Consider the following 57671-nt stretch of genomic DNA (forward strand, 5'->3'; position numbering starts at 1 on the left):
GGATTCGCCGTGCCGCCCCTCCTCGTCCCCCGCCGCCGCATCGGGTCGCGGACCTTCGACTTCTCGCACCAGGTCGCCGTGATGGCGATCGTCAACCGCACGCCCGACTCGTTCTTCGACCGTGGCGCCACCTTCGCCCTCGACCGCGCCGTGGAGGCCGCCGTGGACGCGGCCGAGGCGGGCGCCGACTGGGTCGACATCGGGGGCGTCCCGTTCGCGCCCGGGCCCGAGCTGTCCGCCTCCGACGAACTCGACCGGGTGCTGCCCGTGGTCGAGGCGCTCGCGAGCCGGTCCGACGTCGTGATCTCGGTCGACACCTTCCGCCCCGAGGTCGCCGAACGCGTCATCGCCGCCGGGGCGCACGTCGTCAACGACACCACGGGGCTCCACGATCCGCGCCTGGCCGACGTGGTCGCCGACAGCGAGGCCACGCTCGTCGTCACCCACAGCCTGGCGGCACCACGGCGTCCGCATCCCCGTCCGCACTACGGCGACGTCGTGGCCGAGGTCGTCGAGTTCCTCGCACGACGGGTCGACGTCGCCCGTGCCCACGGCGTGCCCGACGAGAGACTCGTCGTCGATCCGGGGCACGACCTGAACAAGACGACCCGGCACTCGCTCGAACTCACCCGGCGCCTGTCCGAGGTGGCGGCCCTGGGTCACCCGACGCTCGCCGCGGTGTCCAACAAGGACTTCGTCGGCGAGTCGCTCGGTCGCGACAAGCCCGACCGCCTGGCGGGCTCGCTCGCGGCGGCCACGGTGAGCGTGCTGCAGGGCGCACGCATCGTCCGCATGCACGACGTCCGGGCCAGCGTCGACGCCGTCCGGATGATCGAGGCGATCCTCGGCTGGCGGGACCCCCTCGTCGAGCGCCACAACCTCGACGAGGACGCCCTGTGACCGCGACCACCCTCGTGCAGCTGCACCCCGCTCCCCCGGTCGGCCGTGGCGCACTGACGATCGACGACCTCGTCGAGCTCCACCGGCCCCACGACCGGACGACGCCGTCCGTGCGGGCGAACTTCGTCGCCAGCGTCGACGGATCGGCGACGGCGGCCGGCAGGACGCGCGACCTGGGCGGGCCGGCCGACCTGCTCGTCTTCGACCTGCTGCGCCGACTCTGCGACGTGGTCGTGGTCGGGGCGGGCACGGTCCGTGACGAGGGCTACGGCCCGATGCGACTCGACGACGAGGCCGTCGCCTGGCGTCGGGCCGCGGGCCTGTCCGACCATCCCGTCTTCGCCGTGGTCTCGAGCGGACTCGGCCTCGACCCGGCGAGCGGCGTTTTCGCCGACGCGCCCGTCCGCCCCCTGGTGCTCACCCACGACGCGGCACCCCGCGCGGCTCGGGCCCGACTCGACGAGGTCGCCGACGTCGTGTCGTGCGGTCGCGACCGGGTGGACCCGCGCCTCCTCGTCCGGGTCCTGGTCGAGCGCGGGCTTCCCCAGATCCACACCGAAGGAGGCCCGGCGTTGCTCGGCGACCTCGTCGCCGCCGACGTCGTCGACGAGCTGTGCCTCACCGTGTCGCCCAACCTCGAGGGCGGAGCCGGCCCGCGCATCGTCGCGGCCCGCGACGAGATGGCCCTGCTCGGCCTCGCCCTCGACCACGTCCTGGTGTCGGGCGACATGCTCCTCACGAAATGGTCGCGACGGCGCTAGGTCGCGGCCGCGCGACGCGAGGTCAGGAGGAGCGGGCTCCGCGGGCGATCAGCTCGCCTTCTCGCCGAAACCGCCTTCGATCAAGGCGATGAGGTCGTCCACGGCGGCCGCGGCGTCGGGACCGGTCGCCATGACGGCCACCGTCGAACCGACGCCCACGTTCAACCCCATGATGCGGAGCAGGCTCTTGGCGTCGACGCCGTTGACCGTGACGTCGGCCTGGAACCGAGACGCGTGCGTGACGAGGTCGGCGGCGGGACGGGCGTGCAGCCCCGACGCGTTGACGAGGACGGCCGAGCGCTCGACGGCGTCGCCACCTCGGAGGTCGCGCTCGTCGGCGTGCGCGTCGGCGACTCCGGTGGCCGTCCGGGCGGCCGCCGCCACGGCCTCGAGGTCTCCCCCGGTCTCGGCGGAGACGGCCGCGGCGACCGTTCCCTCGACCAGTGGCGCATCGGCGATGAGCACCCGCTGCTTGTCGGCGTCGTCGAGGAAGTCGACGGCCGTCTCGCTCGTCAGGATGGCGGAACCGAGGTCGCAGAGCACGACCGCCCCGCCGCCCCGCCCGGCCTCGGCCAGGGCGGCGGAGATCTTGTCGAAGCTGGTGCCGATGGACCCGTCGTCCGTCCCTCCGGCGGCCACGAGGGTGGTCGTGGGGGCCATCTGGCGAGCGAGGTCGACCACGCCCTCGGCGATCTTGACACTGTGCGAGACGACGACGATTCCGATGGTGGGCATGCTCAGGACTCCTTGCTCGAGCCGTCCGCGGCGTCGGCCGCGGCGGCGATGATGAGGGACGACGACTGCGCGCCGGGATCGCGGTGACCCACGGCACGCTCGCCGAGGTAGCTGGCTCGGCCCTTGCGGGCGACGAGGGGTTCGGTCGAGGCGGCACCGGTCGCCGCGGCGTCCGCTGCGGCACGGAGGACGCCTGCGGGCGAGACACCGTCCGCAGCTGCGGCGGCTGCTGCGTCGACGGCCGGGGTCCACGCGTCGATCATGGTCTTGTCGCCGACCTCGGCCTTGCCCCTCAGCACGACACCGTCGCGGGCCGCGGTCAGGAAGGCGACCAGCGCCTCCGCGTCCAGCTCCGTGGCGTCGCCCAGGGCCGCCGACCCTTTCAGGTACGCCGTGCCCAGCAGGGGACCCGACGCGCCGCCGACCGTCGAGATGAGCGTCGTGGCGACGAGTTTGAGGGCTGCTCCGGGCGTCGCGTCGGCGGGGAGGTCGGCGAGCCGGGCGCGCACGGCGGTGAAGCCGCGGGACAGGTTCTCGCCGTGGTCGCCGTCGCCGATCTGGCGGTCGAGTTCACTGAGGGCCGTGTGGTGGGCGGCGACGACGTCGGCCGTCCGGTCGATCCAGGCCCGGGTCCAGGTGGCGTCGAGTGTCATGCGGTGGTCGTTCCTCTCATCGTGCGGTGGTTCGGTGATGCGGCGCGGCGTGCCCTGCTCTTGGCGTCCACGCGGACGCCTACCGGCCCCGGCGCAGGGCCGCGGTCTCGACCGGGGCGTCCCAGAGATCGGCCAGCTCGTCGTCGAGGCGGGTCACCGTGATCGACATGCCCTGCATCTCGAGCGAGGTGACGTACGAACCGACGAGGCTGCGGTACACCTCGACTCCTCGTGCTTCGAGGGCCTCGGCCGCACGACGGTAGGCGATGTAGAGCTCGACGAGCGGCGTGCCGCCCATGCCGTTGACGAAGAGCAGCACCCGCTCGCCGGAGGCGAGTCCCAGATCGTCGGTGACGGCGTCGAGCAGCCGGTCGACGATGGCGTCGACCGGTTCGAGCGGGATGCGCTCTCGGCCCGGTTCGCCGTGGATGCCGATCCCGATCTCGACCTCGTCGTCGGCCAGCGTGAAGCTCGGCTCACCGGCATGGGGGACGGTGCCCGCGGTGAGGGCGACGCCCATCGACCTGGTCGCCGCGTTCGTGCGTCGGGCCACCTCGGCGACGGCGTCGAGCGAATCGCCCCGCTCGGCCGCGGCACCGGCGGTCTTCTCGACCACGACCGTGCCGGCGACGCCTCGGCGACCGGCGGTGTAAAGGGAGTCCTTGACCGCGACGTCGTCGTCGACGACCACCGAGCGCACCTGGATGCCCTCGGCCTCCACGAGGTCGGCAGCCGTCTCGAAGTTGAGGACGTCGCCCGTGTAGTTCTTGACGATGTAGAGGACGCCCGCTCCGGCATCCACCGCCTGCGTGGCGGCGACGATCGGATCGGGCGTGGGCGACGTGAACATCGGACCCGGCACGGCGGCCGAGAGCATGCCGAAGCCGACGAACCCCGCGTGCAACGGTTCGTGACCACTGCCGCCGCCGCTCACGATCGCGACCTTGCCTGCCACGGGAGCCGCCGATCGGCGGACGAACGTCGGATCGTGGGAGACGACCACGAGGTCCGCGTGGGCCGCGCCGAAGCCGGCCACGGCCTCGGCGACGACGTCGGACGGATCGTTGATGAGCTTCTTCATCGAAGTCCCTTTCTCGGCGCCGGGAACGGTGCTCTGGTGCACCAGGCTGCCGCTCAACCTACTCCCGGCACCCCCTGATGCACATATGTGCAATCACCGGATCTTTCCTTCTCATCACGTGTGATCACCGCACTAAGGTGTTGACACACGCTCACCGCGGGTGCACTGTCGCCCCGCCGTACGACAAGGAAGGTCGACGTGAACCTGGGATTGATTTTTCTTTCAGAAACGGTGGGCACCGCATTGCTGCTCACCCTCGGTGGCGGAGTCGTCGCCAACGTCGCCCTGACGAAGACGAAGGGCTTCAACGGCGGCACGCTCATGGTCAACTTCGGCTGGGGCCTCGCGGTCTTCGTCGGCATCCTGGCCTCGTACTCGTCCGGGGCGCACCTCAACCCGGCCGTCAGCATCGCCCAGCTGATCCTCGGCAACATCACGTTCGCCGCGTTCCTCGTCTACGTCGCGGCGCAGATGGTCGGTGCGATCATCGGTGCGGTCGTCGTCTGGCTGGCCTACAAACAGCACTTCGACGAGGAGCCCGACCCGGCCACCAAGCTCGGCGTGTTCTCGACCGGCCCGGCCATCCGCAACTACGGCTGGAACCTCGTCACCGAGATCATCGGCACCTTCGTGCTGGTCTTCACGATCATCGCCATCACCAACGGCGCCTCCCCGAACGCCGCGAACCTCGGCCCGCTCGGCGGCCTGGCAGTCGCACTCCTCGTGGTCGGCATCGGCGCCTCGCTCGGTGGTCCCACGGGCTACGCCATCAACCCGGCCCGCGACCTCGGCCCTCGCATCGCCCACGCCTTCCTGCCCATCAAGGGCAAGGGCGGCAGCGACTGGTCCTACGCCTGGGTGCCGGTCGTCGGCCCCCTCGTCGGCGGTGCCCTCGCGGCACTGCTGTCCTTCCCGCTCCTCCCCCTGGCCGCCTGACCCGGCGACCCGCTGATCGGCTGAGGCCGGCTCCCCCGCGCCGTCCGACGCCCATCGATCCACCCGCTCCCCGCAGAGGCTCGGGCCCGTCCGCTCCACTGGACCGACCCGGGCCTCCGTGCGAGCCGCATCCATCAACGACGAAGGAGTTCCACCCGTGAGCGACACCGACTACATCCTGGCCATCGACCAGGGAACGACCAGCACCCGCGCCATCATCTTCGACCACTCGGGCTCGATCGTGGCCACCGGCCAGAAAGAGCACGAGCAGATCTTCCCCCGTGCCGGCTGGGTCGAGCACGACCCCGCCGAGATCTGGGAGAACACCCGCGAGGTCATCGGCCAGGCCCTCTCCCGGGCCGACATCACGCGCCACAACATCAAGGCCGTCGGCATCACCAACCAGCGCGAGACCGCCGTGGTCTGGGACAAGACCACCGGCAAGGCCGTCTACAACGCCATCGTCTGGCAGGACACCCGCACGCAGTCCATCGTCGACCGCCTGGCCGCCGACGGTGGCGTCGAGCGCTTCAAGCCGATCGTCGGCCTGCCGCTCGCGACCTACTTCTCGGGCACGAAGGTCGTCTGGATCCTCGAGAACGTCGAGGGCGCCCGTGAGAAGGCCGAGGCGGGCGACCTGCTCTTCGGCACGACCGACACCTGGGTCCTCTGGAACCTCACCGGCGGCACCGACGGTGGCGTCCACGTCACCGACGTGACGAACGCCTCGCGCACCCTCTTCATGGACCTCGAGACGCTCGAGTGGCGCGACGACATCCTCGAGGCCTTCGACGTGCCGAGGTCGATGCTCCCCGAGATCAAGAGCTCGTCCGAGGTCTACGGCACGGTCGAGGCCTCGAGCCTGCTGCGCGAGGTGCCCATCGCCGGCATCCTCGGCGACCAGCAGGCCGCCACCTTCGGCCAGGCCGCCTTCGACCAGGGCGAGTCGAAGAACACGTACGGCACCGGCAACTTCCTGATCTTCAACACGGGCGAAGAGATCGTCCACTCGAAGAACGGGTTGCTCACGACGCTCGGCTACAAGCTCGGCGACGCCGCACCCCACTACGCCCTCGAAGGGTCCATCGCGGTCACGGGTTCGCTGATCCAGTGGCTGCGCGACAACCTGGGCATGATCGGCTCCGCCCCCGAGGTCGAGGAGCTCGCCAAGACCGTCGAGGACAACGGCGGAGTGTACTTCGTGCCCGCCTTCTCGGGCCTGTTCGCGCCCTACTGGCGGTCCGACGCGCGTGGTGCCCTCGTCGGCCTCACCCGCTACGTCAACAAGGGCCACATCGCCCGCGCCGCCCTCGAGGCGACCGCGTTCCAGACCCGCGAGGTGCTCGACGCGGTCAACGCCGACTCCGGCGTCGACCTGACCGAGCTCAAGGTCGACGGTGGCATGACCGCCAACGACGCGCTCATGCAGTTCCAGGCCGACATCCTCGACGTCCCGGTCGTCCGTCCCGTGGTCGCCGAGACCACCGCGCTCGGAGCGGCCTACGCGGCCGGTCTCGCGGTCGGCTTCTGGGAGACGCTCGACGACCTCCGTGCCAACTGGCAGGAGGACAAGCGCTGGACGCCGAACATCGACGCCGACGAGCGTGACCGCACGCTGCGTCTCTGGAAGAAGGCCGTCACGAAGACCTTCGACTGGGTCGACGACGACGTCAACTGATCCTCCGCGCGAAGGGCCCGTCCGATCGGACGGGCCCTTCGTCGTCCGCCCGCCCGAGGACGAGGAGGCACGGTTCGTCTCAGGAGGCGCGGGTCGCCGCCACCCACTGGTCCAGTTTCGCGATCGCCGCCCCCGAGTCGACGGCGCGGGCCGCGACGTCCAGCTGCTCCCGGAAGCGGGCGAGGAGCGGCCGTTCGCGCTGGCCCGGGTCCGCGGCCAGCCCGTACGAGACCAGTCCGGCCGCCGCGTTGAGCAGCACGATGTCGCGGACGGGGCCGCGCTCCCCCGCCAGCACCTCGCGGGCGACGGCCGCGTTGTACGCCGCGTCGCCGCCGACGAGGTCGGAGATGCGCGCCCGCGGGATGCCCAACTCGAGCGGGTCGAGGTCGTGCTCGGTCACCGAGCCTCCGGTGACCTCCCAGATGTGGCTGTGACCGGTGGTGGTCAACTCGTCGAGGCCGTCGTCGCCGCGGAACACGAGCGCCGTCGCGCCCCGGGTCTGGAACACGCCCACGATCAGCGGCACCTTGTCGAGCGACGCGACGCCGACCGCACTCGCCTCGGGTCGTGCCGGGTTCACGAGGGGCCCCAGGAAGTTGAAGACCGTCGGGACGCCGATCTCACGCCGCACGGCGGCGGCGTTGCCGAAGCCCGGGTGGAAGGCGGCCGCGAAGGCGAAGGTCAGCCCGGCTTCGCGCAGGACCTCGGCCACACGGTCGGCGCCGATGGTCAGGTCGATGCCGAGGGCCGACAGGACGTCCGAGGAACCGGACGACGAACTCGCCGCCCGGTTGCCGTGCTTGATGACGGGCACGCCGGTGGCCGCCACGACGACGGAGGCCATGGTCGAGACGTTGACCGTCCCGAAACGGTCTCCGCCCGTGCCGACGATGTCGACGGCCATGCTGTCGACCGGCAGGGCCACGGCGTGGGCGAGGACGGCGTCGCGGAACCCCACGATCTCGTCCACCGTCTCCCCCTTGGCCCGCAGGGCCACGAGGAAGGCCCCGAGCTGGGCCGGGGTGACGTCGCCGGTCATGACCTGCTCCATCGACCACGTCGCCTCGCTGATCGAGAGGTCGCGACCGACGAGGAGCGCGTCGATGATCAGGGGCCAGGTGAGCTCGGAGGTCATGCGCCCAGGCTACCGGCGGAGCACGGGCGGCTCCGATGTCTCGGCGTCAAGGGAAATTCCCGACCCGGGGTTTCGAGCGCAAACCCAAAGCGACTTACCAGGCATAATGGACCTCGTGACAAGTACCTCTCTCTCGAGACCTTCTGGCGGCCCCGTCGTCAATCGACCCAGCACGGTTGCCGTGGGCACCATCGTGTGGCTCGGCAGCGAGGTCATGTTCTTCGCCGGCCTCTTCGCGATCTACTTCACGCTCCGCTCGACGTCTCCGGGCCTGTGGGCCGACCAGACGGCGCTGCACAACGTGCCGTTCGCGCTGACCAACACCATCACCCTGGTGCTGTCCTCGGTCGCCTGCCAGTTCGGCGTGTTCGCGGCCGAGCGCATGCAGCCGCACCGTACCGGCCGCCTGTTCCAGGTCGGCCGCTGGGGCATGGTCGAGTGGTTCTTCCTCACCTACGCCATGGGCGCGGTCTTCGTCTGCGGCCAGGTGTTCGAGTACGCGACGCTGATCTCCGAGCACGTCACCCTCAGCTCCAGCGCCTACGGCTCGGCCTTCTACATGACGACCGGCTTCCACGGCGCCCACGTCATCGGTGGCCTCATCGCCTTCCTGCTCACCATCGGTCGTGCCTACGCAGTCAAGAACTTCGGGCACAAAGAGGCCACGACGGCCATCGTCGTGTCGTACTACTGGCACTTCGTCGACGTCGTCTGGATCGGCCTCTTCATCGTCATCTACCTCCTCAAATAGGCATTGGATCGTCTGCACAGCATGTTCTCCAGAACCTCGTCCTCCCGACGCACCAAGAAGGCCGGCCGTCGCGGCCCCGTCGCCACCGCCTCCCTCCTGCTCGTCGGTCTGCTCACCACGGGCGGTGCCTACGCGCTCTTCTCCTCGACCGCCTCGGCAGACGAGAGCAGCGCCACCGCCACGTCGCAGCAGAGCATCGACGAGGGTCAGAAACTCTTCGCCTCAAACTGTGCGACCTGCCACGGTCTGAGCGCCGCCGGCACCGACAGCGGTCCCAGCTTGATCGGCGTCGGGGCGGCCTCGGTCGACTTCCAGGTCGGCACCGGTCGCATGCCCATGGCCGTGAACGGTCCTCAGGCCGAACAGAAGCCCACGCAGTTCTCCGACGAGCAGGTCGCCGCCATGGCCGCCTACGTCGCCTCCCTCGCCCCGGGTCCGGCCATCCCCGACGAGTCGCTGCTCCAGGCCGACGGCGACACGACCAACGGCGCCGAGCTGTTCCGCATCAACTGCGCCATGTGCCACAACGTGGCCGGTGCGGGTGGCGCGCTCACCCAGGGCAAGTTCGCCCCCGCACTCGACGGCGTCACCGCCCACCACATCTACGAGGCCATGCAGACGGGCCCGCAGAACATGCCGGTCTTCAACGACCTCAACCTGTCGCCCCAAGACAAGGCCGACATCATCACGTACCTCAAGTACGTCGAGAACAACCCGTCGCCGGGTGGATTCGAGCTCGGGAGCCTCGGCCCCGTCGCCGAAGGTCTCTTCATCTGGATCTTCGGGCTCGGTGCGATCGTCGCGATCACCATCTGGCTGACCGCCCGGTCGAACTGACCAGCGTTCTCTCCGTACTTCACGAAAGGCAGAATCAATGGCAGAGCACGACGACGAGGCCCCCACGGCGGGCTCGGCTGTCGAGAAGCGTGAGCCTCGACAGGTCTCGGCCGGCACGGCGGTCGTGACGTCCGACGTGTTCCAGAACCCGGGTGAACCGCCCCACCGCGACCGCGTCACCGACATCGACCCCAAGGTCGAGAAGCGTGCGGAGCGTCAGGTCAGCCTGTTCTTCTTCCTGTCGATCGTCGGCAGCATCGCGGCCATCGGCGCGTACGTGGCCTTCCCGATCACGTCGGGTGACTCCGGCTCGGTCCGCCTGAACAACCTGTTCCTGGGTCTCGGGATCGCCCTCGGTCTGTTGTCCGTCGGAATCGGTGCGGTGCACTGGTCCAAGACGCTCATGCCGGCGCGAGAGATCACCGAGATGCGCCACGACACGCGTGGCTCCGAGCCGACGCGTGAGAAGGCCGTCGAGGTCTTCGCACTGGGCAACCACGAGAGCGGCTTTGGTCGTCGTTCGCTCATCCGCAACAGCCTGATCGGCGCCCTCGTCGCGACGCCCCTCCCCGCCGTGGTGCTGTTCCGCGACCTCGCACCTGCGGAAGACCCCAACGCGGTCCTCCGCCACACGCTGTGGGAAGAAGGCATGCACCTCGCCGCCGACCCCTCCGGAACCCGCATCAAGGCGTCGGACGTCACCCTCGGCTCCGTGTTCCACGTCATCCCCGAGAACCTCAACGAATCAGAACACCTGCTCGAAGAGAAAGCCAAAGCGGCCGTCCTTCTCATGCGCCTCAAGCCGGAAGACCTCAACCCGGCCGAGGGACGCGAAGACTGGCAGTACGACGGAATCGTCGCCTACTCCAAGATCTGCACGCACGTCGGGTGCCCCGTGGCCCTCTACGAACAGCAGACACACCACCTGCTCTGCCCCTGCCACCAGTCCACGTTCGACGTGACGAACAACTGCGAAGTCATCTTCGGGCCCGCCAAGCGCCCCCTGCCGCAGCTGCCCATCACGGTCGACGCCGACGGGTACCTCGTCGCGCAGAGCGACTTCCACGAACCTGTGGGCCCGAGCTTCTGGGAGCGCGAAAAGTGATCACCACCACCCCGGCACACGGTGCCGAACCGGCCACGTCCGAGAACATCGGCAAGGCTCCTGCCTTCGCACCGACGAAGACGAACAAATTCCTCGGCGCGACGGCCAACTACATCGACGAGCGCACGAGCATGTCCGGCCTGGTCAAAGAGGTGGGTCGCAAGATCTTCCCCGACCACTGGTCGTTCATGTTGGGCGAGGTCGCTCTCTATTCGTTCGTCGTGATCCTGCTCTCGGGCACGTTCCTGACGTTCTTCTTCCAGCCCTCGATGGCTGAGGTCAACTACAACGGTTCGTACGTTCCGCTCAAGGGCCTCAACATGTCGGCGGCGATGGCCTCGACGCTCGACATCTCGTTCGACATCCGTGGCGGCCTCCTGTTCCGCCAGATCCACCACTGGGCCGCTCTGCTGTTCGTGGCCGCGATCATGCTGCACATGCTGCGCGTCTACTTCACCGGCGCGTTCCGCAAGCCCCGCGAGATCAACTGGGTCGTCGGCTTCACGCTCTGGATCCTCGCGATGGCCGAGGGCTTCACCGGGTACTCGCTTCCCGACGACCTCCTCTCCGGCAACGGTGCCCGCATCATCGACGGCATGATCAAGGGCATCCCGGTGATCGGCGTCTGGATCTCGTACCTCGTGTTCGGTGGAGAATTCCCGGGTACCGACATGGTCGGCCGGTTCTACTCGCTGCACATCATGCTGCTGCCCGCACTGTTGATCGCCCTCCTGGGCGTGCACCTGCTGTTGCTCATCATCAACAAGCACACGCAGTTCGCCGGCCCCGGCAAGACGAACCAGAACGTCGTGGGCGTGCCCGTCATGCCCGTGTTCGCGGCGAAGGCCGGTGGATTCTTCTTCATCGTCTTCGGCGTCATCGTGTTGATCGCCTCGCTGTTCACTATCAACCCCATCTGGAACTACGGCCCGTACGACCCCTCCCCCGTGTCGGCAGGTACGCAACCCGACTGGTACATCGGTTTCGCCGACGGCGCCCTTCGACTCGTTCCCCCGGGCTGGGAGTTCGTCGCCTTCGGTTACACGGTCTCGATGAACATCCTTGTGCCGATTACGGTCCTGGGTCTCTTCATCGTCGTCGTCCTGCTGTATCCGTTCTTCGAGGCCTGGGTGACCGGCGACAAGCGCGAGCACCACATCCTCGACCGGCCTCGCAACGCTCCGACGCGCACCGCGATCGGCGCCGCCGGCATCGTGTTCTACGCCAGCCTCTGGGCAGCGGCGAGCTCCGACATCATGGCGACGCACTTCCACCTGTCGCTGAACTACGTCATCCACGCGTGCCAGGCAGCCCTGATCATCGGGCCCTTCATCGCCTTCTGGGTCACGAAGCGGGTCTGCCTCGCCCTTCAGAAGAAGGACCGTGAGATCGCTCTCCACGGTTACGAGTCGGGACGCATCGTTCGACTGCCGGGTGGTGAGTACATCGAGGTGCACGAGCAGCTCGACGAGTACGAGCGCTGGCGCCTGCTCGACTTCAACGAGTACGAGCCCCTCATGGTCCGACCGAACGCCAACGGCAAGATCACGGCTCTGCAGCGGGCCCGAGCATCAGCGTCGTCGTTCTTCTTCGAGGACCGCATCGCCCCGGTGAAGCGTTCCGAGATCGAGGCATCGCACCACGACGAAGGACACTGACCTTCGGTAGCCCCTGGGCCCGGTCGCACATCGTGTGCGGCCGGGCCTTCGGCATTCCCGGGGTGGCTCACGGCAGTCCAGTCGGCCCACGCTCGCGCAGCCGATGAGTCCAACCGTTGGGTGAGATGGGATCTCCGGCGACAACCCCTCTGGACGTCATCGGATCGAGTGTCGAGACGCCGCGACAGCATCTCCCTCGAACCGTCGAGGCTGAGACATCCCGGCCGACCGCACGAGCGGGCCTCCTCCGAACGATGCTGCGTGGTACCTGGCTATGATGACTCCTCCAGTCCTGCACGGAGTTGACACAGTGATCCCGGCCAGGGTGATCGGTACATCACCGCGGCCTGCGGCCAGGTTCTCAGCCACGACGTCACACCCTCGGTTGAGCGCCTGTCACGGTCGGCGGTGGCGATCACCGCCCGGATTCTCGACCTCGTGTGCTCCCTGTGCCCGCTCCATGCGAGGCCCCAGGATGACTCTGCCTCGCTCGCTCACCACTCGCTGGGGAGACGGAGGATCGATGTCAGCTCCCTCCAGGGGCGTGCTCACCATTCCCCAGCTTGACGACCGCGTGAGTCCGTCACGTTCGTTCACGCTGACGCTGTCGTCCCCGAGGACACGGCCCACGTTCCCTTCAGCACGGCACTCCTGAGGAATCCCACGCATGTCCCTGCGCCGCCTCTTCCTGGCAGGGACAGTCGACGATGCCTCCGGGGCTCGACCAGACCCAGAGCCAGGCCCGGCTGGGCGAGAACGGCGACCGTAGACCGGGCCAGCACTCCCTCGGCCTCACTCACGTCGTCCAGAGCCGCGGGGCCATGGCGCCTACTTCTCGCCCCTGGCCGCTTCCCCGCGTCTCAGGGCCGCGCGTCGACCAGAACCAGGAGCGACCGCGACCGCGGAGGACACCCTGATGACCGAAACCCGGCCCTGCGGTCGAACCCAAGCCAGCCGCGTGGACCAGGGGAATCCTGTACGGTCGTCGCCGGTACGGACGCATGCGGAGCCAGAGGGACAGCACAGGCGCAGGACCAGGCCCAGGCACTGCCACAGAAAGGCTCCGGCTACCGGCGCTTGTCTACCAGCGCTTGGCACCGACCAGCGGTCAGCGGCCCATAGGCAGCGGCCAGGGGCACGTAGGCATCGGCCTGGGGCCCGTAGGCAGCGGCCAGCGGTGCCCGTAGGCAGCGGCCAGCGGCCCGTAGGCAGCGACCAGCAGCCCGTAGGCAGCGGCCAGCGGTGCCCGTAGGCAGCGGCCAGCGGCCCGTAGGCAGCAGCCAGCAGCCAGCAGCCAGCAGCCAGCGGCCAGCGACCAGCGACCAGCGACCAGCGACCAGCGACCAGCGGCCAGCGGCTAGCGGCTAGCGGCTAGCGGCTAAGCATCCTTCACAAGATGTTTAGACTGATCGTCTTGGCCGGCCCAGAGCGGCCTGACCCGGACGCGACGACGAGACGCCCGGCGGCCCACTCACCGGTTCAGACTTGTACCCCTCACCTCTGGCCACGACCCCTGTTGCGAACACGACGAAGGGCGTCAGCCCGAAGACCGACGCCCTTCATACTCAAGGGAGCAGTGATGTCAGTGTGCGAAGTTTCCGCGGTAGTACTCGTAGACCCAGCCGACCAAGGCCACGGCCGTCAGGGCCGCACCGATGTAGATGATCCACATGCCGACGGCCAGCGCCAGGAAGATCAGGCTGCAACCGGCGGCCAAGATGATGGGCCACCACGACCAGGGGCTGAAGAAGCCCATCTCGGGGTCACCGTCGTCGATGTTGGCGTCCAGACGGTCCTCGGGAAGCTCGCCTCCCTGGGTCGCGTGCGAGCGACCCATGTAGAACGCCAGGAATGCTCCGAGCATGCCGGCCAGACCGATGCCGAGCGTACCGGCCCATTCGACCTGACCGGTGTCGAGGAGGCTCCAGAGCACGTAGACCGCACACATGAGGAAGAAGAAGATCGCGAGGATCCAGAACAGCGTCGCGTTGGTCTTCATCAGGTCTACTTCACTTTCTCGCTGGACGCGTCGTACGTGGGGGCGTCAGGGGCATCCTTCACCGGCCCGATGCCCACGGGCAGTCCGGCCTCGGGGTGGTTGAGGTCGAATGCCGGCGACTCCGAACGGATGCGCGGGATCGACGTGAAGTTGTGTCGCGGCGGCGGGCACGAGGTGGCCCACTCGAGCGAGCGAGAGTAACCCCAGGGATCGTTGACCTCGACCTTGGGCGCACGCCGAGCCGTGATGTAGACGTTGTAGAGGAACGGCAAGATCGAAACACCGAGCAACATGGCGCCGATGGTCGAGAGCTGGTTCATCCACGTGAAGTGGTCTTCCGGCTGGTAGGTGGCGTAGCGACGGGGCATGCCCATCACGCCGAGCCAGTGCTGCACGAGGAACGTGGTGTGGAAACCGACGAACAGCATCCAGAAGTGGATCTTGCCCAGACGCTCGTTGAGCATCTTGCCGGTCCACTTCGGCCACCAGAAGTAAAACCCGGAGAACATCGCGAAGACGACGGTACCGAAGACCACGTAGTGGAAGTGAGCCACGACGAAGTACGTGTCGGACACGTGGAAGTCGAGCGGGGGCGAGGCCAGGATGACGCCGGTGAGGCCACCGAAGGTGAACGTGATGAGGAATCCGATGGCCCAGAGCATGGGAGTCTCGAACGTCACCGAACCGCGCCACATGGTGCCGATCCAGTTGAAGATCTTCACGCCGGTGGGCACCGCGATGAGCATGGTCATCAGCGAGAAGAAGGGCAGCAGGACCGAGCCGGTGACGTACATGTGGTGGGCCCACACGGTGACGGACAGGGCGGCGATCGAGATGGTGGCGTAGACGAGCGTCTTGTACCCGAAGATCGGCTTGCGGCTGAAGACCGGGAACACCTCGGACACGATGCCGAAGAACGGCAAGGCGATGATGTAGACCTCGGGGTGACCGAAGAACCAGAACAGGTGCTGCCAGAGGATGGCGCCACCGTTCGCGGGGTTGAAGACCTGGGCGTCGAAGACGCGGTCGAACCCGAGGCCGAACAGTGCGGCCGCCAGCACTGGGAACGCCATGATCACCAGGATGGAGGTGATGAGGGTGTTCCAGGTGAAGATCGGCATGCGCCACATGGTCATGCCCGGAGCACGCATCGAGACGATGGTCGTGATGAAGTTCACCGAACCGAGGATCGTGCTGAAGCCGGTGAGGCCGAGACCGAACACCCACAGGTTGCCGCCGAGCCCTGGAGAGAACGTCGTGTCACTCAGCGGCGCGTAGGCGAACCAGCCGAACGATGCGGCACCCTGCGGGGTGAGGAAGCCGGCGACGGCGATGATCGAGCCGAACGAGTAGAGCCAGAACGCGAAGCCGTTCAGGCGGGGGAAGGCGACGTCCGGTGCACCGATCTGCAGCGGCATGAGCACGTTGGCGAATCCCGAGAAGAGCGGGGTCGCGAACATGAGCAACATGATCGTGCCGTGCATCGTGAAGAGCTGGTTGTACTGCTCTTTCGTGGCCACGATCTCGAGGCCCGGTGCGAAGAGCTGGGCGCGGATGATGAGCGCCATCACCCCACCGAGGCAGAAGAAGAGGAACGACGTGATCAGGTACATGTACCCGATCGTCTTGTGGTCGGTCGACGTGATCCAGTTGACGACGACGTTGCCCTTGCGGCCGACCTTCGTGGCGCCGAAGTTCTGACCGGACGAGGTCCCGCCGGTGGTGGGACGGGTGGCGGTGGCTGAGCTCATCGAACCGTGCCTTACTTCTCGGAGTCTTCGGTGCCGGCGGCGTTGGCGGGAGCCTCGGTGCCGGGCTGGTTGGTGTTGGTGTTGTACTGGTCGCCCAGCAGGCCGGTGTTTCCCTCGGCATCGAGCGTCTGGATGTACTGGTCGTACTCGGACTGCGACACGACCTTGACGTTGAACAGCATCAACGAGTGGTACTCGCCGCACAGCTCGGCGCACTTGCCGCTGAACGTGCCCTCTTTCTCGGGCGTGAAGTACATCGAGTTGGTCTTGCCGGGGATCGTGTCCTTCTTGTAGAGGAAGTCGATGATCCAGAAGGAGTGAGCCACGTCGCGGGACTTGAGGTCGATCTGCACCGTCTTGCCGACAGGCAGGTAGAGCTCGGGGAGCTGGCTCTCGTCGATCGTGCCGTCACCCAGTTCTTGCGCCTGGATGCCCTGGTAGTAGACGCTCTCGTCTTCGTTCTGCTGGTCGATGTAGTTGAAGTCCCACGCCCAGCGCTTGGCGTAGACGTCGATCTTGACGTCGGGGCTCGCGGTGGGCGCCTCGATGGCGGCCTGGTCGCGGGCCGTGAAGGCGAAGAAGCCGAGCACGAGGATCAGGGGGACGACGGTGTAGAAGATCTCGATCGGCATGTTGTACCGCAGCTGGACCGGGAGGCCGGTCTGGCCCTTGCGACGTCGGTAGGCGACGCAGACCCAGATGATCAGGCCCCACACGATCACGCCGACGATCAGCAGGACGATCCACGAGGTGACCCAGAGTCCGATCACACGGTCCACGTGGTTGGTCGTGCCCGCGGTTGTGGGCAGCCACCCCTGGAGCTGGTCGGTGGTGCACCCCGCTAGCACGAGAGCCAGGACGACTGCCATGGGGGCGGCAGCCCAACGAAGACGGCGGTTAGAACGCACTGTTACCTCTCGGATGACACGACAGTGGGGGTGTTCCCAGTGTTGACGGGGACCTGCCTAGCTTACTCGCAGGTTCGCCCCCCCAACGCACGGCACGCGCCGGAAGCCTCTCGACGTCGAGCGAGAACCGTCGTGGTACGACCGAGGGGACCACCCTGTCGGATGGTCCCCTCGGTGACGCCGGCTCCCCCGCGACGGACGGTCCGGAGTCGTCCTTCGACGACCGGAGCCGCCCCTCGACGTTCAGTGGAAGCTGTCGCCGCAGGCGCAGCTGCCCTGAGCGTTGGGGTTGTCGATGGTGAATCCCTGCTTCTGGATGGTGTCCTCGAAGTCGATGGCTGCGCCATCGAGGTAGGGGACGCTCATCTTGTCGACGATGACCTCGACGCCGTCGAAGTCGACGGTGGCGTCCCCGTCGAGCATGCGCTCGTCGAAGTAGAGCTGGTAGATGAGCCCCGAGCAGCCACCGGGCTGGACGGCAACGCGAAGGCGGAGGTCGTCGCGCCCCTCTTGCGTGAGCAGGCTCTTCACCTTGTCCGCGGCGGTGGACGTGATGGTCACGCCGTGCGCCTTCGCGTCGACGGGAGCGGTTGCGATGTCGGTCATGGTGCCTCCTTCGGGCCGGGTCGAGTGCGGGGCACTCGTCGTCGACCAGTGTAAGCAGCCGAGGCCTCGTTTTGTTCCGGACCCGCGCCTCCCGGGGCGTCGCCGGTGGTGGGGAGGCGCGGGCGGACCGGTCAGCCCCTCGCGTCGAGGCGCGCCAACAGGATCGCCTCGCTGAGGACGGCCCGGTGGAGGACTCCGAGGTGCTGGGACTCGTTCGGGCTGTGCGCTCGGGTGTCGGGGTCCTCGACGCCGGTCACGAGGATCTGGGCTTCGGGGAACGTGCGCACGAGGTCGGCGATGAACGGGATCGACCCGCCGATGCCCGTCTGGACCGGGGCCTCGCCCCACCCCTCGGTCATCGCGACGGTCGCGTCGGCGATCGCCGTGCCCGTGGTGTCCACCAGGAAGGGGTCACCCCGGTCGACGTCGTCGATCTGGACGTGGGCGCCGAACGGTGCGTGCGCACGCAGGTGCGCGTCCAGGGCGGCGTAGGCGTCCTCGGCGGTCTGCCCGGGAGCGATGCGGGCGCTGATGCGGACGGACACCTCGGGACTCAGGGTGTTCGACGCGTTGGCGACCGACGGGGCGTCGATGCCCGTCACGGTGATCGACGGTTGCGACCACACCCGGCTCAGGATCGGACCCCGACCGATGGGGGTCACCCCCTCGAGCAGGCCGCTCTCGTCGCGCAGCTGCTGCTCGCTCTGCTCCGGGTGGTCGGCCTCGCGGCTCGTCAGCCCGGCGACGGCGACGCTGCCGTCGTCGTCGTGCAGGGTCGCGAGGAGCTTGACCATGGCCAGCATGGCGTCGGGGACGGCGCCGCCGAGCATGCCGGAGTGGGAGGCGTGGGCCAAGGTGCGGACGGTCAGGCGGAAGGTCACGTTGCCGCGCAGGCCCACGGTGATGGCGGGGACGGTCGTGCTCCAGTTGTCGGAGTCGGCCACGACGATGACGTCGGCACGGAGCTCGTCTTCGTGCTGCACGAGGAAGTCGGCGAAGGAGCGGGAACCGAACTCCTCCTCGCCCTCGATGAACAACGAGACGCCGACACCGAGGTCGTCTCCGAGCACCTCGTGCACCGCGCGCAGCGCCGCGACGTGCGTCATCACGCCGGCCTTGTCGTCGGACGCCCCACGCCCGTACAGCCGGTCGCCCTTCACGGTCGGTTCGAACGGAGGGGTGTCCCAGTCGGCGTCGTCACCCTGCGGCTGCACGTCGTGGTGGGCGTACAGGAGGACGGTCGGCTTGCCCTCGCGGGCCGGGCGTCGAGCGAGTACGGCGGGCTGGCCGAGGGGGCCGCCCTCGCCGATCGGCGCCCTGCTCACGGTCACCTCGTCGAAGAGGCCCGTCCCCTCGACCAGGGCGGCCACGGCCTCGGCACTACGTCTCACGTGCTCGGGGTCGAAGGCGTCCCACGAGACGGAAGGGATGCGCACGAGGGCACCCAGGTCGGCGATCGTCGCGGGTAGACCCGCGTGCACGGCCTCCGCGAGTTCGCTGACAGTACGGGGATCGGTCGGTCGGACGGGATGCTGCGAGTCGCTCATGCAGGTAATCTTAGGAACTCGGACAACCCTGAGGATCTCCCGTGGCCAAGCCAGACAGCAAGACGACCGAGACGACCACCGTCGCCGAGCCCGAGTCGACCGCGGTCGGCAAGGGTCGCCCGACGCCCACGCGACGCGAGCGCGAAGCCGCCAACCAGAGGCCCCTGGTGGCCTCGGGCAAAGAAGCCCAGAAGGCCCAGCGTGCCCGTCTCGCCGAACAGCGTGACCGCGCCCGCGTCGGCTTGGCGAACGGCGAGGAGCGCTTCCTGCCCGACCGCGACAAGGGGCCGCAGCGCCGCTTCATCCGCGACCACGTCGACGCCCGCTACAGCGTCGGCGAGGCCATGATCCCCATCATGGTCGTCGTCATCGCGATGACGCTCGTGCAGTCTGCGGCCATCCAGTCCATCACCCTGCTCGTGCTGTGGGGATTCTTCGCCCTCGCCGTCGTCGACTGCCTGATCGTCGGCCGGAGCGTCAACCGCAAGCTCGCTGCCAAGTACGGCGCGGAGAACGTCCGGAAGGGCAACCGCTGGTACGCGGCGATGCGAGCGATGCAGCTCAAGCCCATGCGCCTGCCGAAGCCGCAGGTCAAGCGTGGCGAGTACCCGACCGCGTAGCCGACGCGGCTCCCCGTACGACGAACGGCGTCACCCCCGGTGGGTGGCGCCGTTTCGCGTTCTCGACCTCGCCGACCGCGTGGTTCGTCAGGTGGTGCGTCGACGCCGATCCAGGGCGACGAGCCCCCGGTTGACCTGTCGGGCCCAGAGGGGCCCTCGGTAGAGGAACGCCGTGTAGCCCTGCACGAGCGTGGCTCCGGCCCGGAGCCTCGCGTCGACGTCGGCGGCGCTCGAGACCCCACCGACCGAGATGACGCACATGCCACTCGGGACGGACGCACGGACCAGCTTGAGGACCTCCAACGACCGGACGGCGAGCGGGGCACCCGACAGACCGCCGGCTCCGGCGGCATCGACGACCGCCCCATCGGTGGCGAGGCCTTCCCTGGACACCGTCGTGTTGGTCGCGATGACGCCCGCGAGGCCGAGCTCGGTGACGAGGGCACCGATCCGACGAACGCCGTCGTCGTCGAGGTCGGGAGCGATCTTGACCAACACCGGAGTGTGCCCGGCGGCGTCGCGCACGGCCTCGAGGAGTGGAGCGAGCCTCTCGAGCTCTTGCAACCCGCGGAGCCCCGGGGTGTTCGGCGAGCTGACGTTCACGGCGAGGTAGTCCGCCAGAGGAGCCAGGAGGCGCGTGCTGGCCAGGTAGTCGTCGATCGCGTCGTCGACGTCGACGACGCGGCTCTTCCCGATGTTGACGCCGATCACCGGCCGCGACGGAGCCGATCGAGCCCGGCTGAGTTCGAGGGCCGCCGCGTGGGCCCCGGAGTTGTTGAACCCCATGCGGTTCACGACCGCGAGGTCGGGAACGAGTCGGAAGAGACGAGGTCGTTCGTTGCCGGGCTGCGGTCGAGCGGTCACCGTCCCCACCTCGACGTGCCCGAACCCGAGAGCGCCGAGGCCGGCGATGCCCTTGGCGTCCTTGTCGAAACCGGCTGCGACACCGAACGGCGAGGGGAAGTGGAGTCCGAGCGCGTCGACCGCCAGGGACGGGGCCGGGGCCGTGAAGCGCCCGACGAGGCCGGCGAGGCCCAGCTTGGGGATCGCCTTGATGACCCGGAAGGCGAGGTGGTGGGCGTCCTCGGGGTCCATCTTCGCGAAGACGACGTCGAAGAGGACGCGGTACGGGGTCCTCACTCGTCGACCGATCGGGTGGAGAGCGGCCGGGACGCGTGCTCTTCGCGCAGTTGTCCGATCGAGGCCTCGAAGTCCTCGAGCGAGTCGAAGGCCTGGTAGACGCTCGCGAACCGGAGGTAGGCCACCTCGTCGAGGTCGCGGAGCGGAGGGAGGATGGCCAGACCGATGTCGTTCGCCTCGATCTGCGACGCACCGCTCGCCCGGACGGCCTCTTCGACCTTCTGTGCCAGCACGGCGAGATCGCCATCCGTCACCGGACGCCCTTGGCAGGCCTTGCGGACACCCGAGATGATCTTGTCGCGACTGAACGGTTCGAGGACGCCGTTGCGCTTCACGACGTTGAGGCTCGCGGTCTCGGTCGTGCTGAACCGACGACCGCAGTTGGGGCATTGCCTCCGCCGTCGGATCGACGTGCCGTCGTCGCTGGTCCGGGAGTCGACGACTCGTGAGTCGGGGTGGCGGCAGAAGGGGCAGAACATGGTGGGGCCAGATTATCGGACGGCGGGCTCGACGTCGGACGCCAGGGCCACCCGAGCACCGGATCACGGAGGCCCCGCCCAGCTCAGGGGCGCGACAACCGAGCCGCGACGGCCTCGCCGTGGGCGGGCAACAGCTCGGCGTTCGACAACGCCACGAGCCGCTCGGCCACGGCACCCAGGGCCTCGGCGTCGTACCGGACGATCTGCTGGGGTCGGAGGAACGTGAACGCCCCGAGCCCCGACGAGAAGCGCGACTGACCACTGGTGGGCAGGACGTGGTTCGACCCGGCGAGGTAGTCACCCAGGCTGACGGGCGTGTCGGGCCCCACGAAGATCGCTCCGGCGTCGGTGATGTCGGCCAGGACCGCGTCGTCGTCACGGGTCTGGACCTCGAGGTGCTCGGGGCCGTAGGCGTTGCTGAAGGCAGCAGCCTGCCGGAGGTCGTCGACGAGGACCACCGCCGACTGCCGACCGGAGAGGGCCGTCCGGACCCGGGCGGCGCTGAGGGTGCGGGGCACGAGCCTGGTCAGTTCGGAGACGACGGCCTCGGCGAAGCGCGCGGAGTCCGTCACGAGGACGGCCGAGGCCTCCTCGTCGTGCTCGGCCTGACTGATGAGGTCGACGGCGACCAACGTGGCGTCCGCCGAGTCGTCCGCGATGACGAGGATCTCGGTCGCACCGGCCACCGAATCGATGCCGACACGACCGCGCACGAGTTGCTTCGCCGCGGCGACGAAGTTGTTGCCGGGACCGGTGATGACCTGGACCGGCTCGAGCTCGAGCTCGGGAACGCCGTAGGCGAGCGCGCCGATCGCTCCGGCACCCCCGATCGCGTAGACCTCGTCGATGCCGAGCAGGCCGGCGGCACCGAGGATGACGGGGTGGACTCCCCCGCCGTGTTCGCGCTGCGCCGGAGAGACGAGGGCGATCGACGACACCCCCGCGACCTGCGCCGGGACGACGTTCATCACCACGCTGGAGGGGTACACGGCCTTGCCGCCGGGGACGTACACGCCGGCCCGCGTGACGGGCTGCCACCGCTGCTCGATGGTCGCCCCCGCCGCCGGGCGGGTCGTGGTCGGTGCCGGGACCTGGGCGCGGCTGGCCTGGGTGACGCGCGCGATCGACTCGACCAGCGCCTCCTTGACCAGCGGGTCGAGGGCCGCGACGGCCTCGTCGATGGTCTGCGTCGTGACGCGCAGGGCATCGGGACGGACACCGTCGAAGCGCGCGGCCTGGTCCCGCAGTGCGGCCGCGCCCCGCTCGCGGACGTCGTCGACGAGTCGCCGGGCGGCGTCCGTCGCGGCGCCCACGTCGGCGTGGGACCGGGGGACGAGGTCGAGCAGCTGGGCGTGGGTCGGCGCGAGACCGCGCAGATCTGTGGTCTGGATCATGGCTCGTCCAGCCTAGTCAGTAGGGTCGGGAGCATGACGGACGACAACGCGGCTGCTCCGCGGCCCGACGACTCTCTCGAGGTGTTCAAGGAGGCCTTCCGACGACACGCCGCGGGCGTGGCCATCGTCACGGCGCGTGACGGCGAGGGCACACCGGTCGGGTTCACGGCGACGTCGCTGGCGTCGCTGGCCGCCGTGCCGCCCCTCGCGACGTTCAACATGGCCAGGACGGCGAGCTCGTGGCCCGCCGTCTCGGAGACGGACCAGGTCATCGTGCACCTGCTCGGCCTGCGCAACCGCGACCTCGCCCGCCGCATGGCGGGACCCGCCGCCGCACGCTTCGCGGGCGACCACTGGACCGACGGTCCGAACGGGATACCTCTGCTCGCGGGCGTGACCGCGTGGATGACCGGGACGATCGTCGAGCGGGTGCCCGTCCACGGCAACGCCGTCGTGGTCGTGCGCATCGGAACCGGCGGGGTGGGCGAGGACGACGACGCCCTGCTGTACCACGACCGTCGGTACCTGAGACCGGTCCACCTCGAGGACTGACGCCGAACGGGTGCCGGGCGCCGGAACCGGTCGGGGCACCAGGAGCCGCCGGAGCACCGGCCACCTCAGACGAGGCAGCCGGGGCCCAGCAGGCTCTTCAGTTCGCCGAACAGGTCGGCCGTGACGTCGACCGGCATGGGGATCTCGAAGACCCGTGCGGCTTCGCCCTTGACGAGTCGGAGACGGACTTCGGTGCCGCCGGCGTGACGCCCGAGCACCGCTGCCAGCTCGGTGACCGTGTCGTGCGTCGCCCGGTGCTCGGGCATCTGCAGGAGCAGCGGCCCGTGGTTCACGCCGACACCGAGATCGGGCATGAACATGCTCGCGGCGTGCATGTTCATGCCGTCGTCGCGGACGCTGACCCGACCCTTCAGGACGATGATCGAGTCCCCGACGAGCGACGGCCCGAATTCTTGGTAGGTCTTGCCGAGGAACATGGCGGAGATCTCGCCCCCGAAGTCCTCGACGGTGATGATCCCGTAGGGGTTGCCCGAGTTGCGTGCGACCCGGTGCTGCACGCTGGTGATGAGCCCCGCTATCGTGACCGTCTCGCCGTCGATGGTCGCGGGGTCGCTCGCCAGGATGTCGGTGACCGTCGTCTGGGCATGCTTGGCCAAGGGGAGCTCGAGGCCCGCGAGCGGGTGGTCCGAGACGTAGAGGCCCAGCATGTCGCGCTCGAAGGCCAGCTTGTCGCGCTTGGACCACTCGGGACGTTCGGGCACGTGCTGGACGTCCTGCGGCTCGTCCCACAGGGAGTCGAAGTCGAAGCCGACCTGACCGTTCGCCTCGGCCCTCTTCTCGCTGACCGCCGCCTCGACGGCGGACTCGTGGATCTCGACGAGGGCACGCCGTGTCGATCCCAGGGAGTCGAATGCGCCGGCCTTGACGAGCGACTCGACGGTGCGCTTGTTCGCCACGGGGAGCGGCACCTTGCGCAGGAAGTCGTGGAACGAGGTGAACGCCCCTTCTTTCTTGCGCGCGGCGATGACATGGTCGACGACGTTGAAGCCGACGTTGCGCACGGCACCCATGCCGAAGCGGATGTCGTCGCCGACGGCCGCGAAGAAGCCGATTGATTCGTTGACGTCGGGCGGCAGCACCTTGATGCCCATGCGGCGACACTCGTTGAGGTAGAGACCCAGCTTGTCGCGGGAGTCCCCCGTGCTGGTGAGCAGGGCGGCCATGTACTCGGCCGGGTAGTGGGCCTTGAGGTAGGCCGTCCAGTACGAGACGACGCCGTACGCCGCGGAGTGCGCCTTGTTGAAGGCGTAGTCCGAGAAGGGCAGCAGGATGTCCCAGAGCATCTTGACGGCATCGGGCGAGAAGCCGTTGTCGAACATGCCCTGCTCGAACCCGGCGTACTGCTTGTCGAGCTCGGACTTCTTCTTCTTGCCCATGGCCCGCCGGAGGATGTCTGCCTGACCGAGCGAGAAGCCGGCGACCTTCTGCGCGATGGCCATGACCTGCTCTTGGTAGATGATCAGCCCGTAGCTGGTCGACAGGATCTCTTTGAGCGGCTCTTCGAGCTCGGGGTGGATCGGGGTGATGTCTTGCGCGCCGTTCTTGCGGAGCGCGTAGTTCGTGTGCGAGTTCGCGCCCATGGGCCCCGGGCGGTACAGCGCGATGACGGCCGAGATGTCTTCGAAGTTGTCGGGCTTCATCAGCCGGAGGAGCCCGCGCATGGGCCCGCCGTCGAGTTGGAACACCCCGAGCGTGTCGCCGCGACCCAGCAACTCGTAGGCCCCCCGGTCGTCGAGCTCGAGGTCTTCGAGCACGAGGTCGAAACCGCGGTTCGTCTTGATGTTGTCGAGGGCGTCGTTGATGATCGTGAGGTTGCGCAGCCCCAGGAAGTCCATCTTGATCAGGCCCAGCGACTCGCAGGCCGGATAGTCGAACTGCGTGACGATCTGCCCGTCCTGCTCGCGCTTCATGATCGGGATGATGTCGATGAGCGGATCGCTCGACATGATGACGCCTGCCGCGTGCACGCCCCACTGACGTTTCAGGCCCTCGAGCCCCAACGCCGTGTCGAAGACGGTCTTGGCCTCGGGGTCGGACTCGACGACTGTCCTGATGTCGCCGGCCTCTTTGTAGCGCTCGTGCTGCTTGTCGAAGATGCCGGTGAGCGGGATGTCCTTGCCCATCACGGCGGGGGGCATGGCCTTGGTGAGCTTCTCACCCATGCCGAAGGGGAACCCGAGCACCCGTGAACTGTCTTTCAAGGCCTGCTTGGCCTTGATGGTGCCGTACGTGACGATCTGGGCGACGCGTTCGTCTCCGTACTTCTCGGTGACGTACTGGATGACCTCGCCGCGACGACGGTCGTCGAAGTCGACGTCGAAGTCGGGCATGGACACGCGATCGGGGTTGAGGAACCGCTCGAAGATCAGACCGTGGCGCAGAGGATCGAGATCGGTGATGCGCATGGCGTAGGCGGCCATCGAGCCGGCCCCCGAACCACGGCCCGGACCGACCCGGATGCCGTTCTCCTTGGACCAGTTGATGAAGTCGGCGACCACGAGGAAGTAGCCGGGGAAGCCCATGCCGGTGATGACGCCGATCTCGTATTCGGCCTGCTTGCGCACGTCGTCCGGGATGCCCGCGGGATAGCGGTACACGAGCCCCTTCTCGACCTCTTTGATGAACCAGGTCTCTTCGGTCTCGCCCTCGGGCACCGGGTAACGCGGCATGTAGTTGGCCGAGGTGTTGAACTGCACGTCGCAGCGCTCGGCGATGAGGAGCGTGTTGTCGCAGGCCTCGGGGTGGTCGCGGAAGAGATGCCGCATCTGCTGGGCGGACTTGAGGTAGAACTCGTCGGCGTCGAACTTGAACCGGTTGGGGTCGTTCAGCGTCGAGCCGGACTGGACGCAGAGGAGAGCAGCGTGGCTGGTCGCGTCGTGCTCGTGCGTGTAGTGGAGGTCGTTCGTCGCGACGAGGGGCAGGTCGAGGTCTTTCGCCAGGCGCAACAGGTCGCCCATGATCTGCCGCTCGATGCCGAGCCCGTGGTCCATGATCTCGGCGAAGTAGTTCTCGCGGCCGAAGATGTCGCGGAAGTCGGAGGCCGCCTTGAGCGCTTCGTCGTACTGGCCGAGCCGCAGGCGGGTCTGGACCTCGCCGCTCGGGCAGCCGGTCGTCGCGATGAGGCCCTCGGAGTACTGGGAGAGCAGCTCGCGGTCCATGCGCGGCTTGAAGTAGTAGCCCTCGAGCGAGGCCCGGGACGAGAGCCGGAACAGGTTGTGCATGCCCGTGGTGTTCTCGGACAACAGCGTCATGTGCGTGTAGGCACCGGAGCCCGACACGTCGTCTCGTCCACCGTCGCCCCACCGCACGCGAGTCTTGTCGCCCCGGTGCGTGCCCGGCGTGATGTAGGCCTCGGTGCCGATGATGGGTTTGACGCCCGCCTCGGTCGCCGTCTTCCAGAAGTCGTACGCACCGAACACGTTGCCGTGGTCGGTGACCGCCACCGCGGGCATGCCCTGGGCGGCGGCCTCGGTGACCAACGGTTTGACCCGGGCGGCGCCGTCGAGCATCGAGTACTCGCTGTGCACGTGCAGATGGACGAATGAGTCTTTGCTCGAGGCCACGGGGCTCCTCGTCTGGTGGTGGATCTGGCGACTAGGGGAACAGCCTAACCGTGACGGAGGACGTCGAGGGCGTGCTGCAGGTCGCTGGGATAGGTCGAGCGGTAGACCACCGGCTCACCCGTGCCGGGGTGTCGGAATCCGAGCTGGACGGCATGCAGCCACTGCCGCGTGAGACCGAGGGTCGCCGACAGCGTCGGGTCGGCTCCGTAGGTCGCGTCACCGACGCAGGGGTGTCGCTGGGCGGCCATGTGGACGCGGATCTGGTGGGTCCGACCCGTCTCGAGGTGGATCTCGAGCAACGACGCCGACGGGAACGCCTCGACGGTCTCGTAGTGGGTGACCGACGGCTTGCCGTCGACGACCACGGCGAACTTCCAGTCGGACGACGGATGCCGCCCGATGGGTGCGTCGATCGTCCCGGTCAGCGGGTCGGCGTGGCCCTGGACGACCGCGTTGTAGATCTTCTCGACGGTGCGTTCGCGGAAGGCCTGTTTGAGCAGGGTGTAGGCCCGCTCGGTCTTGGCGACGACCATGAGGCCGCTCGTTCCGACGTCGAGGCGGTGCACGATGCCGGCACGCTCGGACGCGCCCGAGGTCGACACGGTGAAGCCCGCGGCGGCGAGTCCGCCGAGCACGGTCGGTCCCGTCCAGCCCACCGACGGGTGTGCTGCGACTCCGACCGGCTTGTCGACGACCACGATCTCGTCGTCGTCGTGGACGACCGCCATGCCGGGCACCTCGACGGCGACCACGGCCGGTGCCTCACGCGGTGACCATGTGACGTCGAGCCACGCACCGGCCTCGAGCCGGTCCGATTTGCCGACCGTGCGCCCGTCGACCGTCACCCCGCCCGAGGCGGCGACCTCGGCCGCGAAGGTCCGGCTGAAGCCGAGCAGCTTGGCCAGGGCGGCGTCGACACGTTCGCCGGCGAGCCCGTCGGGGACCGGGAGGGCACGAGTCTCGCTCACGAGGCGCTCCGGTGATCGGCAGGAGGCGCCGTGTCGACGGGACCGCCGGGCTCGTCACCGGACGTGCCCGGGTCGCCGACGGCCCTGGAGCCGGCCACTTGAGGGTCGCCGTCGCGACCGTCGCCCGCCGGTCGAGCCGACTTGCCGGCGCTCGGCGTGCGCGTGCCGTCGAGCCCGATGCCCAGCAGCGTGAGCAGGAGGAGCAATCCCATGCTGGACACGATGAAGACGTCGGCGACGTTGAAGATGGCCGGCAACAGGGAGGGGAAGTAGATGAAGTCGACCACGTGCCCCTGGCCGAACGACGGCTCTCGGAGCAGGCGGTCCGTCAGGTTGCCGAGGGTGCCGCCGAGCAGCATGCCCAGCATGATCGACCAGGCCAGCGATCGGATGCGTCGGGCCACGACCAGGATCGCGACGGCGACGCCGGCGGCGGCGATCGAGAAGATCCACGTCGACCCGCTCGCGAACGAGAAGGCGGCACCAGGGTTCTTGACGAAGTGCAACTGGAAGAACTCGCCGACGACGTCGACGGAACCCCCTTCGACGAGAGTCCGGGTGACCAGCAGTTTGGTGCCCTGGTCGAGGCCGTAGGCCACGACAGCGACGAAGGCCAGCGTCGCGAGAACGCGGACGCTGGCCTTCGTGGCGGGCTTGTCGCTCGACAAGTCCTTAGTTCGAGCCGAAGCCCTGGGCGCTGGCCGGAGTGGGCCGCCCGGCCTCGCCGGTGCCCTCGCCGTCGAGCTCGTGCAGCTGACCCTCGATGTAGCTCTTGAGCTTGGAGCGGTAGTCGCGCTCGAACGAGCGCAGGTCGTCGATGCGACGCTCGACGCTCGAACGCTCGGTGTTGAGGCGGTCGAGGATCTCGCGCTGCTGGGTCTCGGCGGCACCGATGATGTCGCGGGACTTCGTCTCGGCCTCGGCGACGACCTCACGCTGGCGGGCCTCGCCCTCGGACACCAGCCGGGCCGCGGTCGCGTGGCCTTCGGCGATGAGCTGGTCGCGCTTCTCGACGCCCTCGCGGACGTGCTCTTCGTGCAGACGGCGAGCGAGCTGCAGCAGGCTGTTGGTGCTGCTGGTCTCGTCGGCCTCGGACACCGCGGGGGCGGAGTAGGCCGGAGCGGACGCGACGGCAGCGGGGGCCGCGACGACGGGCTCGGACTCGACGACCGGCTCGGGCTCGACGGCCTCGGGCGCCGACGCGGGAGCCGGTGCCGACGCAGGAGCCGGCGCGCTGGACACCGGAGCCGAGACGGGAGCGGCCTGCGCCACGGGGGCGGAGTCGCCGGACGAGAGGCGCTGACGCAGCTCGTCGTTCTCCTGGTTGAGACGTCGCAGCTCGGCGACGACCTCGTCGAGGAAGTCGTCGACCTCGTCTTGGTCGTATCCCTCGCGGAACTTCGTCGGCTGGAACCGCTTGTTGACTACGTCTTCCGGCGTCAAAGCCATTGCCGTCACCTCGTGCATCTGTTGGATCGTGTGATCGTGGTCTGGGTCGTTCTTCTACACCGTAGAGGAGCGGGGCCCGGTCGGGCCGGGATCGTGCCGTTCGGGCGCTGCAGTGAGCCTACCCTGTCGTCCACGGACGACGTGGTCAGCCGAAGGTGCGGAGCCCGGAGGCGACGCTCATCAGGATGATGACGGCCAGCATGATGATGCTCCAGCCGAAGTCGAGCGCGACCGATCCGAGGCGCACGGGGGGCAGGATCTTCCGCACGCGGCGGATGGGCGGGTCGGTCACCGTGTAGGCCACTTCGGCGATGACGAGCACCGGCCCCTTGGGGCGCCACCCGCGGCTGAACGACTGCGCGAGGTCGAGCACGAAGCGGGCCCACATGAGCAGGAAGAAGATCAGCAACGCGTAGTACGCGATCGTGGCGATCAGGTAAGTGATCATCGGGGGGTCATCAGCTCACACGAGTCGGCGCGAGGAGACTCGCGGACGGGCAGGTCGTCACGTCGACGCAGAGGAGCCGCGACGACGGACTCGTCACGACTGGGCGAAGAACGACGCTTCGATGTCGGATTCTACCTCAGCCTGATCACCGCTCACCGCGATGTGCGCCGGCGACAACAGGAAGACCTTGTTGGTCACGCGCTCGATCTTGCCGTACAACCCCTGCGAGAGACCGCTGGCGAAGTCGACCAGACGACGGGCGTCCGCCTCGGTCATCTGCGACAGGTTGATGATCACCGGGATGCCGTCACGGAAGCTCTCGGCGATCGCCTGGGCGTCCTTGTACTCGCGGGGGTGGACCGTCAGGATCTCGTTCATGTCGTGGGGCACCGTGTTCTTCGGGGTCGAGGAGCGACGCAGCGGCGTCACGGGGGCGCGGGGGTGGGCGCGGGGGCGGCGGGAGCCGAGTGGACCGGGGCGACGGGAGCCGGAGCCTGGGCGGCCGCCTGCGGTCGCGGCGACTGCTGGGGCTGCGCTCGTTCGTGAGGCTGCTCGTCGTACTCGAGCTCTTCGTCGGCGAGGCCCAGATAGACCATCGTCTTGCGCAGCGGGTTGGCCATGGTGTTCCTCCGAGTCAGTGGATCGTCAGGACCGACATTAACGAGCATCGGGGCGAGAACCCGTGATTGCCGTGCCGATCCGTAGGTGTGTCGCGCCCTCGGCGACAGCCTCGACGAAGTCGGGAGACATGCCGGCCGAGATGGCGACGGCCGTGGTCTCGAGGGACCGCACCCTCTCGGAGATCGCACGGAGGCGCGCGAAGGCCGGACGCGCCTCCTCACCCAGGGGGGCCACGGCCATGACGCCGCGCAGTCGCAGCCCCGGGGTCGAGAGCACCCGCTCGGCGAGCCGCTCGACCTCGTGCTCGGCCACTCCCCCGCGGCCGGGGTCGTCGGTCAGGTTGACCTGGACGAATCCGTCGACGAGGGACCCGGAGTCGTCCGAGAGCGCATCGACGACCGAGTCACGGTCGAGCGAGTGGACGGCGTTCGCGTAGCGCCGGGCCTGGCGCGCCTTCTTCGACTGCAACTGGCCCACGAAGTGCCACCGGAGTCCGTCGAGGTCGTCCAATTCGACGGCCTTGGTCTGCGCCTCTTGGTGACGGTTCTCGCCGACGTCGCGGACCCCGAGGGCGTACAACGCCCTGATGAGGCCGGGCGGATGGAATTTCGTGACGACGATCGTCGTGAGCTCGCCCGGAGAGCGTCCCACAGCGGTGCAGGCGTCGTCAACGGCCGCGGCGACCCGGGCGAGACGCTCGCCCAGGTCGCCGTCGACACTCGTCGGATCGGTCACTCGTCGTTACTTGAGGAAGTCCGGGACGTCGAGGTCGTCATCACCGTCGTCGAAGGCCGGGTCGACGGCCTGGGTCGCGGGCTCTTCGGGCCGCTTCCACGCCGCGGGCTCGTGCGTCGCACCGCTGTCGGCGATGGCCGAGACGCCGGCGACCGAGGTCGCCGTGGGGCCGTCGGAGTCGACGAAGCTCGACCGGCGATCCTTCACCTTCGTCGAGGGCTCACCACCGTCGAACCCCGCCGCGATGACCGTCACGCGGACCTCGTCACCGAGGGTGTCGTCGATCACGGCACCGAAGATGATGTTGGCCTCGGCGTGGACGGCCTCCTGCACCAGGCGCGCCGCATCGTTGATCTCGAAGATGCCCAGGTTGGAACCGCCCTGGATGGACAGCAACACCCCGTGTGCGCCGTCGATGCTCGCCTCGAGGAGCGGGGACGCCACGGCCAGCTCGGCCGCCTTGATGGCGCGGTCCGCGCCCCGCGACGATCCGATGCCCATGAGGGCCGAACCGGCGCCCTGCATGACCGACTTGACGTCGGCGAAGTCGAGGTTGATGAGACCGGGCGTGGTGATCAGGTCGGTGATGCCCTGGACACCGGCGAGGAGCACCTGGTCGGCCGTGCCGAAGGCCTCCACCATGCTGATGCCGCGTTCGCTGATCTCGAGCAGGCGGTCGTTGGGGACGACGATGAGGGTGTCGACCTCGTCCTTCAGGGCGGCCACGCCGGCCTCGGCCTGGGCCTGACGGCGCTTGCCCTCGAAGCCGAAGGGCTTGGTGACCACACCGATGGTCAGTGCGCCGATCGACTTCGCGATGCGGGCGACGACCGGGGCCCCGCCCGTGCCGGTGCCGCCGCCCTCGCCTGCCGTGACGAAGACCATGTCGGCACCCGCGAGGGCTTCCTCGATCTCTTCGGCGTGGTCCTCCGCCGCGCGGCGTCCGACCTCGGGGTCGGCACCGGCGCCGAGGCCCCGGGTGAGTTCGCGACCGACGTCGAGCTTGACGTCGGCATCGCTCAACAGCAGCGCCTGGGCGTCCGTGTTGATGGCGATGAACTCCACGCCGCGGAGCCCGAGTTCGATCATGCGGTTGACGGCGTTGACGCCACCGCCGCCGACACCGACGACCTTGATCACGGCTAGGTAGTTATGGTTCGTTGTCACGTCCGGGCCTCCGCTTGAACCTTAACTCTGCAGTTGAAGGTTAAAGTTGTACATGGTATGCAAGTTCTGCAGTCACAAGGTATGGGTGTGCCGCAGGCGCTGTCGCCAGGGTGGCCAGCGTGTCGCGAACACACCCTCTCATCTCGTCCTGATGATCCCGTTGTCGGGCGCGGACACGTCGTACTCGACGCTCGCGCCCGGGTCGCGCCGGGCCTGGTCGGCGATGAGTCCGGTGAGCACCTGGGCCTTCTTCGCCGACTCGTCGGCGCTGCCCCACACGACCCGCTCACCCGAGGTGAGTTGCAGGGTCACGTCGTCGGCCGTCGACGCCGTCACGGTGTCGACGGTCGAACGCAACGTGACCGGCAAGGCCAGCAGCACCTCGGCCACCGAACGGTACGCGGGGCCGTCGAGGGCTGCTCCCCCGACGTCGACCAGGGGTACTCCCTCTTGCCGGGCGTCGAGCGTCTGGACCACGACGCCGGCCGGATCGACGAGGTCGAACCCCTCCCCCGCGGCGACCGTGGCGACGGGCTGCCGCTCCTGGATGCGCACGACGAGCGTGTGGGGCGGAGCGGTCTCGGTCACGTAGCTGGCGATCAGGGGGAACGCCCCGAGCTCGCGGGTGACCTCGTCGAAATCGATGAGGGCGAGGGGCGTGCCGAGCTGCCCGTCGAGGGCGGTCTGCACGGCCGCGGCGTCGACGCGGTCCGTCCCCTCGACACGGATGGTCTGCAACGACAGGAGCGGCGTGAACACGGCGACCGCGACGGACGCGACGAGGAGGAGCACGACGGCCCCGAGCGACACCAGGGTCGCCCGACGGTGTCGGCTGCGACGCGTGAAGCGACGGACCTCGACGCGCTCGACGCGCCTCCGTTCGCTCGATGCCCGACGCGCCTGCCGGCGTGCCGCGACGGCTCGTGCCTTGGCCTCGGCGGCCGTGCCGTCGGGTGCCACGATGCGCGGAGGCTCGGAGCCCCGAGGTGCGACCCGCCCGGGGTGATCGCTCGCGTCGGAGGTCGAGGGCTTCGTCAGGCGGTCCCGCCAGGCCGCGGGGGCTCCGGTGATCGACCCGAGGCGGCCCTTGATCGACGACGGGGACGACGGATCGGATGCGTCGGCGTCGGCCGCCCGCGAGTCACCGGCAGCACCTCGGGGAGGCCGCGAGGCACCGACGACGGGGACGGGCCCGGTGGCCTCCGGGTCCCGTCCCCGACGGCGTCGGTTGGGCGCCGCCGGAGGAGTCGGGGTGTGTTCTGGTTCGTCGAATCCGTCGGGCCGCTTCATCGGAGGGCCCCCGACACCACGGACCTGTCGTGACGAGTCACTCCGCGGAGTCCTCCGCGACGGCGACGACGGGTTCGTGGGCCGCGTCGAGTGAGCCGAGCAGTTGCGGCACGATGCGGTAGACGTCGCCACAGCCGAGCGTGATGACGAAGTCGCCCTCTCGAGCGACCTCGGCCGTCCGGTCCGCCGCGGCCTGCCAGTCGGACACGAAGTCGACGCGGTCGGGGTCGGCGAAGCGTTCGGACACCAGCGCGCCGGTGACGCCGGGCTCGGGGTCCTCGCGCGCGCCGTACACGTCGAGCACGATGGTGTGGTCCGCGAGTCGCTCGTAGGTCTCGGCGAACTCGCCGGCCATCATCCGCGTGCGGCTGTAGAGGTGGGGTTGGTGCACGGCGATGAGGCGCCCGTCGCCGACCACGGAACGCGCCGCCTGCAGCGCGGCGGCGACCTCGGTGGGGTGATGGGCGTAGTCGTCGTACACGCTGACGCCCCGCACGACGCCGTGCAGTTCGAACCGCCGCTCGGTGCCGCCGAAGGTCTCGAGACCCGCGATGGCGGCCTCCGCGTCGACGCCCAGGCCGACGAGGACCGCGAAGGCACCGGCGGCGTTGACGGCGTTGTGCCGCCCGGGCACGCGCAACTGCACGGGCCACGAACGACCCTCGGCGTGCAGGGTGAACGAGACAGGACCGGTCGTGGCGACGTCGCTCAGGCGGACGTCGGCGTCGGCGGCCTCGCCGAAGGTCACGACGCGCGGGTGGTCGAGGCGTTCGGTGACACGGACGGCACCGTCGTCGTCGCTCGAGACGACGACGAACTCGCGCGCTGCCGACGCGAACCGGACGAAGGCGTCGTCGAACGCCTCGTGCGAGCCGTAGTGGTCGAGGTGGTCGGCGTCGACGTTCGTGATCAGGGCGACCGAGGTGTCGTAGAGCAGGAACGAGCCGTCGGACTCGTCGGCCTCGACGACGAACAGGTCGTCGTCACCGCCACGGGCGCTGACGCCCAACGACTGGATGACCCCGCCGTTCACGAAGCTCGGGTCGTGCCCTGCGGCGAGCAGGGCGGTGACGATCATGCCGGTGGACGTGGTCTTCCCGTGCGCCCCGGCGACCGAGACGAGCCGCTGCTGCCCGACGAGCCAGGCGAGCGCCTGCGAGCGGTGCAGGACGGGCAGTCCCTTCGACAGCGCGAGCTGGTACTCGGGGTTGTCCTGCCAGAGGGCGCCGGTCACCACGAGCGTGTCGGCGTCGCCGACGTTGGCCGCGTCGTGGCCGATCGCGATCTCGGCGCCTGCCGCCCGGAGCGACTCGACGGCCGCGCTGTCGCGGGCGTCCGACCCGGTGACACGGTGGCCGGCGGCGAGGAAGACCCGGGCGATGCCGCTCATCCCCGAACCGCCGATGCCGACGAAGTGGACGGCACCGAGTTCGGCGGGGATCGGCTGGTCGAGGTCGGGTTTGATCATGATGTCTCGCTGAGGTCGGGGTTCGGGGAGGACGAGGAGGCGCGGCCCACGGCGTCGAGGACGAGGTCGACCGTGCGGTCGGTTCCGTCGCGCACCCCGACCGAGGCGGCGCGGACGGCCATGTCCGCCACGACGGCCCGGTCGAGCAGCAGGGGGACGAGCGTGCGCTCGACCCAGGCGGGCGTGAAGTCGGCGTCGGCGACGAGCAGTGCTCCCCCGGCACCGACGACGTCGGTGGCGTTGTGTCGCTGCTCGCCGTTGCCCACCGGGTACGGGACGAGCACCGAGGGCAACCCGAGCGCGGTGAGCTCGCTCACCGTGGCCGAGCCGGCCCGGGAGACGACGAAGTCCGCCGCCGAGAGCGCGAGGTCCATGCGGTCGCAGTACCGGAGGAGGTGGTGGCCGTCGAGGTCCGTCGAGGTGAGATCGGACTTCTCACCCGTGATGTGCAGGATCTGCCAGCCGGCGCCGAGCACGCTGACGGCCGCCCTCGACATGGTCTCGTTCAACCGCCGCGCACCGGTCGAACCACCCGTGACGAGCAGGGTCGGCCGCGCGGGGTCGAGACCGAAGGCCGCGACGGCCTCGTCGCGGTGGGCCCGTCGGTCGAGGGACTCGATCTCGTCGCGCAACGGCATGCCGACCTGCCGTCCGCCCCGGAGTCGGGTGGAGCGGAAGACGACGCCGACGTGGGACGAGAGGAACGAGCCGAGGACGTTCGCCATGCCGGGTTTCGCGTTGGCCTCGTGGACGACCACGGGCACCTTCGACCGCCAGGCCGCGACGTAGGCCGGGGCGGCTGCGTAGCCGCCGAATCCGACGACGACGTCGACGTCGTGCTGCGCGAGCACGGACCGGATGCCGTCGATCGCGCCGGCGAGTCGGCCGGGGAATCGCAGCGCCGCCGCGGAGGGCTTGCGGGGGAAGGGCAGCCGCGGCACGGTGAGCAGTTCGTACCCGCGTTGCGGGACGAGCCGTGCCTCGAGCCCCTCGGCGGTGCCGAGCACGAGGACGGTCGCGTCGGGTTCGCGCCGGCGGAGCCGATCGGCCACGGCGAGGAGGGGGTTCACGTGCCCGGCGGTGCCACCGCCGGCGAGGAGATACGTCGTCACCGCAGAGACCCTACCCGCTGTCGCGGGAGCCCCTGCGGCGTCGCGGACTCTTCGGGCACCCGGGCGAACGAGAGCACGACGCCGATGGCCACGAGCGTGACGATCAACGCCGATCCACCGGCCGAGATCAGCGGCAAGGGGACGCCCAACACGGGCAGCAGCCCCAGCACGACCGCGATGTTGACGAGCGCCTGACCGATGATCCACGCCGTGATGGCCCCGGTCGTCACACGGACGAAGGGGTCGTTCGTCCGGCGGATGATCTTGACGAAACCGACGGCGAGGACGATGAAGAGGGCCAACACGACCATCGCTCCGATCAATCCGAGCTCTTCGCCGATGATGGCGAAGATGAAGTCGTTGTCGGCCTCGGGCAGCCAGGACCACTTCGACTTCGAGTTGCCGAGACCGACGCCGAAGAGTCCCCCCGAGGCCAGCGCCCACGTTCCGTGCAGGGTCTGCCAGCACTCGGCCTGGTACTGGCTCGAGTCCGAGCAACCCGACAGCCACGCGGCGATGCGTGAGTTGCGCGAACTCGACCCCTGGGCGATCAGGGGCACGACCACCGCGAGGAACGCGAGGGGCGCCAGCAGGTAGCGCAGCCGGACGCCGGCGAACCAGACGGCCGCGAAGACGAGCAGGAGCATGATCATGGTCGTCCCGAGGTCGCCACCGAGCACGACGAGGCCGATCGCGACGCCGGCCACGGGCACGAGCGGGATCGCCAGGTGCTTCCAGTCGTCGAGCAGGTCGCGCTTGACCGAGAGGATCATGCCGAGCCAGATCGCCAACGCGAGCTTGACGGCCTCGGAGGGCTGCGCCGTGAACGAGCCGAGGTCGATCCAGTTGCGGTTGCCGCCGATCTCGTAGCCGAGGGGCGAGAAGACGAGCAGTTGCAGGACGATGGTCGCACCCAGGACGTGCCACGCCCAGCGCTTGAGGAACGACACCGGCAGCCGGGACACGATGAGCATGAGCGGGATGCCCACGGCCGCGTACGTGCCCTGTCGGATGAACGCGCCGAAGAACGACGTGTGTCGTGACGAGATGTACTGCTCGACCGAGGACGACGAGAGCACCATGACCAGCCCGAGCACGACCATGAACAACGTCGTCCCGAGGATGACGAAGTACGAGCCCGTCTCGGCGGCGAAGAGCTTCTTGACGCGGACGACGGCGCCGGCGGTGCGCTTCGAGGACCCCAGGCCGCTCGAGGCGTCGTCGGTCGGTCGGACGGGCCCGCGGCGCGTGCGGCTCGACTCAGTCGGCCGACGGCGCGGGAGGCTGGACGGCGGGTTGGCCATCGACGTCACCCCTCAAGTGTTCGTGTACGGCCTGGGCGAAGGATCGCCCTCGGGCCGTGTAGTCGGTGAACTGGTCCATGGACGCCGCCGCCGGGGCGAGGAGCACGGTGTCCCCGGGACGGGCCACGCTCGCGGCGAGGCGCACGGCCGTCGGCATCACCTGCCCAGTGTCGGTGGCGTCGACCTCGAAGACGGGGATGCCGGGCGCGTGTCGGGAGAAGGCCCGGCGGAGCGGCTCACGGTCGACGCCGACGAACACGGCCGCCCGGACGGCGTCCGTGGACTCGAGGACGAGCGGCTCGACGTCGACGCCCTTGAACAGGCCTCCGACGATCCAGACGACCGACGGGAAGGACGTCAGGGAGGCGCGCGCGGCGTGCGGGTTCGTCGCCTTGGAGTCGTCGACCCAGGTCACGCCGCCGGACTCGGCCACGACCTCGGTGCGGTGGTGGTCCACCGCGAAACCAGCGAGGGCGTCGCGGATCGAGACGGGAGCGACGCCCACCGCACGCACGAGCGCGGCGGCCGCGAGCACGTCCTCGACGAGGTGGTCGGCGCCGAGGCCGACGCCCTCGAGGGCCTCCCGGGTGGTCAGTTCGAGCGCTCGCGTGTGGCGCTCGGCGAGGAAAGCGCGGTCGGCCAGGACGGAGACCCCGTCGCCGGTCACGATGCCGACCTCGCTGGGCCCCGGGGCGTCGAGGCCGAAGCCCACGGCGCGGCAGCCCTCCTCGACGTCGGCTTCCTCGACCATGCGCAGGGTCGCCTCGTCCGCCTTGTTGTAGACGCAGGCCACGACCGTGTTCTCGTACACCTTGGCCTTCGCGGCACGGTAGGCGTCCGCCCCGCCGTGCCACTCGAGGTGGTCCGCCTCGAGGTTGAGACAGACGGAGGCTCGGGGCCGGAGGGCTCCGGCTCCCCCGGTCGGCAGGTAGTGCAGTTGGTGGCTCGAGAGCTCGACGACGAACAGGTCGAAGCCGTCGGGGTCGCGCACCGCGTCGAGGACCGGCACGCCGATGTTGCCGCAGGCCGCCACGCGGCGACCGTCGGCGCCGGCCATCGCCGACGCCAGCTGCGTCGTCGTGGTCTTGCCGTTCGTCCCGGTGACGAGCACCCACTCGGCCACGCGCTCGACCTTGTCGCGTACGCGCCAGGCCAGCTCGACGTCACCCCACACGGCCCTCCCCGAGTCGACGGCCCAGCGGACCAGGGGGTGGTGCGGGGCGAAGCCCGGGCTGGCCACGACGAGGTGCGCGTCGAAGGCCGTGAGCGTGGCCGACGGTGTGTCGGTGGACTCGACCTCGTCGAGACGGGCCCCGATCAGCTGCAGAAGCTCGGCCTTGTCGGCATCGACCGCGGGGGCCACGACGAGGACGTCGGCGCCCAGTTCGGCCAGGGTGTCGGCCACCGAGAAACCGGTCGCGCCGAGCCCGAGGACGACCACGCGCAGGCCCGACCAGTCGGCGTGCCAGCTGTCGAGCCCGGCGAGCCGCTCGGCGAGGGGGGCGGTGCTGCCGTCGCTCATGAGGTGCGGAGGATCCATTCGAGGTAGAAGGTGCCGACGCCGGCGGCGACGAAGAGCCCGGCGATGATCCAGAACCGGACCACGACGGTCACCTCGGCCCAGCCCTTGAGCTCGAAGTGGTGGTGCAAGGGGCTCATCAGGAAGATCCGCTTGCCCTTCGTGATCTTGAAGTACGCCCGTTGCAGGATCACCGAGCCGGTGACCACGATGAAGAGACCACCGATCAGCACGAGCAGGAGTTCGGTGCGGCTGAGGATGGCCAGGGCGGCCAGCGCCCCGCCGAGGCCCAACGAACCGGTGTCGCCCAGGAAGATCTGTGCAGGCGAGGTGTTCCACCAGAGGAACCCGATGAGGCCACCGCAGATGCAGGCGGCGACCACGGCCAGGTCGAGCGGGTCGGCCACCTGGTAGCAGGCCGCCCGCGTGGCCTCGTCGAGGCGCACGCTCGTGCAGAGCTGGTTGTTCTGCCAGAAGCCGATGAAGATGTACGACGCGATCGCGAGGATGGAGGCGCCCGTGGCGAGACCGTCCAGGCCGTCCGCGACGTTCACGCCGTTGGAGGTGCTGACGGTGATCAGGACGACCCAGATCAGGAACAGCCCGCCCCCGACGATGGTGCCGAAGAACATGAAGTCGAGCCAGGGGATGTCGCGCAGGCCCGAGATCATCGTCGACGCGGGGGCGAGCCCGCGATCGTTCGTGAACGAGAGCGCCAGGACGGCGAACACCGCCCCCACGACGACCTGCCCGGCGATCTTCGCCCACCCGCCGAGCCCGAGGCTGCGCTGGTTGCGCACCTTGAGGAAGTCGTCGAGGAACCCGACCACGCCGAGGCCGACCATCATGAACAGCACGAGCATGCCGCTGAGGGTGAGCTCGTCCCCGCCGACCAGGTGACCGATGAAGTAGCCGAGCACGGTGCCGATGATCAGGACGATGCCGCCCATGGTCGCCGTGCCGCGCTTGGTGTGGTGCGACTGCGGGCCGTCGTCGCGGATGAACTGACCCCACCCGAGACGGTGGAAGAGCTTGATGAACGCCGGCGTCATCAGCAGCGTGAAGGCGAGGGAGAACCCACCGCCGATCAGCAGCGCGATCATGCGGTCACCCCGGCCAGGCGGTCACCCAGGAGGCGCAGGCCGGCCGATTTGGACGACTTCACGAGGACGACGTCCCCGGCTCGCAGGGTGCCCTGCAAGAAGTCGTACGCCTCGTCGATCGTGTCGACCAGCACGCTTTCTCCGTCCCACGAGCCTTCGAGGCCCGCCGCCATGTGGATGTGTCGTGCCTCGTGGCCGACGACCACGAGTTGGCCCACGTTGAGCCGGACGACCAGGCGGCCGACGCGGTCGTGCTCGTCACGCGCGTACTCGCCGAGCTCGGCCATCTCGCCGAGCACGGCCACCGATCGGTGGTCGGGGCCGGTGATCTGGGCGAGGGTCTTCAACGCCGCGGCGACCGAGTCGGGACTCGCGTTGTAGGCGTCGTTCACGACCGTCACGCCGCCGGGCGCGTCCAGGACCTCCATGCGCCAGCGCTCGGCCCGTGTCACGCCCTCGAGGACCGTCACGGCCCGATCGAGGTCGACGCCCCATTCGCCGACGACGCTGAGGGCCGCCAAGGCGTTCATCACGTGGTGCTCGCCCAGGATGCGCAGCGTTACCCGGCGGCTCACGTCGCCGTGCTCGAAGGTGAAGGAGGTGCCCGACGCCGAGACGTCGATGTCGGACGCCCGGTAGTCGGCCGAGGGACCCTGACCGAAGGTGACGACCCGTGCGGCCGTCACGGCCGCCATGCCGGCGACGCGGTCGTCGTCGGCGTTGAGGACGGCCGTCCCCGTGGCGGGCAGGTCGGTCACCATCTCGGCCTTCGCCGCACGGGTGCCCTCGATGCCGCCGAAGCCGCCCGCGTGGGCGAGGCCGACCTTGAGCACGACCCCGGTGTCGGGACGGGCGATGTCGACGAGCCGGGCGATCTCGCCCGGGCCGCTCGCACCCATCTCGACGACGAGGTACTCGGTGGTCTCGTCGATGCGCAGCATCGAGATCGGGGCACCGACGTGGTTGTTGAACGACCCCTGGGGGGCGACGGTCGGCGCGACGTCGCCCAGTACCGCGCGGAGCATGTTCTTGGTGCTCGTCTTGCCGTTGGAACCCGTGACGCCGACGACCTTCAAGCGTCCGAGGCGCCGGACGTGGTCGACGACGGCGGCGGCGAGTCGGGACAGCGCGACGACCCCGTCGTCGACGACGACGAGCGGTGCGGTCGTCTCGAGTTCGCGCTCGGCGACCACGAGGGCGGCGCCGTTCGACGTGGCGGCATCGACGAAGAGGTGCCCGTCGGTGACCTCACCGCGCAGGGCGAAGAAGATCGACCCCCGGGTGACCAGACGCGAGTCGGTCTCGACCGTGCCGTCGACCGGGGTCGCGACCCGCGCCTCCTCGGGGTGGACCAGGCGCCCGCCGGTGATGTCGGCGATCTGGCGAGGCGTGAGCGCGATCATTCGGACCACCCGGCCTCGCGCAGGGCGGCACGGGCCTCGTCGCGAGCGGAGTACGGGGTGCGCTCACCACGGATGTCGCGGTAGTCCTGGTGGCCGGGGCCGGCCCAGAGGATCGAGTCGCCTTCTCGGGCCAGGGCCACGGCCGCCCGGATGGCCGCCTCGGGCGGGCTCACCTCGTGGATCTCGTGCTCCGGGTACGCCTCGCGGGCGGCGTCGACGAGCGTCTTGCGGATGGAGGCCGGGTCTTCGAAACGGGGGTGGTGGTCGGTCACGACGAGGATGTCGGAACCGGCCGCGGCCACCCGGGCCATCTCGCCGCGTTTCGTCGTGTCGCGGTCGCCGTCCGCACCGAACAGCATGATGACCTTGCCGGGTGTGAAGGTGCGCACCGCGGCCAGGGTGGTCAGGAACGCGTCGGGGCTGTGGCCGAAGTCGACGTAGACGCTCGGGCCGGTGTCGCCGGACACCCGCTCGGTGCGCCCGGGCAGGTACGCGACGATGCCGCCGTCGGCGTCGAGCGCCTGGCCGATGGCCTCGAGCTCGAAGCCCGCCTCGACCAGCATGACGATCGCCAGGGCCGCGTTCGCGACCATGTGCCACCCGATCAGCGGGACGCGCGTCACGAGCGAACGCTGCTCGGGGCCCGACAGACGGAACTCGGTGTAGGCGGCCTGCTCGTCGAGGATCTGGACCGTCCAGTCGGCCTCGACGTCGGGGAGGATCGTGATCGTCGTCAGGGGGATGCGGGCGTTGTCCACCACGCGTTGTCCGTAGGGCGAGTCGAGCGAGACCACGGCACGACGGGCACGGTCGGGCTGGAAGAGCGGCAACTTGGCCTGGAAGTACTCCTCCATGTCGGCGTAGTCGTCGAGGTGGTCGTGGCTCAGGTTCGTGAAGGCGGCGACGTCGAAGACGAGGCCGTCGACGCGGTTGCGGCTGAGTGCCTGGGCACTGACCTCGACGGCCACCGCGCGCACCTCGCTCTCACGCATGCGGGCCAGCAGGGCGTGCATCTCGCTGGCCTCGGGGGTGGTGAGGCGGCTGACGACGGTGAGGTCGCCGATGTGGCGCTCGGCCGTGCTGCTGAGGCCGGTGACGAGGCCCAGCTGTCGCAGGACGCCTTCGAGCAGGTACGAGGTGCTGGTCTTGCCGTTGGTGCCGGTGACCGCGAGGAGGAGGGGTGCGTCGTCGCTGTCCGTGCGGTAGATCCATGCCGAGAGCTCGCCGAGGGCCGCCCGGGGCGAGTCGACGAGGACGACGGGGAGACCGCTGGACCGGGCCAGCTCGGCCCCCGCGGCGTCGGTCAGCAGTGCGACCGCGCCACCGTCACGTGCCTGGTCGGCGAACTCGGCTCCGTGCCGGTGCGCACCGGGCACGCCCACGTACAGGTCGCCGGGGTGGAGGTCCGCCGTGCTCAGCGTGATGCCGGTGATCTCGATGCCGTCGAGGGAACCCTCGTGCTCGAGTCCGAACTCGCTGACCAGTTGGGCGAGTGACCTCGCCGACGGATGTTCCGGTCGAAGGACCGGGGGGATCCGGGCGCTCAAAGAATCCTCTTCTCTCACCAGGTCTCGGGCAGGCTGGGTGCCGGCTCCGTCGACGGAGGGACCCGATACATCTCGAGGACCTGGGACATGATCTTGTTGAAGGTCGGCGCCGCAGCGGCCGACGTCTTGATGGTACTGGGCTTGGTGAAGGTCACGACGACGACGTACTGCGGGTTCTCGGCCGGAGCGATGCCCGCCACCGAGACGATGCGGTCAGAACCGTAGCCGGTTCCGTCGGAGCGCGCGACCTCGGCGGTGCCGGTCTTGGCCGCCACGCGGTAGCCGGGGATCGACAGGACGTCCTTGAGGTCGCCGTCGCTGACGACCTTCTCGAGCATGTTGACGGTCGTGTCGGCGGCCCACGGCGAGACGACGCTCGTGCCCTCGGCGGAGGGCGCGTCGGTGACGGTGCCGTCGGGGGCGGTGCACCCGGCGACGAGGTTGACCGGCAACCGGGTGCCGTGGTTGGCCAGCGTCTGGTAGATGCTCGCGATGTGGATGGCGGTCGTCGAGACGCCCTGTCCGAACATCGTGTTGATGCTCGTCTGCTGGTCCCACTGGGAGGCCGGCCGGATGCCCGTCGTGGGTTCACCGAGGAAGGCCACGCCGGTCGGGTCGTTCAGACCGAACTTCACCATGTAGTCGTGACGTTGCTGGGCCGAGAGCGACTGGCCGAGCAGGGAGATGCCGACGTTCGACGAGTCGCGCAGGATGCCCGTCAGCGTGAGGTTCTCGGTCGGGTGGAAGGTGGCGTCGTGGATCTCGCCGCCCCAGGGGAACGTGCGGGAGTACGGCACCGTCGCCCGCGTCGCGGGATCGGCCTTGCCCGAGTCGAGCAGCATGGCGGCGGTCATCGCCTTGAAGGTCGAACCCGGCTCGTACGAGTAGGTGAAGGCCTTGCTGCCGAGGTCGTCGACGGCGGTGCCGTTGACGTCGTTGGGGTCGACGGCCGGGTAGTCGGCGACCGCGAGCAGCGAGGCGTCGCTCGCCTTCATGACGACGGCCGTGGCCGACTCGGCCCCGATGGCCTCGGCCTGTTCGCCCAGCGCCTGCTGGGTCATGTACTGGAGGTCGCTGTCGACCGTGAGACGCAGCGTGCCCCCGGCGACCGCTTTCTTGGTCGTGACGGTGCTGCCGGGCAACTGGACGCCGTCGGCTCCGCGTTCGTAGGTCTCCGAGCCGTCGGTGCCCGCCAGGCACGCGTCCTGGCTGAGCTCGAGTCCGGCCTGCGGCCCGTCGGTGCCGATGAAGCCCGTGAGGTTGCCTGCCACCGCGCCGTTGGGGTAGGTGCGCGCGGCCTGGCGCTGGAAGTACACCCATGACACGTCCATCTCGCGGACCTCGCGGAACGCGTCGACGTCGACGCCCTTGACCAGGTACGCGAAGTTCGCCTCGGGGTCGGTGGTCAACGCCTTCGTCATGGTCGCGGCGTCACCCCCGGTGATCTCGGCGATGCGTTCGACCACCTGGTCGACCGTCAGCTCGGTGGTCGTGCCGTCGTCGCCCTTGACCTTGGCCGTCGTGGCGAAGGCCGGAGCGGCCGTGATGTTGTACCGGGTGACGCTGCCGGCGAGCACGGTGCCGTCGACGTCGGTGATGTCGCCCCGATCGCCGTAGGTCGTCTGCACGATCTCGCGCTTGTTCTGGGACTGCTCGTTGAGCTCGGCCGCCTGCACGAGCTGGATGTCCGCCAGGCGCACCACGAAGACGCCGACGAGCGCGATGATCAGCGCCATCGCCAGCGTCGCGCGGAGACGGCGGCTTCGGGGAGCTGCTTTCACGAGAGGTTCCTCACCGCGGCCGGGCGCCTGCCCGACCCGCTGTCGTCGTTCGATGTACCGGTCACGGCACGCCGCTAGCGGGTCTGCGGAGCCGCCAGCTCGTTCGCGCCCGACGCTACCGACTCGCCGGCCGATCCCCCGTCCGCCGCGCCTGCGTCGGTCGGAACGGCCACGGCGCCCGCCGTGGTCGGAGCACCGACCGACGAGGCGGAGGAGTCGGTGGTCGCCGTGCCGTCGGCGGCGGTCGCGGGGGCCTTGGTCGTCAGCGGGACGCCCTCGAGCAGGGTGTTGGGGATCAGGTTGCCGGACGTCGCCTCGTCCGCCCCCGCCGCAGGGGCGGGCGAGCCGTGGACCGCGCCCGTGGCCAGATCGAGGTAGACGGGGTTGGAGTTGCGGACCATGCCGAGTTCGTCGGCGTTGGCGGCGAGGTTCTGCGGCGAGGACAGCACGTCGCGCTGCTCGCTGAACTTCTGCTGGTCGCGGACGAGCTCGGTCTTCGCGGCCTGCAGGTCGGAGATCTTGTAGGCGCCGTCGCTCAAGGCGATGCTGATGGCGAGCTGGGCCAGCAGGAGGACGAACAGCGCCGCCGTCGCGATCAGCGCGTAGGCGATCTTCGGACGGGCCCGTCGCTGCGACCGACTCGTGACGATCTCGACCGGGCGCGCCGTCGGGGTCGACGACGGCTGCGGACGGCTCGACGGGGTCGCGATGGCCAGGTTGCTGCTCATGCTTTTCTCCGGATTCGTTCAGCGGCGCGCAGTCTCACGGGCTTGGCTCGGGGGTTGAGGTCGCGTTCGGCGTCGGAAGCCAGCTCGGCCCCTCGGACGAGGAGGCGGAAGTCGGGACGGTGCTCCGGCAACTCCACCGGGAGGCCCTGCGGCGCCGTTGAGGTCGTCCGAGCGGCGAGTTCCCGCTTGACGAAACGGTCTTCGAGGGACTGGTAGGCGAGGACGACGATCCGCCCGTCGACGGCGAGACGGTCGAGGGCGACCGGGACGGCCGCCTCGAGCGAGGCCAGCTCGCCGTTCACCTCGATGCGGAGCGCCTGGAACACGCGCTTGGCAGGGTGACCGGCACGTTGCAGGGCCATGGGCGTCGCCGCGATCAGGAGGTCGACCAACTCACCGCTGCGGGTGAGCGGGGAGTCGGCCCGGTGCTCGACGATCCGCCGGGCGTAGCGCGGAGCCAGCTTCTCTTCGCCGTACTGGTAGAAGATGCGCCTGAGCTCGCTCTCGGGGTACTCGGCGAGGACGCGCTCCGCCGTGACGGGCGAGGTGGGGTCCATGCGCATGTCGAGGGGCGCGTCCTTGGAGTACGAGAAACCGCGCTCGACCCGGTCCAGCTGCAGGGACGACACGCCGAGGTCGAAGAGCACCGCGTCGACGGTGTCGAGATCGAGGTCGTCGAGCGCGTCGGCGATGCCGTCGTACGTCGTGTGCACGAGGCGAGCCCGGTCGCCGAAGGGTGCGAGCCGCTCGCCGGCGAGGGCGAGTGCCTCGGTGTCGCGGTCGAGGCCGACGACGGTGAGCTCAGGGAAGGCCTGCAGCATCGCTTCGCTGTGGCCACCCATGCCGAGGGTGCAGTCGACGACGACGGCGCCGGGACGCGAGACGGCCGGGGCGAGGAGTTCGAGGGTCCGCTCGAGGAGGACGGGGGTGTGGATCTGATCGGCCATGACGACACGGGCTGTGCTCGTCGGCCCTGATCCCCATCCGTCGGGACCTGGCACCGGGGAAGGTGCGCCAGGGCTGACGGCTGAGGGTCGGGGCCCACGGGCTAGAAGAGCCCGGGGATCACCTCCTCGGTGGTGTTGGCGAACTCGGCCTCCTGGGCCTCGTAGTAGGTGTTCCAGGCGTCGGTGGCCCAGATCTCGGCACGGTTTCCCGCGCCGATGACGGTGAGGTCACGGCCGAGGCCGGCGTACTCGCGCAGTGTCGCCGGGATGGTGACCCGGTGCTGCTTGTCGGGGATCTCGTCGCTCGCGCCCGAGAGGAAGAGGCGCATGTAGTCGCGGGCCTGCTTGCTCGTGACGGGTGCCTGACGGATGCGCGAGTGCATGTCTTCGAACTCGCGCTGGCTGAAGACGTAGACGCACCGCTCTTGCCCACGGGTCATGACGAGGCCCGAAGCCAGTTCGTCACGGAATTTCGCGGGGAGGATGATGCGCCCTTTCTCGTCGAGCTTGGGCGAATAGGTGCCGAGGAACATGCGCCCGTCTCCCCTCGCCCCGCACCCCGTCTGTGGCACGTACCTCCACTTTACTCCACAACCCACCACCAGACAATGAAACAGCGGGTCCTCGGTCGCGTGTCCGGCCTTCGATCCGCTCCAGTTCGGGGGGCACACGGGTGGAGGACGGTGGAGGGAAAGGACCACGGGGAGGCGCGTCCTGCGTGTCGCGGGCCTCCCGCAGGGTGGACGGACGCACGAAAAAGGGGCCGGCCCGAAGGCCGACCCCTGAGGTCGTGGTGCTGGTGGCGCCTAGGAGCGCTCGTCGCCGTCCTGGCGGCGGTCCCACCGGTCGTTGAGCCGATCCATCAGGCCCCCCTTGGCGGGATGCGCTGGGCGGGAGGTGGAGGAACGGGGAGCCGACGGCATCGAGGCCGTCGAGGACCCCTTCCGCTTGGGGGGCGCGATGGCGAACAGCACGCCGGCGAGCATGACCACGAACCCCGCCACGCCGATCAAGGGCTGGCGGAAGATGACGCCCGCGACGATCACGGCGATGCCGACGAGCGCCCCGAGGACCCCGACCACGACCAGCGTGTAGTTGGGTCTGGCGCCGCGGGTCCCGACCGTCGCCACGAAGTCGGAGTCGTTGTTGTAGAGACTCCGCTCCATCTCTTCGAGGAGCCGCTGCTCCTGTTCGGAAAGTGGCATCTTGGTGTTCCCTTCGAGCACGGGCTCTCAAGCGCGAGGCGGGAGCCTCGGGATCGACGCGATGAGTAGCTGCGAGTGTATGCCCGACAGCTATCGCTAGGCTAGGCAGCGTGGCTGAGAGTACGCGGTTAGTGGACGTCGTTCAAGAGCGCATCGATCGTTTCCTCGAGCGTCAGCGACCGGCCCTCATGGGCATCGCTCCCGACCTCGATTCCTTCTCCCTCTACTCGGGCGATCTGCTCCGCGGCGGGAAACGCTTCCGGGCTCTCTTCTGCTACTGGGGCTGGCAGTCCGTCGCCGGGCTCGACACCGGGTTCGATCCCCTCGGGGAGCCCCGCGACGAACGCGAGATCGACGCCGTCATGACCGCTTCGGCGGGGCTCGAGTTCTTCCACGCCGCCGCGCTCGTGCACGACGACATCATGGACAACTCGGACACGCGCCGCGGACTCCCGGCGGCGCATCGGCGCTTCGAGTCCCTGCACCGCGAGGGGGCCTGGCTCGGGTCCCCCGAGGCGTTCGGTCGCTCGGGAGCCCTCCTCATGGGAGACCTTCTCCTGGCGTGGAGCGACGAGCTGCTGAGCGAGGCCCTGGACTCCCTCCCGTCCCGTGACGCCGCCCGCGCGGCCCGCCTCGAGCTCAACCGGATGCGGACCGAGGTCACGGTGGGCCAGTACCTCGACATCCTCGAGGAGAACGCCTGGCGGACGGTCGACGAGGTGCAGCTGTTGCCGCGTGCCCAGCGCGTCATCGTCTACAAGTCGGCGAAGTACAGCGTCGAAGCCCCGCTGACCGTCGGCGCGGCCATGGCCGGGGCCGACCAGCCAGCCCTCGAGTCCCTGCGGCACTTCGGGCTGCCCCTCGGCATCGCCTACCAGCTGCGTGACGACCTCCTCGGTGTCTTCGGCGATCCCTCGGTCACGGGAAAGCCCGCGGGCGACGACCTCCGAGAGGGCAAGCGCACCGTCCTCGTGGCGACGGCCCGCCGAGCCCTGCCCCCCGGGGCCGTCCGCCTGCTGGACGAACTCCTCGGTGACCCCGAACTCGACGACGACCAGATCAGCATGCTCCAGGCGACGCTCCGCGACAGCGGTGCCGTCGACGCCGTCGAGCAGACGATCACCGATCAGGTGGAGCGTGCCGTCCACGCACTCGAGAGGTCGGGACTCGCGCCGTCGGCCCGGACGCAGTTGACGCGACTCGCCGAGACCGTCACGCGCCGCGCCTCCTGACGCCCTCTGCGCAAGGGCGGCCGAGGACCGGCAGCCGCCAGAGGCGCGGATCGGGGCTAGAGGAGGCTCTGCGCGATGCGCCGGACCTCGGCTTTGCGTCCGGCCTGGAGGGCGGCGACGGGGCTCGTGCCGAGGGCCTCGTCGTGGGACAGCATCCAGTCGAGGGCCTCGTCGTCGTCGAACCCGTTGTCCGACAGGACCGTCAGGGTGCCCCGCAGGTCGTGCCTCGGCTCCGAGCCGTCGAGGAAGACGGCCGGCACCTTCGTGACGCCGTCCACGCGTGTCCCGACGAGGACGTGCTCCTCGAGGAGGCGCCGGACGCGGCTGACGCCGAGGCCGAGCCGCTCGACGAGGTCGGGCACGGTGAGCCATTCGGTGTCGGCGAACCAGGGGCGTTGAGAGAGATCGGTCACGCCACAACCTTGCCACGGGTTCGTGGCCCTCGCTGCGCCTCCTCGTCTCCCTCACGTGGGTCGAGTCACATGCGCAACATCCGTCACGCTGATTGACTTGGATATCCACGTGTGCCAACTTTGAACGACGTGGCACCGCGGCTCACCGATCACCCAGCGACCGTGTCCCCGCCCCCGAACCGAGGATCAGCCCATGAACGACGTCAGTTCCGCCCGCCCCGACTCCGAGTCCGTGACGACCGAGGACGCCCGGTCGACCAGCGCCTTCGGCCCCCTCGGTGGCGGAGACGAGCGCAAGCCCCTCTCCCGCATGGCCCGGTCGATGCTCAACACCGTCCCGATCGTCCTGGCTGGCTCGATGGCCCTCAGCATGGGCGTCACGGGCCCCGTGTTCGCCCTCGACCAGAACCCGACGAAGAAGCCCGACGCGTCACCGCGTCCCGTGCTGCCTCCTCGACTGTCCGCGCCCGAGCAGAAGACCGCGGCCACGGTCGAGACGGCCGCGACCTCTGCCACGGTCTTCGGCGCGGCCCCCGCCACGTACACCGTCAAGTCGGGCGACACGGTCGCGAGCATCGCCGGCTCGTTCGGCCTGAGCACCGCGTCGGTGCTCGCCCTCAACGGCCTCAGCTGGAAGTCCACCATCTTCCCGGGCCAGACCCTGAGCCTGAGCGCCGCCACGAGCGCCGCAGCCAAGCCGTCCGCCGCGCCCGCCCCGGCCAAGGCGACGGGCGGCCGGTACGTCATCGTCCGTGGGGACACGCTGAGTTCCATCGCGCGTGCGCACGGCGTCACGACCAGCGCGCTCATCCAGGCGAACGGGCTGGGACTGTCGAGCATCATCTACCCGGGGCAGACCCTTACCGTCCCGACGGGCGCCTCCGCCGCCGCCCCGACACCGGCCCCCGCCGGGGGGCCCGCGGTGGGCAGCTACGTCATCCAGCGGGGTGACACCATCGCCTCGATCGCCTCGAAGTCGGGGACGAGCGTCAAGGCCCTCCTCGCCGCGAACGGCCTCTCGTTCACCAGCACCATCTACGCCGGCAAGACCCTCACCCTCCCCGGCGCCTCCGCGCCGACCGCCACGACCGTCGTCGCGTCGACGTCGGCCGCACCCCTGGGCGTCAGCGCAACGTTGACCGCCGAGCAGGCCGCCAACGCCCGGGTCATCATCTCGGTCGGACGCCAGCTCGGGGTCGGAGACCGTGCGATCGTGATCGCCCTGGCCGCGGCCGCCCAGGAGAGCAGCCTGCGCAACCTCGACCACGGCGACCGTGACTCCCTCGGCCTCTTCCAACAGCGTCCGAGCACGGGTTGGGGCACCCCCGCGCAGCTACGCGACCCGGTGCACGCGACCAAGCTCTTCTTCGGTGGCGCGAGCAACCCCAACACCGGCAAGACGCGCGGCCTCCTGGACGTCAAGGGGTGGCAGTCGATGTCCCTGACGAAGGCGGCCCAGGCCGTCCAGTACTCGGCGTTCCCGGATGCCTACGCCAAGTGGGAAGCTCCGGCCACCACCTGGCTCGCGACCCTGCGCTGAACCCCGGACGACCCACCTGCCGGGCGGTTTCCCGCCGTGCGGTGAGTTGGGACACCCGCACGGCCCTCGGTCCGTAAAATCACGAAGGTGAGCGTGAACCAGACTGACCCGATGATCGGCCGTCTCATCGAGGGCCGGTACGAGGTCCGTTCGCGCATCGCCCGAGGTGGCATGGCCACCGTGTACCTGGCCACCGACCTGCGACTCGAACGCCGCGTGGCGATCAAGATCATGCACGGCCACCTGGCCGACGACGCGTCGTTCAAGGAGCGCTTCATCCAGGAGGCGCGCTCGGCCGCCCGCCTGGCCCACCCCAACGTCGTCAACGTCTTCGACCAGGGCCAGGACGACGAGTCGGCGTATCTGGTGATGGAGTACCTGCCCGGCATCACGTTGCGCGAACTCCTGCAGGACCACAAGGTGCTGACGCCCGAGCAGGCGATGGACATCCTCGAAGCCGTCCTCGCCGGTCTCGCCGCCGCCCACCGCGCGGGCATCGTGCACCGCGACCTCAAGCCCGAGAACGTCCTCCTCGCCGACGACGGACGCATCAAGATCGGCGACTTCGGCCTGGCGCGGGCCGCGACGGCCAACACCGCCACGGGTGCCGCGCTGTTGGGGACGATCGCGTACCTCTCCCCCGAGCTCGTGACCCGCGGCATCGCCGACACCCGCAGCGACATCTACGCGCTCGGCATCATGATGTACGAGATGCTCACGGGCGAGCAGCCCTACAAGGGCGACCAGCCCATGCAGATCGCCTACCAGCACGCCAACGACACGGTCCCCACCCCGAGCTCCGCCAACCCCCGCGTGCCGGTCGAGTTGGACGAGCTCGTCCTCTGGGCGACCGCTCGCGACCCCGAACAGCGACCGAGAGACGCCCGGGCCCTGCTCGACCAACTGCTCGACGTGCAACGGGTGCTGGCCGATCCCTCGGGACCACCCGCGAACCGGACGATGGTGCTCCCTGCCGCGGGCGCGACCTCCGTCCTGCCGTCCGGCGGCACGGGCGAGACGCAGATCCTGCCCAAGGCGCGACACCGGACCGGGCCGGTCCAGGCCGCACCCGACGACGCCGCCACGACGCTCGCGGCCGTCGCCGACCGTCGTCGGCGGCGGGGACGGGTGCTCATGGCCGTCGTCGTCGCGGTCGCGCTGCTCGCCGGAGGGACCGGCTGGTGGTTCGGCTCGGGTCCCGGGGCGCAGGCGTCCGTCCCCGACGTGTCAGGACGGGCACCGGACGCGGCGACGGCCGCCCTCACGTCGGCCGGCTTCGTGGTAGCCCCCGATCCCCAGACGGACTTCTCCCCGGTGGTGCCCTCGGGCCAGGTCGCGCGCACGGACCCCGACGCCACGACCCGTGTGCAGAAGGGGTCCACGATCACCCTGGTCGTCTCCCAGGGGCCCCGGCAACTCCCGGTCCCGACCGTCGTCGGCGACACCGAGACCGCGGCCACCGAAGCGCTCTCGGACTTCACGCTGCAGCCGACGTCGAGCCAGTTCGACGAGTCGGCCGCCGGCACCGTCCTCGGGATCAGTGGCGTGGACGACGCGGACACGCCGGTCGATCTCGCCGGAGCAGCCCAGTACGGAGAACGACGACCCGTGACGCTCACCGTCTCGCTCGGCCCCGTCCCGGACGTGGCGGGCCTCTCGGTGGCGGACGCGCAGGGCGCTCTCGCGGGGGCACAGTTGACGGGTGTGGAGAGCGGAACGGAATTCAACGATGCGGTCGCCTCCGGGGAGGTCATCCGATACGAACAGCAGGCCGAGGGGCCGCTCCGACACGGCGACGCGGTCAACCTCGTCGTGTCGAAGGGCCCGCCGCCCATCACCATCCCGGACGTCCGAGGCAAGACCATCGACGCGGCCACGTCCCAGTTGCAGGGTCTCGGCTTCCGGGTGAGCTACCCGACCTGCACGGCCTTCACGTGTGCGTTCTACGACTGGGAGGCCCGCCTGCCGGTCACCGAGACGAACCCCGTCGCCGGCCTGACCGCGACCAAGGGTGCGACGATCACGCTCACGTACCGGGTGGAATGAGTCCCGGCCTCCCCTGAGGCCGAGGGCACCGACGAGCTCTGAGGTCGAGGGCACCGACAGGGCGACGGCCCCGGGACCGAGGGTCCCGGGGCCGTCGCCGTGTCGACCGGGCTCAGTCGGCCGCGAGTTCCTCGGCCACCAGGAAGGCCAGTTCGAGCGACTGCATGTGGTTGAGGCGGGGGTCGCAGAGCGACTCGTAGCGGGTGGCGAGCGTCGCCTCGTCGATGTGCTCGGAACCACCCAGGCACTCGGTGACGTCGTCGCCGGTCAGCTCGATGTGGATTCCGCCCGGGTGGGTGCCCGCGGCACGGTGTGCCTCGAAGAACCCCTTGACCTCGTCCATGATCTCTTCGAAGCGCCGGGTCTTGTAGCCCGTGGGCGTCGTCAGACCGTTGCCGTGCATCGGATCGCTGACCCACAGGGGCGTCGCGTCGGCCTTCTTGATGGCCTCGAGGAGGGGAGGCAGGGCATCCCGGATGGTGCCTGCCCCCATGCGGGTGATGAAGGTCAGGCGCCCGGGCTCACGCTCGGGATCGAGCTTGTCGATGAGGCGCAACATGTCGTCGGCCGTCGTCGTCGGGCCGAGCTTGACGCCGATCGGGTTGCGCACCCGGGAGAGGAAGTCGACGTGGGCACCGTCGAGGTCGCGGGTCCGCTCGCCGATCCACACGAAGTGCGACGACAGCACGTACGGCGTACCCGTGCGCGAGTCGATGCGGGTCAGGGGGCGCTCGTAGTCCATGAGCAAGCCCTCGTGGCTCGTGTAGAACTCGACGCGCTTGAGTTCGTCGAAGTCGGCCCCCGCCGCCTCCATGAACCGGATCGCCTTGTCGATCTCGCGGGCGAGGTGCTCGTACTCGGCGTTGGCCGGGTTGCGGGCGAAGCCTTGGTTCCAGCTGTGCACCTGGCGGAGGTCGGCGAACCCGCCTTGCGTGAAGGCCCGGATCAGATTGATGGTCGAGGCGGAGGTGTGGTAGCCCTTCACGAGCCGCGAGGCATCCGCACGTCGGGACTCGGGGGTGAAGTCGTAGCCGTTCACGATGTCACCGCGGTAGGCCGGCAGGGTGACGCCGTCCCGGGTCTCGGTGTCGCTCGAGCGCGGCTTGGCGAACTGGCCGGCCATGCGGCCCATCTTGATCACCGGGACGGACGCGCCGTACGTGAGGACGACGGCCATCTGCAGGATGGTCTTGACGCGGTCGCGGATCTGGTCCGCGGTCGCTCCCGCGAAGGTCTCGGCGCAGTCACCACCCTGCAGCAGGAACGCCTCGCCCCGGGCGGCCGACGCCAGCCTGGTGCGCAACGTGTCGACCTCGCCGGCGAAGACGAGCGGAGGCAGGGTGGACAGCTCGGCCGAGGCGGCCTCGACGGCTGCACCGTCGTGCCAGGTGGGCTGCTGCTTGATGGGGAGCGTGCGCCAATGGTCGAGACCGTCGATCACGTCGGGATCGGTGACGACGAACGGTTCGGTGAGCTGGGCCACGGTCTTCCTTGCCACTTGACGGTCTCGAGGCCGAACGACCTCGACAGGCGAGCCTACCGTGAAAGGGTCGGGCGCTTCTCTTTGACGCTGGTCGCGTAGACGTCGCTGTACTGCTGGCCACTGAGGGCGTTGAGCTCGTACATGATCTCGTCGGTGATGGACCGCAGGATGAAGCGATCGCCTTCCATGCCCTCGAAGCGGCTGAAGTCGAGGGGTTCACCGAACACGATCCCGACTCGGTGCAGGCGAGGGATCTTGGTACCGGTCTTCATCACCTTCTCGGTTCCGATCATGGCGACGGGGATCACGGGCACGTGACCCTCGAGGATCATGCGCGCCACGCCCGTCCGACCGCGGTACAGCTTGCCGTCGGGGCTGCGGGTGCCCTCGGGGTAGATGCCGAGTTGCTCGCCGCGACGGAGGACGGACAGGCCCGTCGCCAGCGACGCTTCGGAGGCCTTGCCCCCGGATCGGTCGATGGAGAGCTGACCCGTGGCCGTGAAGAACAGACGGATGGCCCACCCCTTGATGCCCTTGCCGGTGAAGTAGTCGCTCTTGGCGAGGAAGGAGATGCGCCGATCGAGGGCGAGCGGCAGGAAGATCGAGTCGACGAACGAGAGGTGGTTGCTCGCGAAGATGACGGCTCCCGAGGCCGGGACGTGCTCACGACCGCTGACCCATGGTCGGAAGATCGACAGGACGAGCGGACTCGCGACCATCGTCTTCAGGAACCAGTAGAGCATCGGTGCTCCTCTCGTCGGGGCGTCGGGAGTCTAGCGGTCGCCGGCGTGGAGGCGGGCGAGGTCGGCGGCGCCCACGACCCCCGCGTCGTTCACCAGCTCGGCGATCATGAACTCGGGCTCGGGGTGGTAACCGCGAGCAGGCAGGTGCTCGAGGTAGGCCGCCCGGACGGGTGCCAGCAGCAGTTCGCCCGATTGCGCGACACCGCCGCCGAAGACGAACACCTGCGGATCGAGGATCGCGCTCAGCGACGCGGCGGCTTGTCCGAGCCAGGTCCCGAGGCGACGCAGGGCCTCGACGGCACCGTCGTCACCGGCCTGCAGCAACAAGCTGACGTCGTGACCGGAGAGCTCGCCGCCGTTCGCCGTGCGGACGTCCGCGAGACCGCGGCCGAGGCCGCCCTCGTCGGCCACCTCACCGGCGATGCGCAGCAGTGCGCGCCCCGAGCCGTACTGCTCGATGCACCCACGGGCCCCGCAGCCGCAGGGCAGACCGTCGGGCACGATGCGCATGTGGCCGAGTTCGCCACCCGTGCCGAATCCTCCGCGCAGGAGGCGGTCCTGCGCCACGATGGCACCGCCCACCCCCGTGCCGATGGTGAGCATGATCATGTCGCTGGCGAGACGACCGGCCCCGAACCGGAACTCGGCCCAGCCGGCGGCGTTGGCGTCGTTGTCGATGGTGATGTGCAGGTCGAGACGTTCGGACAGCCGCGCCCGGAGGGGCTCGTTGCGCCACGCGATGTTGGGCGTGTAGTACACGGTCGACTGTGCGGCGTCGATGAAGCCGGGCGCCGCGACACCGGCGGCGGCGACGTCGGGGTGGCGTGCCTGCAAGGAGGTGACCATCTCGACGACCGCGTCTACGATCGCACCCGCGTCGCCCGCGGGCGTCGCCACGCGCTCTTCGTCGACGATCTCGCCGAACTCGGTGACCACCCCGCCCGCGATCTTCGTCCCACCGATGTCGATTCCGATTGCCTGCACGAGGATCGAGTCTATCCTCGACGACCCACCACCTCGGGCACCCGCTCCTGCGAGGCCGCGTTAGGGTGGTCGGACCATCGTTCGGTACCGAAGGAGCTGCCGTGAACGAACACATCGTCCCCCCCGCCGTCCCCGCCGACCCGTCGGCGAACGCCACCGACCTGTTGCTCGCGCGGGCGGCGGCCACGCCCGACGAACCACTCTTCTCCGTGCCGGACGGACGAGGCGGCTGGCGCGACATCACGGCGGCTCGGTTCCTCGAGCAGGTGCGCGCACTCGCGAAGGGCCTGATCGCCGCGGGCGTCGAACCGGGCGACAAGATCGGCCTGATGTGCCGCACGCGCTACGAGTGGACGCTCATCGACTTCGCGACCTGGTTCGCAGGCGCCCTGCTCGTGCCCGTCTACGAGACGTCGTCGCCGGCACAGGTCCACTGGAACCTCAGCGACTCCGAGGCCGTGGCCGTCATCGTCGAGACCGCGGACCACTTCTCGCGGTTCGACGAGGTGCACCCCGAGTTGCCCGCCGTGACACGGGTCTGGCAGGTCGACCTCGGAGACCTCGACAAGCTGGCCGCGTCCGGTGTCGACGTCTCCGACGACGAACTCGAACGCCGCCGGAGCGCGGCCGTCGCCGGGGACGTCGCGACGATCATCTACACGTCGGGCACCACCGGCCGGCCCAAGGGCTGCGTGCTCACCCACGCCAACTTCGTCGAGACGAGCCGGAACGCCGCCGTCGCCATGAGCGACGTCGTGGCGCCCGGCTCCTCCACCCTCTTGTTCGTGACGACCGCGCACGTCTTCGCGCGCTTCATCGCCGTGATGTCGGTCCACGCCGGCGTGAAGGTCGGGCACCAGGCGGACACCAAGCAGTTGCTGCCGTCGCTGGCCTCGTTCAAGCCGAGCTTCCTGCTCGCGGTCCCCCGCGTCTTCGAGAAGGTCTACAACTCGGCGGAGCAGAAAGCCGAGGCCGGGGGCAAGGGCGGCATCTTCCGGCAGGCCGTGGCCGTCGCGATCGCCCACAGTCGCGCGCTCGACGAGGGCACCGTGCCCCTGGGACTCAAGCTCCGCTTCGCACTGTTCGACCGCCTGGTCTACAGCAAGCTCAAGAAGGCCATGGGCGGCAACATCCGCTACGCCGTCTCGGGTTCGGCTCCGCTCGGGACACGACTGGGTCATTTCTTCCGGAGTCTCGACATCCGCATCCTCGAGGGGTACGGACTGACCGAGACCACGGCGCCTGCGGCCGTCAACCTCGTCTCCAAGTTCAAGATCGGAACGGTGGGCCCGGCACTCCCCGGCGTCGGCATCACGATCGCCGCCGACGGAGAAGTGCTCGTCAAGGGCGTCAACGTCTTCGCGGGGTACTGGAAGGCCGACGAGGCCACGGCCGAGGTCCTCGACGACGGCTGGTTCCGCACCGGCGATCTCGGCTCGCTCGACGCCGACGGTTACCTGACGATCACCGGTCGCAAGAAGGAGATCATCGTCACCGCGGGAGGCAAGAACGTCTCCCCTGCCGCCCTCGAGGACCCGATCAGGGCCAATCCCCTGGTCGGCCAGGTCGTCGTCGTGGGCGACCAGCGGCCGTTCGTCGCGGCCCTCGTCACCCTCGACACGGAG

50 protein-coding genes and 1 pseudogene (1 of these 51 cut by a window edge) are annotated in these 57671 nt (G+C 69.4%); 14 read left to right on the plus strand and 37 right to left on the minus strand.

Annotation, left to right across the window (positions count from 1 at the left end; all coding sequences use genetic code 11):
- Positions 1-9 precede the first annotated feature (9 nt).
- Together folP and ARTHRO9V_RS08865 are read left to right on the plus strand one after the other, a co-directional pair.
- Positions 10-900 (plus strand): dihydropteroate synthase, encoded by an 891-nt coding sequence (folP, locus tag ARTHRO9V_RS08860; protein WP_236557088.1) that lies wholly within the window; start codon positions 10-12, stop codon positions 898-900.
- A complete protein-coding gene (locus ARTHRO9V_RS08865) occupies positions 897-1661 on the plus strand; it encodes a pyrimidine reductase family protein (RefSeq protein WP_236556985.1) in 765 nt (254 codons plus the stop codon). The genes folP and ARTHRO9V_RS08865 overlap by 4 nt, the downstream gene beginning before the upstream one ends.
- Positions 1662-1709: 48 nt before the next feature.
- On the opposite strand, the gene dhaM is transcribed toward ARTHRO9V_RS08865, so the two are convergent.
- The 3 genes from dhaM to dhaK all read right to left on the minus strand — a co-directional run bounded on the left by dhaM (position 1710) and on the right by dhaK (position 4130).
- Positions 1710-2396, minus strand: coding sequence for a dihydroxyacetone kinase phosphoryl donor subunit DhaM (gene dhaM, locus ARTHRO9V_RS08870; RefSeq protein ID WP_159826694.1), 687 nt, complete (start codon positions 2394-2396; stop codon positions 1710-1712).
- A 2-nt stretch (positions 2397-2398) separates the two neighbouring features.
- The gene (dhaL, locus tag ARTHRO9V_RS08875; protein ID WP_159826696.1) at positions 2399-3049 is read right to left on the minus strand and encodes a dihydroxyacetone kinase subunit DhaL; all 651 of its coding nucleotides are present in this window, start codon (positions 3047-3049) and stop codon (positions 2399-2401) included.
- A gap of 79 nt (positions 3050-3128) precedes the next feature.
- The gene (gene dhaK / locus ARTHRO9V_RS08880; protein WP_159826698.1) at positions 3129-4130 is read right to left on the minus strand and encodes a dihydroxyacetone kinase subunit DhaK; all 1002 of its coding nucleotides are present in this window, start codon (positions 4128-4130) and stop codon (positions 3129-3131) included.
- Positions 4131-4328: 198 nt separating this feature from the next.
- Here dhaK and ARTHRO9V_RS08885 point away from each other — a divergent pair, with 198 nt between their 5' ends.
- Together ARTHRO9V_RS08885 and glpK are read left to right on the plus strand one after the other, a co-directional pair.
- On the plus strand, positions 4329-5066 hold the full coding sequence (locus ARTHRO9V_RS08885) for an MIP/aquaporin family protein (protein WP_123517649.1): 738 nt from the start codon (positions 4329-4331) through the stop codon (positions 5064-5066).
- Between the two features lie 157 nt (positions 5067-5223).
- The gene (glpK, locus tag ARTHRO9V_RS08890) at positions 5224-6744 is read left to right on the plus strand and encodes a glycerol kinase GlpK (protein ID WP_056045060.1); all 1521 of its coding nucleotides are present in this window, start codon (positions 5224-5226) and stop codon (positions 6742-6744) included.
- 79 nt (positions 6745-6823) lie between these two features.
- Here glpK and trpD read toward each other — a convergent pair whose 3' ends face one another.
- A complete protein-coding gene (gene trpD, locus ARTHRO9V_RS08895) occupies positions 6824-7879 on the minus strand; it encodes an anthranilate phosphoribosyltransferase (RefSeq protein WP_123570026.1) in 1056 nt (351 codons plus the stop codon).
- A 106-nt stretch (positions 7880-7985) separates the two neighbouring features.
- Here trpD and ARTHRO9V_RS08900 point away from each other — a divergent pair, with 106 nt between their 5' ends.
- From ARTHRO9V_RS08900 to ARTHRO9V_RS08915, 4 genes are read left to right on the plus strand one after another with little or no spacing between them, the layout of a single operon-like run.
- Entirely contained in the window at positions 7986-8630 is a 645-nt protein-coding gene (locus tag ARTHRO9V_RS08900; protein ID WP_082460212.1) for a heme-copper oxidase subunit III, read from the plus strand.
- A gap of 21 nt (positions 8631-8651) precedes the next feature.
- On the plus strand, positions 8652-9467 hold the full coding sequence (locus tag ARTHRO9V_RS08905) for a c-type cytochrome (protein ID WP_056045057.1): 816 nt from the start codon (positions 8652-8654) through the stop codon (positions 9465-9467).
- Positions 9468-9504: 37 nt separating this feature from the next.
- Positions 9505-10572, plus strand: coding sequence for a ubiquinol-cytochrome c reductase iron-sulfur subunit (locus ARTHRO9V_RS08910; protein WP_043594939.1), 1068 nt, complete (start codon positions 9505-9507; stop codon positions 10570-10572).
- A 47-nt stretch (positions 10573-10619) separates the two neighbouring features.
- Complete coding sequence (locus tag ARTHRO9V_RS08915; RefSeq protein WP_043595069.1) at positions 10620-12230, plus strand: cytochrome bc complex cytochrome b subunit; 1611 nt, start codon at positions 10620-10622, stop codon at positions 12228-12230.
- 1582 nt (positions 12231-13812) lie between these two features.
- Here the strand turns inward: ARTHRO9V_RS08915 and ARTHRO9V_RS08920 are convergent.
- From ARTHRO9V_RS08920 to ARTHRO9V_RS08940, 5 genes are all read right to left on the minus strand, one after another.
- Positions 13813-14229, minus strand: a complete 417-nt coding sequence (locus ARTHRO9V_RS08920; protein ID WP_054146161.1) for a cytochrome c oxidase subunit 4 — start codon at positions 14227-14229, stop codon at positions 13813-13815.
- Between the two features lie 5 nt (positions 14230-14234).
- A complete protein-coding gene (gene ctaD / locus ARTHRO9V_RS08925) occupies positions 14235-15980 on the minus strand; it encodes a cytochrome c oxidase subunit I (protein ID WP_082460211.1) in 1746 nt (581 codons plus the stop codon).
- A gap of 11 nt (positions 15981-15991) precedes the next feature.
- Positions 15992-16849: a cytochrome c oxidase subunit II gene (gene coxB, locus ARTHRO9V_RS08930; RefSeq protein ID WP_159826700.1), complete on the minus strand. Its 858-nt coding sequence runs from the start codon at positions 16847-16849 to the stop codon at positions 15992-15994.
- A gap of 282 nt (positions 16850-17131) precedes the next feature.
- Positions 17132-17494, minus strand: coding sequence for an iron-sulfur cluster insertion protein ErpA (gene erpA, locus ARTHRO9V_RS08935; protein WP_043594936.1), 363 nt, complete (start codon positions 17492-17494; stop codon positions 17132-17134).
- Between the two features lie 131 nt (positions 17495-17625).
- Entirely contained in the window at positions 17626-19041 is a 1416-nt protein-coding gene (locus ARTHRO9V_RS08940; protein ID WP_159826702.1) for a dipeptidase, read from the minus strand.
- 41 nt (positions 19042-19082) lie between these two features.
- Here ARTHRO9V_RS08940 and ARTHRO9V_RS08945 point away from each other — a divergent pair, with 41 nt between their 5' ends.
- Positions 19083-19661, plus strand: coding sequence for a DUF3043 domain-containing protein (locus ARTHRO9V_RS08945; RefSeq protein ID WP_056045052.1), 579 nt, complete (start codon positions 19083-19085; stop codon positions 19659-19661).
- A gap of 87 nt (positions 19662-19748) precedes the next feature.
- Here ARTHRO9V_RS08945 and ARTHRO9V_RS08950 read toward each other — a convergent pair whose 3' ends face one another.
- The 3 genes from ARTHRO9V_RS08950 to hisD all read right to left on the minus strand — a co-directional run bounded on the left by ARTHRO9V_RS08950 (position 19749) and on the right by hisD (position 22674).
- Entirely contained in the window at positions 19749-20801 is a 1053-nt protein-coding gene (locus ARTHRO9V_RS08950) for a quinone-dependent dihydroorotate dehydrogenase (protein WP_255477572.1), read from the minus strand.
- Positions 20798-21280, minus strand: coding sequence for a transcriptional regulator NrdR (gene nrdR / locus ARTHRO9V_RS08955; protein ID WP_054146163.1), 483 nt, complete (start codon positions 21278-21280; stop codon positions 20798-20800). The genes ARTHRO9V_RS08950 and nrdR overlap by 4 nt, the downstream gene beginning before the upstream one ends.
- 83 nt (positions 21281-21363) lie before the next feature.
- Positions 21364-22674 (minus strand): histidinol dehydrogenase, encoded by a 1311-nt coding sequence (gene hisD, locus ARTHRO9V_RS08960; protein ID WP_159826704.1) that lies wholly within the window; start codon positions 22672-22674, stop codon positions 21364-21366.
- Positions 22675-22707: 33 nt separating this feature from the next.
- Here hisD and ARTHRO9V_RS08965 point away from each other — a divergent pair, with 33 nt between their 5' ends.
- Positions 22708-23226 (plus strand): flavin reductase family protein, encoded by a 519-nt coding sequence (locus ARTHRO9V_RS08965; protein WP_159826706.1) that lies wholly within the window; start codon positions 22708-22710, stop codon positions 23224-23226.
- A 65-nt stretch (positions 23227-23291) separates the two neighbouring features.
- On the opposite strand, the gene dnaE is transcribed toward ARTHRO9V_RS08965, so the two are convergent.
- The 21 genes and pseudogenes from dnaE to ARTHRO9V_RS09070 form a co-directional block, all read right to left on the minus strand.
- Positions 23292-26756, minus strand: a complete 3465-nt coding sequence (gene dnaE, locus ARTHRO9V_RS08970) for a DNA polymerase III subunit alpha (RefSeq protein ID WP_056047386.1) — start codon at positions 26754-26756, stop codon at positions 23292-23294.
- 98 nt (positions 26757-26854) lie between these two features.
- On the minus strand, positions 26855-27778 hold the full coding sequence (locus ARTHRO9V_RS08975; RefSeq protein WP_159826708.1) for an RluA family pseudouridine synthase: 924 nt from the start codon (positions 27776-27778) through the stop codon (positions 26855-26857).
- Positions 27775-28446, minus strand: a complete 672-nt coding sequence (gene lspA, locus ARTHRO9V_RS08980) for a signal peptidase II (RefSeq protein ID WP_236556988.1) — start codon at positions 28444-28446, stop codon at positions 27775-27777. Before lspA ends, ARTHRO9V_RS08975 begins: the two co-directional genes overlap by 4 nt.
- Before the next feature lie 4 nt (positions 28447-28450).
- Positions 28451-29227 (minus strand): DivIVA domain-containing protein, encoded by a 777-nt coding sequence (locus ARTHRO9V_RS08985; RefSeq protein ID WP_159826710.1) that lies wholly within the window; start codon positions 29225-29227, stop codon positions 28451-28453.
- A gap of 145 nt (positions 29228-29372) precedes the next feature.
- Positions 29373-29675, minus strand: coding sequence for a YggT family protein (locus tag ARTHRO9V_RS08990; RefSeq protein ID WP_056045042.1), 303 nt, complete (start codon positions 29673-29675; stop codon positions 29373-29375).
- Positions 29676-29768: 93 nt separating this feature from the next.
- A pseudogene (locus tag ARTHRO9V_RS08995) lies at positions 29769-30295 on the minus strand (cell division protein SepF).
- Positions 30296-30332: 37 nt separating this feature from the next.
- Positions 30333-31031 (minus strand): YggS family pyridoxal phosphate-dependent enzyme, encoded by a 699-nt coding sequence (locus tag ARTHRO9V_RS09000; RefSeq protein ID WP_159826712.1) that lies wholly within the window; start codon positions 31029-31031, stop codon positions 30333-30335.
- Positions 31032-31037: 6 nt separating this feature from the next.
- Positions 31038-32198 (minus strand): cell division protein FtsZ, encoded by a 1161-nt coding sequence (gene ftsZ, locus ARTHRO9V_RS09005; RefSeq protein ID WP_043594926.1) that lies wholly within the window; start codon positions 32196-32198, stop codon positions 31038-31040.
- 138 nt (positions 32199-32336) lie between these two features.
- Positions 32337-33158, minus strand: a complete 822-nt coding sequence (locus ARTHRO9V_RS09010; RefSeq protein WP_236556990.1) for an FtsQ-type POTRA domain-containing protein — start codon at positions 33156-33158, stop codon at positions 32337-32339.
- Between the two features lie 367 nt (positions 33159-33525).
- Positions 33526-34956, minus strand: coding sequence for a UDP-N-acetylmuramate--L-alanine ligase (gene murC, locus ARTHRO9V_RS09015; protein WP_056045036.1), 1431 nt, complete (start codon positions 34954-34956; stop codon positions 33526-33528).
- Positions 34953-36068, minus strand: coding sequence for a glycosyltransferase (locus ARTHRO9V_RS09020; protein WP_159826716.1), 1116 nt, complete (start codon positions 36066-36068; stop codon positions 34953-34955). The genes murC and ARTHRO9V_RS09020 overlap by 4 nt, the downstream gene beginning before the upstream one ends.
- A complete protein-coding gene (gene ftsW / locus ARTHRO9V_RS09025) occupies positions 36065-37372 on the minus strand; it encodes a putative lipid II flippase FtsW (protein ID WP_159826718.1) in 1308 nt (435 codons plus the stop codon). Before ftsW ends, ARTHRO9V_RS09020 begins: the two co-directional genes overlap by 4 nt.
- Positions 37329-38894 (minus strand): UDP-N-acetylmuramoyl-L-alanine--D-glutamate ligase, encoded by a 1566-nt coding sequence (gene murD, locus ARTHRO9V_RS09030; RefSeq protein WP_159826720.1) that lies wholly within the window; start codon positions 38892-38894, stop codon positions 37329-37331. Before murD ends, ftsW begins: the two co-directional genes overlap by 44 nt.
- Positions 38891-39994 carry a phospho-N-acetylmuramoyl-pentapeptide-transferase gene (gene mraY, locus ARTHRO9V_RS09035; RefSeq protein ID WP_043594922.1) on the minus strand — a complete coding sequence of 368 codons (1104 nt, stop codon included), beginning with the start codon at positions 39992-39994 and terminating at the stop codon, positions 38891-38893. The genes murD and mraY overlap by 4 nt, the downstream gene beginning before the upstream one ends.
- Positions 39991-41397 carry a UDP-N-acetylmuramoyl-tripeptide--D-alanyl-D-alanine ligase gene (murF, locus tag ARTHRO9V_RS09040; RefSeq protein WP_159826723.1) on the minus strand — a complete coding sequence of 469 codons (1407 nt, stop codon included), beginning with the start codon at positions 41395-41397 and terminating at the stop codon, positions 39991-39993. Before murF ends, mraY begins: the two co-directional genes overlap by 4 nt.
- The gene (locus tag ARTHRO9V_RS09045; protein ID WP_056045031.1) at positions 41394-42944 is read right to left on the minus strand and encodes a Mur ligase family protein; all 1551 of its coding nucleotides are present in this window, start codon (positions 42942-42944) and stop codon (positions 41394-41396) included. The genes murF and ARTHRO9V_RS09045 overlap by 4 nt, the downstream gene beginning before the upstream one ends.
- A gap of 14 nt (positions 42945-42958) precedes the next feature.
- The gene (locus ARTHRO9V_RS09050; protein ID WP_233568309.1) at positions 42959-44725 is read right to left on the minus strand and encodes a penicillin-binding protein 2; all 1767 of its coding nucleotides are present in this window, start codon (positions 44723-44725) and stop codon (positions 42959-42961) included.
- Between the two features lie 74 nt (positions 44726-44799).
- The gene (locus ARTHRO9V_RS09055) at positions 44800-45453 is read right to left on the minus strand and encodes a hypothetical protein (protein ID WP_056045028.1); all 654 of its coding nucleotides are present in this window, start codon (positions 45451-45453) and stop codon (positions 44800-44802) included.
- The gene (rsmH, locus tag ARTHRO9V_RS09060; protein WP_123570014.1) at positions 45450-46400 is read right to left on the minus strand and encodes a 16S rRNA (cytosine(1402)-N(4))-methyltransferase RsmH; all 951 of its coding nucleotides are present in this window, start codon (positions 46398-46400) and stop codon (positions 45450-45452) included. Before rsmH ends, ARTHRO9V_RS09055 begins: the two co-directional genes overlap by 4 nt.
- A gap of 101 nt (positions 46401-46501) precedes the next feature.
- Complete coding sequence (mraZ, locus tag ARTHRO9V_RS09065; protein WP_055973040.1) at positions 46502-46933, minus strand: division/cell wall cluster transcriptional repressor MraZ; 432 nt, start codon at positions 46931-46933, stop codon at positions 46502-46504.
- 273 nt (positions 46934-47206) lie between these two features.
- On the minus strand, positions 47207-47605 hold the full coding sequence (locus ARTHRO9V_RS09070) for a DUF3040 domain-containing protein (RefSeq protein ID WP_123570752.1): 399 nt from the start codon (positions 47603-47605) through the stop codon (positions 47207-47209).
- Positions 47606-47715: 110 nt separating this feature from the next.
- Between ARTHRO9V_RS09070 and ARTHRO9V_RS09075 the strand changes: the two genes are divergently transcribed.
- Positions 47716-48837, plus strand: coding sequence for a polyprenyl synthetase family protein (locus tag ARTHRO9V_RS09075; protein WP_159826725.1), 1122 nt, complete (start codon positions 47716-47718; stop codon positions 48835-48837).
- Positions 48838-48893: 56 nt separating this feature from the next.
- On the opposite strand, the gene ARTHRO9V_RS09080 is transcribed toward ARTHRO9V_RS09075, so the two are convergent.
- Positions 48894-49250: an Rv2175c family DNA-binding protein gene (locus ARTHRO9V_RS09080; protein ID WP_056045021.1), complete on the minus strand. Its 357-nt coding sequence runs from the start codon at positions 49248-49250 to the stop codon at positions 48894-48896.
- Between the two features lie 193 nt (positions 49251-49443).
- Between ARTHRO9V_RS09080 and ARTHRO9V_RS09085 the strand changes: the two genes are divergently transcribed.
- Positions 49444-50790, plus strand: coding sequence for a LysM peptidoglycan-binding domain-containing protein (locus tag ARTHRO9V_RS09085; protein WP_236556993.1), 1347 nt, complete (start codon positions 49444-49446; stop codon positions 50788-50790).
- A gap of 87 nt (positions 50791-50877) precedes the next feature.
- Complete coding sequence (gene pknB / locus ARTHRO9V_RS09090) at positions 50878-52836, plus strand: Stk1 family PASTA domain-containing Ser/Thr kinase (protein ID WP_159826727.1); 1959 nt, start codon at positions 50878-50880, stop codon at positions 52834-52836.
- Between the two features lie 112 nt (positions 52837-52948).
- Here pknB and ARTHRO9V_RS09095 read toward each other — a convergent pair whose 3' ends face one another.
- The 3 genes from ARTHRO9V_RS09095 to ARTHRO9V_RS09105 all read right to left on the minus strand — a co-directional run bounded on the left by ARTHRO9V_RS09095 (position 52949) and on the right by ARTHRO9V_RS09105 (position 56046).
- Entirely contained in the window at positions 52949-54277 is a 1329-nt protein-coding gene (locus ARTHRO9V_RS09095) for a class II 3-deoxy-7-phosphoheptulonate synthase (RefSeq protein WP_056047376.1), read from the minus strand.
- 95 nt (positions 54278-54372) lie between these two features.
- Positions 54373-55062 (minus strand): 1-acyl-sn-glycerol-3-phosphate acyltransferase, encoded by a 690-nt coding sequence (locus ARTHRO9V_RS09100; RefSeq protein WP_056045016.1) that lies wholly within the window; start codon positions 55060-55062, stop codon positions 54373-54375.
- A 30-nt stretch (positions 55063-55092) separates the two neighbouring features.
- Positions 55093-56046, minus strand: coding sequence for an ROK family glucokinase (locus ARTHRO9V_RS09105; RefSeq protein WP_159826729.1), 954 nt, complete (start codon positions 56044-56046; stop codon positions 55093-55095).
- Between the two features lie 101 nt (positions 56047-56147).
- Here ARTHRO9V_RS09105 and ARTHRO9V_RS09110 point away from each other — a divergent pair, with 101 nt between their 5' ends.
- A protein-coding gene (locus ARTHRO9V_RS09110; RefSeq protein WP_159826731.1) for a long-chain fatty acid--CoA ligase crosses the window boundary here: on the plus strand, positions 56148-57671 show its 5' portion. 315 nt of this gene lie beyond the right edge of the window; the window shows 1524 of its 1839 coding nt (coding positions 1-1524); its start codon is at positions 56148-56150; its stop codon lies off the right edge, out of view.

Origin of the sequence: Frigoribacterium sp. 9N (assembly GCF_902506305.1) — a bacterium.
Lineage (GTDB): Bacteria > Actinomycetota > Actinomycetes > Actinomycetales > Microbacteriaceae > Frigoribacterium.

Excerpts from the sequence above, each read along its gene's own strand:
- ARTHRO9V_RS08940 (WP_159826702.1), bottom strand. The coding sequence starts at position 19,041 with ATGAGCGACTCGCAGCATCCCGTCCGACCGACCGATCCCCGTACTGTC.
- ARTHRO9V_RS08905 (WP_056045057.1), top strand. The coding sequence starts at position 8,652 with ATGTTCTCCAGAACCTCGTCCTCCCGACGCACCAAGAAGGCCGGCCGT.
- coxB (WP_159826700.1), bottom strand. The coding sequence starts at position 16,849 with ATGGCAGTCGTCCTGGCTCTCGTGCTAGCGGGGTGCACCACCGACCAG.
- ftsW (WP_159826718.1), bottom strand. The coding sequence starts at position 37,372 with ATGGCCAACCCGCCGTCCAGCCTCCCGCGCCGTCGGCCGACTGAGTCG.
- ARTHRO9V_RS09055 (WP_056045028.1), bottom strand. The coding sequence starts at position 45,453 with ATGAGCAGCAACCTGGCCATCGCGACCCCGTCGAGCCGTCCGCAGCCG.
- ctaD (WP_082460211.1), bottom strand. The coding sequence starts at position 15,980 with ATGAGCTCAGCCACCGCCACCCGTCCCACCACCGGCGGGACCTCGTCC.
- ARTHRO9V_RS08990 (WP_056045042.1), bottom strand. The coding sequence starts at position 29,675 with ATGATCACTTACCTGATCGCCACGATCGCGTACTACGCGTTGCTGATC.
- hisD (WP_159826704.1), bottom strand. The coding sequence starts at position 22,674 with ATGATCCAGACCACAGATCTGCGCGGTCTCGCGCCGACCCACGCCCAG.
- ARTHRO9V_RS09100 (WP_056045016.1), bottom strand. The coding sequence starts at position 55,062 with ATGCTCTACTGGTTCCTGAAGACGATGGTCGCGAGTCCGCTCGTCCTG.
- ARTHRO9V_RS08985 (WP_159826710.1), bottom strand. The coding sequence starts at position 29,227 with ATGGCTTTGACGCCGGAAGACGTAGTCAACAAGCGGTTCCAGCCGACG.
- murC (WP_056045036.1), bottom strand. The coding sequence starts at position 34,956 with ATGATCAAACCCGACCTCGACCAGCCGATCCCCGCCGAACTCGGTGCC.
- nrdR (WP_054146163.1), bottom strand. The coding sequence starts at position 21,280 with ATGTTCTGCCCCTTCTGCCGCCACCCCGACTCACGAGTCGTCGACTCC.
- mraY (WP_043594922.1), bottom strand. The coding sequence starts at position 39,994 with ATGATCGCGCTGCTGATCGGCGGTGGGTTCTCCCTCGCCTTCACGCTG.
- erpA (WP_043594936.1), bottom strand. The coding sequence starts at position 17,494 with ATGACCGACATCGCAACCGCTCCCGTCGACGCGAAGGCGCACGGCGTG.
- dnaE (WP_056047386.1), bottom strand. The coding sequence starts at position 26,756 with ATGCTCGACGGCGCCGCCCGGGTCAAACCGTTGGTCACCGAGGCCGCC.
- dhaM (WP_159826694.1), bottom strand. The coding sequence starts at position 2,396 with ATGCCCACCATCGGAATCGTCGTCGTCTCGCACAGTGTCAAGATCGCC.
- ARTHRO9V_RS08920 (WP_054146161.1), bottom strand. The coding sequence starts at position 14,229 with ATGAAGACCAACGCGACGCTGTTCTGGATCCTCGCGATCTTCTTCTTC.
- murD (WP_159826720.1), bottom strand. The coding sequence starts at position 38,894 with ATGAGCGACGGCAGCACCGCCCCCCTCGCCGAGCGGCTCGCCGGGCTC.
- trpD (WP_123570026.1), bottom strand. The coding sequence starts at position 7,879 with ATGACCTCCGAGCTCACCTGGCCCCTGATCATCGACGCGCTCCTCGTC.
- dhaL (WP_159826696.1), bottom strand. The coding sequence starts at position 3,049 with ATGACACTCGACGCCACCTGGACCCGGGCCTGGATCGACCGGACGGCC.
- ARTHRO9V_RS09070 (WP_123570752.1), bottom strand. The coding sequence starts at position 47,605 with ATGCCACTTTCCGAACAGGAGCAGCGGCTCCTCGAAGAGATGGAGCGG.
- mraZ (WP_055973040.1), bottom strand. The coding sequence starts at position 46,933 with ATGTTCCTCGGCACCTATTCGCCCAAGCTCGACGAGAAAGGGCGCATC.
- dhaK (WP_159826698.1), bottom strand. The coding sequence starts at position 4,130 with ATGAAGAAGCTCATCAACGATCCGTCCGACGTCGTCGCCGAGGCCGTG.
- ARTHRO9V_RS09085 (WP_236556993.1), top strand. The coding sequence starts at position 49,444 with ATGAACGACGTCAGTTCCGCCCGCCCCGACTCCGAGTCCGTGACGACC.
- ARTHRO9V_RS08900 (WP_082460212.1), top strand. The coding sequence starts at position 7,986 with ATGGACCTCGTGACAAGTACCTCTCTCTCGAGACCTTCTGGCGGCCCC.
- ARTHRO9V_RS08910 (WP_043594939.1), top strand. The coding sequence starts at position 9,505 with ATGGCAGAGCACGACGACGAGGCCCCCACGGCGGGCTCGGCTGTCGAG.
- murF (WP_159826723.1), bottom strand. The coding sequence starts at position 41,397 with ATGATCGCGCTCACGCCTCGCCAGATCGCCGACATCACCGGCGGGCGC.
- ARTHRO9V_RS08965 (WP_159826706.1), top strand. The coding sequence starts at position 22,708 with ATGACGGACGACAACGCGGCTGCTCCGCGGCCCGACGACTCTCTCGAG.
- rsmH (WP_123570014.1), bottom strand. The coding sequence starts at position 46,400 with ATGGCCGATCAGATCCACACCCCCGTCCTCCTCGAGCGGACCCTCGAA.